50 protein-coding genes and 2 pseudogenes are annotated in these 54264 nt (G+C 71.1%); 15 read left to right on the plus strand and 37 right to left on the minus strand.

Features of this window, described 5'->3' with window-relative positions; all coding sequences use genetic code 11:
* Positions 1-31: 31 nt before the first annotated feature.
* The 10 genes from ABZU46_RS14070 to ABZU46_RS14115 form a co-directional block, all read right to left on the minus strand.
* Entirely contained in the window at positions 32-595 is a 564-nt protein-coding gene (locus tag ABZU46_RS14070; RefSeq protein WP_354857485.1) for a gluconokinase, read from the minus strand.
* Positions 585-1814 (minus strand): D-mannonate dehydratase ManD, encoded by a 1230-nt coding sequence (gene manD / locus ABZU46_RS14075; protein ID WP_354857487.1) that lies wholly within the window; start codon positions 1812-1814, stop codon positions 585-587. The genes ABZU46_RS14070 and manD overlap by 11 nt, the downstream gene beginning before the upstream one ends.
* 209 nt (positions 1815-2023) lie before the next feature.
* The gene (locus tag ABZU46_RS14080; RefSeq protein ID WP_354857490.1) at positions 2024-3028 is read right to left on the minus strand and encodes a LacI family DNA-binding transcriptional regulator; all 1005 of its coding nucleotides are present in this window, start codon (positions 3026-3028) and stop codon (positions 2024-2026) included.
* 45 nt (positions 3029-3073) lie between these two features.
* Entirely contained in the window at positions 3074-3364 is a 291-nt protein-coding gene (locus ABZU46_RS14085) for a putative quinol monooxygenase (RefSeq protein WP_354857492.1), read from the minus strand.
* A 29-nt stretch (positions 3365-3393) separates the two neighbouring features.
* Complete coding sequence (locus ABZU46_RS14090) at positions 3394-4281, minus strand: SMP-30/gluconolactonase/LRE family protein (protein WP_354857494.1); 888 nt, start codon at positions 4279-4281, stop codon at positions 3394-3396.
* 77 nt (positions 4282-4358) lie between these two features.
* Positions 4359-5402 (minus strand): NAD(P)-dependent alcohol dehydrogenase, encoded by a 1044-nt coding sequence (locus ABZU46_RS14095; protein WP_354857496.1) that lies wholly within the window; start codon positions 5400-5402, stop codon positions 4359-4361.
* Between the two features lie 9 nt (positions 5403-5411).
* On the minus strand, positions 5412-6572 hold the full coding sequence (locus ABZU46_RS14100; RefSeq protein ID WP_354857497.1) for a sugar ABC transporter substrate-binding protein: 1161 nt from the start codon (positions 6570-6572) through the stop codon (positions 5412-5414).
* A 40-nt stretch (positions 6573-6612) separates the two neighbouring features.
* A complete protein-coding gene (locus ABZU46_RS14105; RefSeq protein ID WP_354857498.1) occupies positions 6613-7644 on the minus strand; it encodes an ABC transporter permease in 1032 nt (343 codons plus the stop codon).
* A 13-nt stretch (positions 7645-7657) separates the two neighbouring features.
* Positions 7658-8722 (minus strand): ABC transporter permease, encoded by a 1065-nt coding sequence (locus ABZU46_RS14110; RefSeq protein ID WP_354857500.1) that lies wholly within the window; start codon positions 8720-8722, stop codon positions 7658-7660.
* The gene (locus ABZU46_RS14115; protein ID WP_354857503.1) at positions 8719-10248 is read right to left on the minus strand and encodes a sugar ABC transporter ATP-binding protein; all 1530 of its coding nucleotides are present in this window, start codon (positions 10246-10248) and stop codon (positions 8719-8721) included. Before ABZU46_RS14115 ends, ABZU46_RS14110 begins: the two co-directional genes overlap by 4 nt.
* 605 nt (positions 10249-10853) lie before the next feature.
* Here ABZU46_RS14115 and ABZU46_RS14120 point away from each other — a divergent pair.
* From ABZU46_RS14120 to ABZU46_RS14145, 6 genes are all read left to right on the plus strand, one after another.
* Entirely contained in the window at positions 10854-12014 is a 1161-nt protein-coding gene (locus ABZU46_RS14120) for a Xaa-Pro peptidase family protein (protein ID WP_354857505.1), read from the plus strand.
* A gap of 38 nt (positions 12015-12052) precedes the next feature.
* Positions 12053-13465 (plus strand): glucuronate isomerase, encoded by a 1413-nt coding sequence (gene uxaC / locus ABZU46_RS14125; protein ID WP_354857506.1) that lies wholly within the window; start codon positions 12053-12055, stop codon positions 13463-13465.
* Positions 13462-14940 carry a mannitol dehydrogenase family protein gene (locus ABZU46_RS14130; RefSeq protein WP_354857508.1) on the plus strand — a complete coding sequence of 493 codons (1479 nt, stop codon included), beginning with the start codon at positions 13462-13464 and terminating at the stop codon, positions 14938-14940. The genes uxaC and ABZU46_RS14130 overlap by 4 nt, the downstream gene beginning before the upstream one ends.
* A 257-nt stretch (positions 14941-15197) precedes the next feature.
* A complete protein-coding gene (locus ABZU46_RS14135) occupies positions 15198-16337 on the plus strand; it encodes a sensor histidine kinase (RefSeq protein WP_354857510.1) in 1140 nt (379 codons plus the stop codon).
* Positions 16334-16996 carry a response regulator transcription factor gene (locus ABZU46_RS14140; RefSeq protein ID WP_354857511.1) on the plus strand — a complete coding sequence of 221 codons (663 nt, stop codon included), beginning with the start codon at positions 16334-16336 and terminating at the stop codon, positions 16994-16996. The genes ABZU46_RS14135 and ABZU46_RS14140 overlap by 4 nt, the downstream gene beginning before the upstream one ends.
* Positions 16997-17094: 98 nt before the next feature.
* Positions 17095-17739 carry a DUF2306 domain-containing protein gene (locus ABZU46_RS14145; protein ID WP_354857513.1) on the plus strand — a complete coding sequence of 215 codons (645 nt, stop codon included), beginning with the start codon at positions 17095-17097 and terminating at the stop codon, positions 17737-17739.
* Here ABZU46_RS14145 and ABZU46_RS14150 read toward each other — a convergent pair.
* Genes ABZU46_RS14150 through ABZU46_RS14185 form a run of 8 tightly spaced genes read right to left on the minus strand, consistent with a single transcriptional unit; the run spans position 17726 to position 23944 of the window.
* Positions 17726-18553 (minus strand): IclR family transcriptional regulator, encoded by an 828-nt coding sequence (locus ABZU46_RS14150; RefSeq protein WP_354857514.1) that lies wholly within the window; start codon positions 18551-18553, stop codon positions 17726-17728. The two genes, ABZU46_RS14145 and ABZU46_RS14150, sit on opposite strands and share 14 nt — an antisense overlap.
* Entirely contained in the window at positions 18550-18930 is a 381-nt protein-coding gene (gene pcaC, locus ABZU46_RS14155; protein WP_354857516.1) for a 4-carboxymuconolactone decarboxylase, read from the minus strand. Before pcaC ends, ABZU46_RS14150 begins: the two co-directional genes overlap by 4 nt.
* Positions 18927-19706, minus strand: a complete 780-nt coding sequence (pcaD, locus tag ABZU46_RS14160; protein WP_354857518.1) for a 3-oxoadipate enol-lactonase — start codon at positions 19704-19706, stop codon at positions 18927-18929. The genes pcaC and pcaD overlap by 4 nt, the downstream gene beginning before the upstream one ends.
* Positions 19703-21043: a 3-carboxy-cis,cis-muconate cycloisomerase gene (gene pcaB, locus ABZU46_RS14165; protein WP_354857520.1), complete on the minus strand. Its 1341-nt coding sequence runs from the start codon at positions 21041-21043 to the stop codon at positions 19703-19705. Before pcaB ends, pcaD begins: the two co-directional genes overlap by 4 nt.
* Entirely contained in the window at positions 21018-21590 is a 573-nt protein-coding gene (pcaG, locus tag ABZU46_RS14170; protein WP_354857522.1) for a protocatechuate 3,4-dioxygenase subunit alpha, read from the minus strand. The genes pcaB and pcaG overlap by 26 nt, the downstream gene beginning before the upstream one ends.
* Entirely contained in the window at positions 21583-22332 is a 750-nt protein-coding gene (gene pcaH, locus ABZU46_RS14175) for a protocatechuate 3,4-dioxygenase subunit beta (protein WP_354857525.1), read from the minus strand. Before pcaH ends, pcaG begins: the two co-directional genes overlap by 8 nt.
* Entirely contained in the window at positions 22329-23099 is a 771-nt protein-coding gene (locus ABZU46_RS14180) for a CoA-transferase (protein ID WP_354857527.1), read from the minus strand. Before ABZU46_RS14180 ends, pcaH begins: the two co-directional genes overlap by 4 nt.
* Positions 23100-23125: 26 nt before the next feature.
* Positions 23126-23944, minus strand: coding sequence for a CoA transferase subunit A (locus ABZU46_RS14185; protein ID WP_354857529.1), 819 nt, complete (start codon positions 23942-23944; stop codon positions 23126-23128).
* Between the two features lie 295 nt (positions 23945-24239).
* Here ABZU46_RS14185 and ABZU46_RS14190 point away from each other — a divergent pair, with 295 nt between their 5' ends.
* The 7 genes from ABZU46_RS14190 (at position 24240) to ABZU46_RS14220 (ending at position 31499) form a co-directional block, all read left to right on the plus strand.
* The gene (locus ABZU46_RS14190) at positions 24240-25700 is read left to right on the plus strand and encodes a benzaldehyde dehydrogenase (RefSeq protein ID WP_354857531.1); all 1461 of its coding nucleotides are present in this window, start codon (positions 24240-24242) and stop codon (positions 25698-25700) included.
* An 18-nt stretch (positions 25701-25718) separates the two neighbouring features.
* On the plus strand, positions 25719-26900 hold the full coding sequence (gene pobA, locus ABZU46_RS14195) for a 4-hydroxybenzoate 3-monooxygenase (protein ID WP_354857533.1): 1182 nt from the start codon (positions 25719-25721) through the stop codon (positions 26898-26900).
* A gap of 210 nt (positions 26901-27110) precedes the next feature.
* On the plus strand, positions 27111-28073 hold the full coding sequence (locus ABZU46_RS14200) for an ABC transporter substrate-binding protein (RefSeq protein ID WP_354857534.1): 963 nt from the start codon (positions 27111-27113) through the stop codon (positions 28071-28073).
* 72 nt (positions 28074-28145) lie between these two features.
* The gene (locus ABZU46_RS14205; protein ID WP_354857537.1) at positions 28146-28946 is read left to right on the plus strand and encodes an ABC transporter permease; all 801 of its coding nucleotides are present in this window, start codon (positions 28146-28148) and stop codon (positions 28944-28946) included.
* On the plus strand, positions 28943-29767 hold the full coding sequence (locus ABZU46_RS14210) for an ABC transporter permease (RefSeq protein WP_354857539.1): 825 nt from the start codon (positions 28943-28945) through the stop codon (positions 29765-29767). The genes ABZU46_RS14205 and ABZU46_RS14210 overlap by 4 nt, the downstream gene beginning before the upstream one ends.
* Complete coding sequence (locus tag ABZU46_RS14215; protein WP_354857541.1) at positions 29760-30572, plus strand: ABC transporter ATP-binding protein; 813 nt, start codon at positions 29760-29762, stop codon at positions 30570-30572. The genes ABZU46_RS14210 and ABZU46_RS14215 overlap by 8 nt, the downstream gene beginning before the upstream one ends.
* Positions 30573-30611: 39 nt before the next feature.
* Positions 30612-31499: a PaaX family transcriptional regulator C-terminal domain-containing protein gene (locus ABZU46_RS14220; protein ID WP_354857544.1), complete on the plus strand. Its 888-nt coding sequence runs from the start codon at positions 30612-30614 to the stop codon at positions 31497-31499.
* Here the strand turns inward: ABZU46_RS14220 and ABZU46_RS14225 are convergent.
* From ABZU46_RS14225 to ABZU46_RS14275, 11 genes are all read right to left on the minus strand, one after another.
* The gene (locus ABZU46_RS14225) at positions 31423-32952 is read right to left on the minus strand and encodes a long-chain fatty acid--CoA ligase (protein ID WP_354857545.1); all 1530 of its coding nucleotides are present in this window, start codon (positions 32950-32952) and stop codon (positions 31423-31425) included. The genes ABZU46_RS14220 and ABZU46_RS14225 overlap by 77 nt on opposite strands.
* A 56-nt stretch (positions 32953-33008) precedes the next feature.
* The gene (locus tag ABZU46_RS14230; RefSeq protein ID WP_354857548.1) at positions 33009-33461 is read right to left on the minus strand and encodes a MaoC family dehydratase; all 453 of its coding nucleotides are present in this window, start codon (positions 33459-33461) and stop codon (positions 33009-33011) included.
* Between the two features lie 17 nt (positions 33462-33478).
* Complete coding sequence (locus ABZU46_RS14235; protein WP_354857551.1) at positions 33479-34360, minus strand: amidohydrolase family protein; 882 nt, start codon at positions 34358-34360, stop codon at positions 33479-33481.
* A gap of 50 nt (positions 34361-34410) precedes the next feature.
* On the minus strand, positions 34411-35337 hold the full coding sequence (locus ABZU46_RS14240; RefSeq protein ID WP_354857554.1) for an SDR family NAD(P)-dependent oxidoreductase: 927 nt from the start codon (positions 35335-35337) through the stop codon (positions 34411-34413).
* Positions 35338-35437: 100 nt separating this feature from the next.
* Positions 35438-36199 (minus strand): IclR family transcriptional regulator, encoded by a 762-nt coding sequence (locus tag ABZU46_RS14245; protein WP_354857556.1) that lies wholly within the window; start codon positions 36197-36199, stop codon positions 35438-35440.
* Positions 36200-36229: 30 nt separating this feature from the next.
* Positions 36230-37183: a PDR/VanB family oxidoreductase gene (locus ABZU46_RS14250; RefSeq protein ID WP_354857559.1), complete on the minus strand. Its 954-nt coding sequence runs from the start codon at positions 37181-37183 to the stop codon at positions 36230-36232.
* Positions 37180-37398, minus strand: a complete 219-nt coding sequence (locus tag ABZU46_RS14255; protein WP_354857562.1) for a hypothetical protein — start codon at positions 37396-37398, stop codon at positions 37180-37182. Before ABZU46_RS14255 ends, ABZU46_RS14250 begins: the two co-directional genes overlap by 4 nt.
* A complete protein-coding gene (locus ABZU46_RS14260; protein WP_354857564.1) occupies positions 37395-38438 on the minus strand; it encodes an aromatic ring-hydroxylating dioxygenase subunit alpha in 1044 nt (347 codons plus the stop codon). Before ABZU46_RS14260 ends, ABZU46_RS14255 begins: the two co-directional genes overlap by 4 nt.
* Before the next feature lie 157 nt (positions 38439-38595).
* Positions 38596-38745 (minus strand): hypothetical protein, encoded by a 150-nt coding sequence (locus ABZU46_RS14265; RefSeq protein ID WP_354857566.1) that lies wholly within the window; start codon positions 38743-38745, stop codon positions 38596-38598.
* A gap of 12 nt (positions 38746-38757) precedes the next feature.
* A complete protein-coding gene (locus ABZU46_RS14270; RefSeq protein WP_354857569.1) occupies positions 38758-39219 on the minus strand; it encodes a hypothetical protein in 462 nt (153 codons plus the stop codon).
* 550 nt (positions 39220-39769) lie between these two features.
* Entirely contained in the window at positions 39770-42079 is a 2310-nt protein-coding gene (locus ABZU46_RS14275) for a tetratricopeptide repeat protein (protein ID WP_354857571.1), read from the minus strand.
* Between the two features lie 657 nt (positions 42080-42736).
* Between ABZU46_RS14275 and ABZU46_RS14280 the strand changes: the two are divergent.
* Positions 42737-42917: pseudogene (locus ABZU46_RS14280) on the plus strand (transposase); the annotation flags it as partial.
* A 158-nt stretch (positions 42918-43075) separates the two neighbouring features.
* Here the strand turns inward: ABZU46_RS14280 and ABZU46_RS14285 are convergent.
* The 7 genes from ABZU46_RS14285 to ABZU46_RS14315 all read right to left on the minus strand — a co-directional run bounded on the left by ABZU46_RS14285 (position 43076) and on the right by ABZU46_RS14315 (position 52152).
* Complete coding sequence (locus ABZU46_RS14285; RefSeq protein WP_354857573.1) at positions 43076-44923, minus strand: hypothetical protein; 1848 nt, start codon at positions 44921-44923, stop codon at positions 43076-43078.
* A gap of 394 nt (positions 44924-45317) precedes the next feature.
* Positions 45318-45725, minus strand: coding sequence for a hypothetical protein (locus ABZU46_RS14290; protein WP_354857575.1), 408 nt, complete (start codon positions 45723-45725; stop codon positions 45318-45320).
* A 351-nt stretch (positions 45726-46076) separates the two neighbouring features.
* Positions 46077-46271: a hypothetical protein gene (locus ABZU46_RS14295; protein WP_354857577.1), complete on the minus strand. Its 195-nt coding sequence runs from the start codon at positions 46269-46271 to the stop codon at positions 46077-46079.
* Positions 46272-46307: 36 nt separating this feature from the next.
* Positions 46308-47756, minus strand: a complete 1449-nt coding sequence (locus ABZU46_RS14300) for a glycosyltransferase family 39 protein (protein WP_354857579.1) — start codon at positions 47754-47756, stop codon at positions 46308-46310.
* Positions 47757-47868: 112 nt separating this feature from the next.
* Positions 47869-49002 (minus strand): glycosyl hydrolase, encoded by a 1134-nt coding sequence (locus ABZU46_RS14305; protein ID WP_354857581.1) that lies wholly within the window; start codon positions 49000-49002, stop codon positions 47869-47871.
* A complete protein-coding gene (locus tag ABZU46_RS14310; RefSeq protein WP_354857583.1) occupies positions 48990-50888 on the minus strand; it encodes a glycosyltransferase family 2 protein in 1899 nt (632 codons plus the stop codon). Before ABZU46_RS14310 ends, ABZU46_RS14305 begins: the two co-directional genes overlap by 13 nt.
* 109 nt (positions 50889-50997) lie before the next feature.
* On the minus strand, positions 50998-52152 hold the full coding sequence (locus ABZU46_RS14315; RefSeq protein WP_354857585.1) for a glycosyltransferase family 39 protein: 1155 nt from the start codon (positions 52150-52152) through the stop codon (positions 50998-51000).
* 211 nt (positions 52153-52363) lie between these two features.
* On the opposite strand from ABZU46_RS14315, the pseudogene ABZU46_RS14320 reads away from it, so the two are divergent.
* Positions 52364-52716 (plus strand): annotated as a pseudogene (locus tag ABZU46_RS14320) (transposase); the annotation flags it as partial.
* Positions 52717-52956: 240 nt separating this feature from the next.
* Here the strand turns inward: ABZU46_RS14320 and ABZU46_RS14325 are convergent.
* A partial coding sequence (locus tag ABZU46_RS14325; protein ID WP_354857587.1) for a hypothetical protein occupies positions 52957-54264 on the minus strand: 1308 nt, incomplete at its 5' end.

Genomic DNA, 54264 nt, shown 5'->3' on the forward strand with positions numbered 1-54264 from the left:
CGGGTCGGCGCCGCTTGGCCGTTTGCACCGCTCAGCGCGACGTCTCTGGAACGCGCAGGCCGAGCCCGCTCACGGCCGCCGCGACGAGCTGGTCCGGCGGCAGGGAGACGTCGAGCACCAGGCAGGGCTCGTCCGGCTGGGGCCGTTCGAGGGTCGCGAGCTGGGAATCCAGCAGGGAGGCCGGCATGTAGTGCCCGATCCGCTGCGACAACCGCTCCCGGATCACCTCGGTGGGCCCGTCCAGGTGCACGAAGTCCAGCTCCGGTGGCCCCTGCCGGAGCACGTCCCGATAGGACCGTTCCAGCGCCGAACAGGCCAGTACGGTCGAGACTCCCTCAGCGGACCGGGCGGCCATCCAGGCGGCCAGCGCACGCAGCCAGGGCCAGCGGTCGGCGTCCTGCAACGGGACGCCGGACCGCATCTTGGCCACGCTGGCCTCGGAGTGGAACTCGTCCGCCTCGGCCAGCCGCAGGCCCGCGGCGATGCTGATGCCCCGGGCCACAGTGCTCTTGCCGCAGCCCGACACACCCATCACGACTACGTGTCGGGTGGGAGCCGGTACCCGCCGACCGGCGACGGCGCCGTCACCAGTCATGGACGGTGCCGTCCTTGAGCCGGTTGAACGGAAGGTAGGCCGGCACGTAGGGGAACTTGGCGGCCGCGGCCTCGTCGAGCTCGACACCGAGCCCCGGCTGATCGCCCGGGTGGAGGTAGCCGTCGGTGAACGTGAAGGACTGCCGGAAAACCTCGTTGGTCAGCGGGCCGTGCTGCATGTACTCCTGGATTCCAAAGTTGTGGATCGCCAGGTCGAGGTGCAGGGCGGCAGCCATACCGACCGGGGAGATGTCGGTCGGCCCGTGGATGCCGGACTTGATCTGGTACTGCGCGGCGAAATCGAGCAGCTTGCGCATGGCGGTGATGCCGCCGGTGTGCGTGACCGCGGAGCGGACGTAGTCGATCAGCTGCTCCCGGATGAGCGTCTGGTAGTCCCACACCGTGTTGAAGACCTCGCCGATGGCGAGCGGCGTGGTGGTGTGCTGACGGACCAGCCGCAGCGCCTCCTGGTTCTCGGCCGGGGTGCAGTCCTCGAGCCAGAAAAGGTCGTAGGGCTCCAGCGCCTTGCCGAGCTTGGCGGCCTGGATGGGGGTCATCCGGTGGTGGCCGTCGTGCAGCAGCGGCAGCTCGGGGCCGAACTCGTTGCGGACCGCCTCGAAGACGCCGGGAAGGTGGCGCAGGTAGGCGCGGGTGTCCCAGTCCTCCTCGGCCGGCAGCGGGATGCGCTGTGCCGGCTCGTAGTCGTACCGCTTGTTGTCCGCACCGGACTGCGCGGCGACGCCGTAGACCGCGTTGATACCCGGAACCGAGGTCTGCACGCGGATCGACCTGTAGCCGAGCTCGAGATGCCGGCGGATCGAGTCGAACAGCTCCGGCAGGTCACGGCCGGAGGCGTGGCCGTACGCCCTGATGCCGGTGCGGGACGCGCCGCCGAGCAGCTGGTAGAGGGGCATCCCGGCCGCCTTTGCCTTGATGTCCCACAGCGCCACGTCCACGGCGGCGATGGCCGCCATGGTGACGGGTCCACGGCGCCAGTACGCCGAGCGGTACAGGAACTGCCAGGTGTCCTCGATGCGGTGCGCATCCTGGTTGAGCAACAGCGGGACGACGTGGTCGGCCAGGTAGGAGGCGACGGCGAGTTCCCGCCCGTTGAGCGTGCCATCGCCCAGGCCGGTGATGCCCTCGTCCGTGGTGATCTTCAGCGTCACGAAGTTGCGATCAGGGCTGGAGACGATGACGTCTGCTGCGACGATCTTCACAGGGTGCCTTTCTGAGGTGATGCTCGGGCGGTTCGTCAGGATGGTGCTTGCCGGCTCGCAAGCCACCGGGAGAAAACGTTCGTTGCGCCCCGGGCCGGACGCCGGCAGCGGGCGCTCCGGCCGGCGACGCGCTGCCCCGGCGACCCGGTCACGGATCGGACCGGACCGCCACCGCGGCGGTCAGGCAAAACGGTGAACAGGTCGAGCGGCTACGGCGCGTCAGCGGGCCTGCGGCCAGGGGCTGCGGTGGAGGCACGCACGACCACCTCGCTCGACAGCACCGGCGGGTCGCTCACCGGCAGGCCCTGCATCCGCGCTTCGAGCGCACGCCACGCCTGCCGGCCCAACTCGACGACGGGGCGCCGGACCGACGTGATCGGCGGGGTGGCGTAGGCCGAGAACGGGATGTCGTCGAAGCCCGCGATCGAGAGCTCCTCGGGCACCTTGACGCCGAGTTCCTGCAGGCCCGACAGCACGCCGAGGGCGACGTAGTCGTTGAACGCCACCACCGCGGTCACGTCGCTGTCGGCGAGCTGCCGGGCGACGGCGTAGCCGGCCTCGAGGTCGGGGCCGCACGGGAACGGCACGACGTCGAGCCCGAACGACGAGGCGGCCCGCAGCGCGCGCCACCGGACCGAGTCCGACCACGACCCCGGCGGGCCCTGCAGGTACCCGATACGCCGGTGCCCGAGCCCGGCGAGATGCCCGGCCAGCGACAGCGCCGCCTCGTACTCGTCGACTGTCACGCAGGGCATCCCGAGGCCGCTCTGTGCCCGGTTCACGCAGACCGTCGGCGACGACTGCACCGCCAGCTCGTGCAGTTGCTCGATGTCCATCCGCGGCGAGCACAGCACGAGCGCGTCGGTCTGGGCGAGCAGGCCGAGCGCGAGCTTCATCTCACGCTCGACGTGTTCGCCCGACTCCGCGACGACCACGCTGTAGCCAGCCTCCTCGGCGGCCGAGGTGAGCCCCCGGAGCACGATCGGGAAGAACGGGTTCGACAGGTCCGGCACGAGGGCCCCGACGAGCCACGTGCGGCCGGCCACCAGCCGGCGCGCGTGGACACTGGGCCGGTATCCGAGCTCCTCAATGGCCTTCTCGACCCGGTCGGCGAGCTGCCGGTCGACGCTGGTGTTCCCGTTGACGACCCGCGACACGGTCGCGGTGGAGACGCGCGCCGCCTTGGCGACGTCCTTGATGGTTATTTCCCGCATCTCGACTCACCGGCCCCCGTACCACGCTGGCCTTCTCGTCTCGCCCTACGCCTGCTTGACGGCAACGTGTACGTCGACTGGTGCGACAGCGTACTCCTTGACGATATTCAACCACGCGGCCACGTGCTCAGTACTGCCATGATTGTCCAGGCAACGCTGGTCGCGCCAGTGCGCGTGGAACCAGATCTCACGCGGGTTGTCGGCGCCTTGGAAGACGTTGTACGCGAGGTTGCCCTCTTCGGCCCGGCAGGGCTCGACGAGCGCCACCGCCGCGTCGCGCAGGATGTCGACGGACCCGGGTTTGGCCTCGACCCGGGCGAACACGAACCGTTCCATCAGCTTGTTCTCCTGTCGGTTTAGGAACGTCAGAACGCGGCGAGACCGGCCACTGTCGTGCGGACGCTGTAGACGCTGGTGCTCGCGCAGATGTAGAGGGTGCACAGGTCCTCGCCGCCCCACACGAAGTTGCCGACGACCTCGGGCACCTCGATGACGCCGACGTGGGCGCCGTCCGGCGAGTAGACGTGGATGCCGCCGGGGCCGGTGCAGTAGACGTTGCCCGTCGAGTCGATCTTGAGACCGTCGACCACCGGGTCACCCGGGCCGCTGGTGACGGCGAACACCTCTCCGCCGGTCCCCCGCCCGTCCTGCAGCCGGAACCGGCGGATGTTCCCGTGCTCGGTGTCGTTGACGTAGAGCACGCTCTCGTCGAGCGACAGACACAATCCGTTCGGGCCGTCGAGATCGTCGATCAGCAGAGTCAGCTCGCCGGTGTCGGGAACGAGCCGGTAGACACCGCACACGTCGAGCGGAACCTCGCGCAGCACCCCGACGAACTCGCTGGTCCGCCCGTACGGCGGGTCGGTGAAGTAGATGGTGCCGTCGCTCGCCACGATGACGTCGTTGGGGCTGTTGAGCTCCCTGCCGTCGTAGCGGTCGGCCAGGGTGGTCCACGAACCGTCGAGCTCGCGTCGTACCAGTCGGCTGGTCGCGTGCTCGCACACCACCAGCCGGCCCTGCCGGTCGTACGCGGTGCCGTTGGCCTTGTTGCTGGGGTCGCGCACCACCGTGACGTCCCCGGCGGCGTCGAGCCGCAAGATGCGGCCGGCCGGGATGTCGGTGAACGTCAGGGACTGTTCGTGCGGGTGCCAGGAGGGGCCCTCGGTGAAGAGGTAACCGGTCGTGAGCTGCCTCAGCGGCTCGTCCGTGACCAGTTGCGCCGGCCGGCCGGCCGTACCCTGGACAGCGGTCATCATCGACTCCGTTCTGTGCCGGTCTTACAGTCACGGCGCGCCCCGCTCCCGGCGGAGGGGGCGCGTCGCACGGGACGTCAGGACTCGTTCGGGACGATGATTCCGCGGCCCTGCAGACGGCCGCCCTCGAGATCGGCCATCGCCTCGTTGATCTGCTCGAGCGGGTAGGTCTTGGTGTGCAGCGTGACCTTGCCCTGGGCCATCAGCGCGAGCAACTCGCCGAGCTCGTTGAAGTTGCCGATCAGGTTGCCGACGAAGTTGAGCTCGTTGTTGATGATCCGCTTGGTATCGACCTGCAGCTCACCGCCGTAACCGACGACGAAGTACGTGCCGAAGGAGCGAAGCATGTCCACGCCCCACTTCTCGGCACCGCGCTCCGCGACGTAGTCGATCACGACGTCGGCGCCGCGCCCCTTGGTCAGCGCCTTGACCGCCTCCACCTGATCGCCGTCGACGAGCACCGTGTGCTCGGCCCCCCAACTCTTGGCGAGTTCGAGCGCCGCCGCGTTCTTGTCCACGACGATGATCTCGGCGGGGGTCATCGCGGTGAGGCACTGGATGCCCACGTGCCCGAGGCCGCCCGCGCCGATCACCACGACCTGGGTACCCGGCACGAGCAGCTTCGCGGCGCGCTTCACCGCGTGGTAGGCGGTGACGCCACCGCACGCGACCGGGGCCACGTCCACCGGGTGCAGGTTGTCAGCGATCTTGAGCGCGGCGCGCGCGCCGGTCTTGATCTTCTGCGCGAACCCGCCGTCGGTGTAGAGGCCGGGGAACACGGCGTTCTCACAGCGCATGTCGTCGCCGGCCCGGCAGCCGGCGCAGACGCCGCAGGTGACGAAGGGGTGCAGGATCACCGCGTCGCCGACGGCGAGGTGCTTGACGCCCTCCCCCACCGCCTCGATCCAGCCGGCGCTCTCGTGGCCGGGGATGTAGGGCAGGTCCAGCCCCGCGTCGGCGTGCTCCTTCTCGAACTCGCCCCACTGGATGTGCAGGTCGGTCCGGCACAGGCCGGCGGCGCCGGTACGCACGATGATGTCGAAGGGGCCCGTGATCTCGGGGTCGGGGACCTCCTCGATGACCAACGGCTGGTGGTAGGCGTGCAGTCGTGCGGCCTTCACTGGTTCTCCTTAGTACTTCTTGGCGTCCAGGGCCCACTGGAGGTAGGCCTGCGGCGCGTCGACGTTGCTCTTGTCGATGATCTGCGTGCCGACGTAGGTCACCTTGTCGATGTTTTTGCCGAGCACGACGCGGTTGAACATCGTCTCGACCAGGCGCAGTCCGTTGTCGACCGGGCCCACGTCGACCGACGCGGTCAGCTTGCCCTCACGGATCTTCTCGCAGCCCGACACCAGGCCGTCTGCGCCGATCGTGAGGATGCCTTCCTTGCCGTCCCAGTGCTTGAGGCCGGCCTGGTCGATGGCCTGCGAGGCGCCCAGCGCCATGTCCTCGTTCTCGCCGTAGATGGCGTTGATGTCCTTGTTGGCGGCCAGCAGGTCCTGCGCGACCGCGAAGCCCTTGTCCCGCACGTAGCCGCCGTCGGCCTGGGCGACCAGCTTCACGTCGGGGTACTCGGCGAACGCCCGCTTCAGGCCGTCGCCGCGCATCTTGCTGTAGTCGGACCCCGCGGGGCCGAACAGCGCCAGTACCCGGCCCTTGCCGTTCAGCTTGTCACCGATGTACTTGCCGGCGAGGTAACCCGACTGGGTCTCGTTCTGGTAACCCACCGTCGCGGCGGTCCGCAGCTGGTCGGCCGGGTAGAGCTCGATCGGCATGTTGTACTCGATCACCATCGTGCCCTGCTCGGCGGCCCGCTGGTAGACGCCCTGCATGGTGGCGAAGTTGGCCGAGGTGCAGATGAAGATGGCGTCGAACTTACGGGTGGCCCAGTTCTGCACGATGCCCACGTGCTGCTCGACCGACTTGTAGTTGGCGGTGGGCGCCGACCGCTCCCACTTCCACTTGACGCCGAACCGCTCCTCGTACTCGGCCATCTTGCGCCAGGCGGCGCCCTGGATCTCGTTGAAGTACTCGGACAGCACCGGGACCGTGTAGCCGATCTGGATCGTGCGACCGTTGACGATCTTCCGAACCGCGTCGTCGTACTTCTGGCTGATCGGGCTGCCCCCGTTGCCGCCTCCGCCGCCGGTCGGGCTGTTGTCGACCTCCTTGCTCGAGCACGCGGCGAGCAGGCTGCCGCCGACCGCGGCACCGCCGATCAGGCTGACACCTCTGAGGAAGTTTCGACGCGACGGTAGGGACGGCAGGTTGTCGTTGCGGGCGTCACTCATTGCAGGCCTCCGAGAAAGGTGGTGGGTTGGGAGAGCGACGTCAGGCGTCCGCGGCGACGACCGCCTGCCGGCGGGCGCGGGCCAGGGATCGCTCGTAGCCGAGGGTGCCGACCCGGTCGAGAGTGACGGCCAGCAACAGGATCGAACCGAGCACGATCTGCTGCCATTCGGCACTGACGCCGGCAATGTTGATCACGTTGTTGGCGACCGTGAGGACGAGCGCGCCGAGGACGGCACCACCCACCCGGCCACGTCCGCCGGACAGCGCGGCCCCGCCGATGACGGCCGCCGCGATGGCCTGGACCTCGTAGCCGAGGCCCATGTTGGGGGCGACAGTGGTGGTGCGCCCGGCCAGGAGCACACCGGCCAGCGCCGCGAGCACGCCGCTGATGACGTACGCGGTGACGCGTACGCGGTTGACGTTGATGCCCGACAACCGGGCCGCGTCGGCATTGCTGCCGACGGCGTAGGCGTGCCGGCCGAACGAGGTACGCCGCATGACGAAGGCGACTACCGCGACCATCAGCAGCGACAGCATCAGGGGGACGGTGACGAAGCCCAGGTACCGTTCACGCCCGGCGAGCGTGTAGTACACGTCCAGCATGTAGTCGGTGAACGGGAAGCCGCTGGTCCACAGGTACAGCAGGCCGCTGGCGATGCCCATGGTGGCCAGCGTGGCGACGAAGTCCGGCAGGCCGATCCGGGTGATGAGCACGCCGTTGAACAGCCCGAGGACCGCGCCGGCGGCGAGGGCCAGGATGAACGCCGCGATGAACGGCCGCCCGGTGTTGATCTGGTCGGCCATCACCCCGGCGGACAGGCCCAGCACCGCGCCGACCGAGAGGTCGATGCCACCGGTGATGAGCACGACGGTCATGCCGATCGCCAGGATCAGCACGTAGACCGACTGGTTGAACACGTTGGACCAGTTGTTGAACGTCAGGAACACCGGCTCGGTGAACGCCATGAAGACGCAGATGCCGAGCAACAGGACGATGACACCGGTGCTCGGCTTCGCCAGTGCGGCGGAGGCGAGACGCCGGACCGACGGGATGGACCCGGATGTACTCATGGCAGGAGTCATCTCAATCGACGGAAGAGAGGGCGGAGGGACTCGGTGACCGGGTGCCGGCGATCCCGTCGTCGTCGCGCCGCTCCGGCGGGGTGGCGGCCGGCGACTTGAGCGTCAGCCAGCCGGCGGCGACGCGCTGGACGCCACGGTCGAACGCGATCGCGAGGATGATGCTGGCGCCGGTGACGATCGTGAACCACAGCGGGTCGACACCGAGCAGCTGCAGCCCGCGGCTGAGCGTCGCCAGGAACAGCGCGCCGATGACGCCCCGCCAGACCGTGCCCCGGCCACCGGCGAGGCTGATACCGCCCAGGACGGCGGCGGCGATGGTCGTCAGCTCGTACCCCGATCCGAGGCCGGCCTGCACGGAGTTCAGCCGGGACGCCTGGACCACGCCAGCCAGGCCGGCGGCCGCGCCCGACAGCACGTACACCAGGAACCGCACCCGGTTGACCGACACACCGGCCAGGTGCGCGGCCCGTGGGCTCATGCCGGCCGCGTAGACCCCGCGGCCGAACGGCGTCTTGATGAGCATCAATTCGAAGGCGAGCACGATGACCGCGCAGATCACGACCGGGATCGGGATCCCGAGAACGCTTTCCCCGGCGATCGAGGAGAACGTCGAGGAGTTGGCTCCGGCCAGCGTCACCTTGGCGGTGAGGACCGCGAGCACGCCGAACTCGATGCTCATCATCGCCAGCGTGACGATGAAGGCGTTGACGCCGAGGCCGCTGATGATCAGGCCGTTGACGGCGCCGACGAAGGCGCCGAACAGGATGCCGATCGCCACGGCCAGCACGACGGGAACGCCGTGCAGGAGGCTGAAGTACGTGACGCCGCCGGACAGTCCCAGTGTGGCGCCGACCGACAGGTCGATCCCGCCGACGAGCAGCACATAGGTCATGCCGGCCGTGATGAGGACGACGAACACCGCCTCGACGAGGAGGTTGCGCAGGTTCTCCCCGGTCAGGAAGACGTCGGACTTCACCGAGAAGAAGGCCACCATGATGATGAATGCGAGCACCACTGCTGCGCCGTCGACGGCGAGCAGCCGGGCGACGCGCCGAGCCAGGTTCATGCGACACCGCCGCGCACTGCGAGAGCCATGATCTTCTCCGCTCTACGGTCGTCCATCTCGGTGGTGCTGTCGCCGCCGCACTCCACCTCGCCGACGAGCCTGCCTTCGCGCATCACGGCGATCCGGTCGCTGACCCGAAGCAGCTCGGGCAACTCCGACGAGATGACGATGGCGGCGCCCCCGTTGTCGACGAAGTCGTGGATCAGCCGGTAGACCTCTGCTTTCGCCGCCACGTCGATGCCCTGCGTGGGCTCGTCGAAGATCAGCACGGACGGCTGGGTGAACAGGCAGCGGGCGACGATGACCTTCTGTTGGTTGCCGCCGCTGAGATTGCGGATCTTCTGGTGGACGCCCGGCGTACGCACGCCGAGGTCCTTGACGAAGCCGGTCGCGACGGCGTTCTCGCGACGGCGGTCGAGCACCACGCCGGCGCGCGCGACGCGCCGCAGATCGGCGATGGTGATGTTCTTCGAGATCGTGAAGTCGGGCAGGATCGCCGTCGTCTTGCGGTCCTCGGGTACGAGCGCGATGCCGAGGCGGTACGCCTGGCGCGGGTTACGGATCCGGGTCACCAGCCCGTTGACCGCGATCTCGCCGGAGTCGAGGCGGTCCGCGCCGAGGATGACCCGCGCCAGCTCGGTGCGGCCTGCCCCGGCGATACCGGCGATGCCGAGTACCTCCCCACGCCGCAGCGTCAGGTCGATGTCGGTCAGTGGCAGCCGGGTGATTCCGGTCAGGCGGAGAACCTCGCTGCGGTCCCCCTGCCACCGGGTGTCCCTCGCGACGCTGCCGGTGGCCAGCGCGCCGACCGTCTCCGCTTTGTTGCCGACCATGAGTCGCACCAGCTCGTCGGGCGTCGCCGCGCTCACGTCGTCGAGGGTCGCCACGTGGGTGCCATCGCGCAGCACCGTGATGGTGTCGGCCAGGCCGTAGAGCTCGTCGAGCCGGTGCGTCACCCACAGCACGGCGATGCCGCGGTCGCGCAGGGCACGCATGTGGCCGAACAGGCTCTCCCGCTCGTGGTCGGCGAGGCCCGAGGTGGGCTCGTCGAGGATGACCAGGCGCGAGTCGAAGGCAAGCGCCTTGAGGATCTCCACGACGTGCTGCTTGAGAGCTCCCAGCGAGGCGACCCGGCAGTCGAGGTCGTCCGGCGTCAGTCCGAACTCGACCGCCAGGTCGCGGACCTTGCCCAGCATCGCGCGCTCGTCGAGAAGGCGCAGGCCGAATCGGCGGCTGCGCAGCTCGCGGCCGAGGAAGATGTTCTCGAGCACCGTCAGGTCCGGGGCCAGCGACAGCTCCTGGTGGATCGTGGTGATCCCGAGTTGCTGGGCGTCGCGCGGCTTGCGCAGGGCCACCGGCGCACCGTCGAGGAGGATCTCGCCGGAGTCGGGCGTGGTGATGCCCGACAGCAACCTGATGAGTGTCGACTTGCCGGCGCCGTTCTCACCCAACAGTGCGTGGATTTCGCCGCGACGCAGCGTCACGCTGACCCCGGCGAGCGCCACGACCCCGGGATAACGTTTCACGGCGTCGCGCACCTGAACGAGGGCGCCGTCGTCGTCACTGGGTGACCGGCGAGGAGCCGTGGAACTGTCCGACATGACATTTCGCCTTTGCCGAAGGAATTGGGACGCGCCGAACTGCCGGCGCGCGCTCTGACCCCGGGATCGGACCGTGGTGACGGCCGGTCTCGTTGTCTCGCACGGGGTCGTGCCGCGAGACGTTAGACGTGTACGACTGTCGTGTCAATCACTTCAGGAATCGATTTCTCAGCCGCCTGAGCGACTCTGCCACCCGGGGGCAGGACCCCCACCCGACTTCCTGACGGCGTCCGGCCAGACCGTCATATGGGACTCTGAGCTGGGGTTTCGCGCGAAGACATGGCGTTTCCGGGAGCCGGGACGAGACACGACACGCAACGGCGAAGAAGGTTCGGGGCTTGACAGCGACGCCGGCTTGGTAAACGTTATCTCCACTGATCTCACCGGTCGGCAGTGCCGAGGCGTCCACCATCCCGCGCTCGGGTCTCGCCGGCCGCGTACCGCCACTTCACACAGCCCGCCGTCCGCGCACCGCCGGTGCCGGCATGGCACGACGCCACGTCCACCGGAATGCCGAAGGAGCCCCGCTCATGACCGCCGTTCCCGCCCCGCCCACCGCCATCCCGCTGGAGGAGATCGAGCGCCGCATCGCCCGCGTGCGCCGGCGGGCGGCCGCCGAGGGGCTCGGCGCGGTCCTGTCCTATGGCGACTGCTGGCGGTCGGCCAACGTCCGTTACTTCACCGACTTCCGCCCCGTCGACGGGGTGCACGACATCGCCCTGGCGCTGCTCGTGCTGCCGCTCGACGGCGAGCCGGTGCTGCTCGTCGGGGACGGGACGCTGGACTACGCGCGTGAGGTGTCGACGTTCCGGGTGGAGACCTTCGGGTCGCTCGAGCAGACCTTCACGGACCTGCTGGCGGCCCAGGGCGCCGGGCCGGTCGGCCTGGCCGGCCACGGCCTGATCCCGGCGCACCTGCACGAGCGCTGCGCGGCGGCGCTCGGAGGCGCGCCACTGGGACCCACCTCGGCGGTGGCCCTGGAGAAGGCGCGCAAGTCGGCGTGGGAGCTCGGCCAGCTCCGCGAGGCCGCCCGCATCACCGACCTCGCCATGGACGCCATCCGGACCGCACTCGAGAACAACGGCCCGATGTCCGAACGCGACATGGCGCGGGTGGCCGACATCGCGATGATCGAGGCCGGCGCCGACGGCCCCGCGTACCTGTCGATGGTGCAGTCGGGTCCGCGCGCCGCGTTCAGCCTGGCCCTGCCCACCAACCGCGTCGTGCGCCCCGGTGAGATGGTGATGACCGACATCGGCGCCCGGTACGGCAACTACGTGGCCGACGGCGGCCGTGGCTTCGCCTACGGGTCCGTGACCCGCCAGCAGCGCGACATCATCGACACCGCCGCCGACGCCGTCGAGGTGGGGCTGGAGACCGCCCGGGCCGGCATCACCGCCGACGAGCTCAACAAGGTCATGCAGGCCGTACTGGTCGAGCGCGGGTACGCCCCGTACTCCAGCGAGGCCATGGGCCGCGGCACTGGCCACGGCACGGGCATGGACCCGGAGGAGGAGCTGCCGTGGATCGGCCCGGGCAACGAGACCGTGCTCGAGGAGGACATGGTCTTCACGCTCAAGGCGACGATCAACGTTCCCGAGGTCGGTGGGCTGCGGACCGAGCGGATCGTGCGGGTCACCCAGGACGGCGTGGAACCGCTGGACAACTTCCCCATGCGCAACTTCTGGTGAGTCGACCGAGTCGCTGAGGGTGTCGAGAAAGGACTGTGATGACCGGGCTCCATCCGGATCGCCTGCTGCCGGCGGGCGAGGGTGCACGGGCGATCGCCCGCGAGCTGTACGAGGCGGTCCGCGCACTGCCCCTGTTCTGTCCGCACACGCACATCGACCCGTGGGTGCTGGCGGAGGACCGCCCCTTCCAGGACCCGTACCAGCTGTTCGTGGAGTCGGACCACTACGTTCAGCGAATCCTGATGTCGCAGGGGCTGTCCCCGGCGCAGCTCGGCCTGGCCGGGCCCGCCGGCGTCACGGCCGCCTCGCCGCGCGAGGCGTGGCGTGTCTTCGCCGCCAACTGGCACCTGTTCCGCGGTACGCCCACCCGGGTGTGGATCGAGCAGCAGTTGGTCGAGGTGTTCGGCCTGGACACTCCCCTCGGCCCGGACACCGCCGACCGGCTATTCGATGATCTCAGCGCCCTGCTGGCCACGCCTGAGTTCCGGCCGCGGGCTCTGTTCCGCCGCTTCGGGGTGGAGTTCCTCGCCACCACCGACGCGCCGCACCAGCCGCTGACGGCCCACGAGAAGTTGCAGAACGGCGACTGGCACGGCCCGGTCGTGCCGACTTTCCGGCCGGACGCGGTGGTCGACCTGGAAAAGCTGGACTGGGTGCGGTCGGTGCAGCAGCTCGCCGAGGTCGCCGACACCGACACGTCGACCTTCGACGGCTACCTGGAGGCCCTGCGCATCCGGCGGCAGGACTTCATCCGTCTCGGGGCGACGGCGACCGACCACGGCCCGGTGCACCCGCACGCCGCCCGCGCCGCCGACCGCGTCGTGCGCGACCTGTACCGCCGACGTCTGCGGGGTCCGGTGAGCCAGGACGAGGCCGAGCTGTTCCGGTCGCACATGCTCATGGAGCTGGCTCAGATGAGTGTGGACGACGGCCTGGTGATGCAGCTGCATCCCGGGTCGACCCGCAACCACGACCGCGCCATGTTCCGCGACCACGGGCCGGACATCGGCGCCGACATCCCGCACCCGGTGAACTTCGTGCACGGCCTCGAGGAGCTGCTGAACGCCTACGGCAACGTCGCGAACTTCACCCTCGTGGTCTTCACCCTCGACGAGACCACGCTGGCTCGCGAGCTGGCGCCGATGGCGGCGCACTACCCGGCGCTGCGCATCGGCGCACCGTGGTGGTTCTTCGACAGCCCGGGCGGCATGCGCCGGCACCGCGATCTCGTCACCGAGACGGCCGGCTTCTACAACGGCGCCGGCTTCAACGACGACGCGCGCTGCTTCACCTCCATCCCGGCCCGCCACGACATGGCCCGGCGGATGGACTGCGGCTTCCTCGCTGAACTGGTGGCGCAGCACCGCCTCGATCTCGACGAGGCACACGAGATCGCCCGGCTCTGGACGCGTGACCAGGCGCGCGAGGTCTACCTCCCGGACCGGACGTGAACGCCGCACTGCCGCGGCTGTCCCGACGGACGCTGCCCGGCGTGACCACCGCGGCCCGCCCGGCGTACGACCCGGCCGGCCTGACCACCGGAATCGTGCACCTGGGCATCGGGGCGTTCCACCGCGCGCACCAGGCCGCGATGACCGACGCCGCGACCGACGTCGCCGACGCCGGCTGGGGCATCGCCGGGGTGACCCAGCGCAGCACGGACGTCGTGGACCGGATGCGACCGCAGGACTGCCTGTTCACCGTGGTCACCCGGAACGGCGGCGAGCAGCTCGACGCGCGGGTCGTGGGATCCGTGACGTCGGTGCTGCACGCCGCGTCGCAGCCGGAGGCCCTGCTGGCCACCCTGTCGGCGCCGACCACACGCATCATCTCGGCCACCGTGACGGAGAAGGGGTACGCGGCGGCGCTCTCGTCGCGGACGCTGATCACCGACTCACCGTTGGTGGCCCAGGACCTCGCCGACCCGCGGCCGCACCGCAGCGTCGTCGGCCAGCTGGTGGGCGGCTTCGCCCGGCGCGCCGACCGCGGCGACCCCGGGGTCACCGTGCTGTGCTGCGACAACGTACCGAGGGGCGGCGAGCTGCTGCACGACCTGTGCCTGCAGTTCCTGGAGCGCTGGAGCTCCCACCGCGCCGCCGAGGTCGCGTCGTGGATGTCGCGGCACGTGCGGTTCCCGAACACGCTTGTCGACCGCATCGTGCCGGGTACGACGGAGGCCGACGCGCACGCCCTGACGCAGCGCCTCGGCTACCGCGACGACGCGCTGGTGACCGCGGAGAGGTACGGCCTGTGGGTGATCGAGGACGACTTCGCCGCCGGCCACCCGCAGTGGCCGGCTGACGAGGTGCGGCTGGTCAAGGACATCCAGCCGTGGAGCGACGTCAAGCTGCGGCTTCTCAACGGCGGCCACTCCCTGGTCAGCTACGTCGGGCTGCTCGACGGCCGGGAGACCGTCTCCGAGGTCATGCGGGTGGCCTGGATCTGCCAGCTGCTCGACGCCTGGCTCGACGAGGCGGGCCGGTCGCTGTGTGAGCTGCCGGAGGGGCTGGATCTCGCCACGTACCGCGACGACGTCGTCAGCCGGTTCGCCAACGACGGTATCGCGTACCGGCTCGGCAAGGTGGCCGCCGACGGCTCCCTCAAGCTGCCGACCCGCGTCGGCTCCACCGCGAGCGATCTCGTGGCCGGCGGGGCCGACGCCCGTGTCTCGGCGCTCACGCTGGCGACGTGGCTGCACTACGCCGAGCAGCCCGGCACGGTCCTCGACGACCCCAACGCGGCCCGCATCGACGAAGCGCTCGATGCCGGTCGCGAGCCACGGGCTCTCGTCGAGCGCGTGTACGGGTCGCAGGGCGTCGCTCCCCTGCCCGCCGTCCTGCAGGACGATTTCCTCGACGATGTCGCGACGGCACTCGACACCCTCCGGTTGCGTGGCGTCTCGGCGGCGGCAGGGCTGCTGGCGTAGCCCGGGCCTACCGCAGCAGCGGTACGGACACCCTCAGCCGGCTCGGCGACACCCGACACGCGCTCGGCGGCCCCACCTCCGGCGGGGCCGACTGGCAGCGGGCACTGGACATCCTCACGGCCCTCGACCACCCGGATGCCGCGGCCGTCCGCGCCAAACTCCAGCTCCCGTAATCGAACCGTCGACCAACAACCGCGCCCACCCGGTCGTACTTTGGGACGATCTGGAGTCGCACCACCCTTCGTACGATGAAACCCATGCACTCTCGCCTGCACGCGGTGTTGGCCGAGCCGCGTGTCTCCCCCACCCCGACCCGGGTCTGGCGCGACTGGGCGTTGATCGTGGTCCTCGCTCCGGCGATCGTGGTGGAAGGAATCCTCCGGCCCGATCTGCCGTGGCGGGTGGGCTGCGTCGTCGTCGCGCTCGCGCTGCTGCCCACGATCCTGTGGCGGCGGACCAGGCCGCTGCCGATGGTGGTGATCGCGTTCGGCTGCACGACGGTCGCCCCGTACGTGCTGCCCGGTGATCCCTGCCAGCTGTTCACGGCGAGCTTCCTGGTCCTGCTGACCTACGCGCTGTTCCGCTGGGGCTCCGGCCGGGACGCCGTGCTCGGTTCGTTCTTCGTGGTGGCCAAGGTGATCGCCGCCGGCCTGGTCGGCTCGATCGACGGCGGCGAACTGGTCGCCGGCTTCGCGGTGATGTTCGCCGCCGCCACGCTGGGTGCCGCGATCCGCTTCCGCGCCGCCGCCCGACTGCGCGAGCTCGATCAGGTGAAGCTGTTGGAGCGGGAACGGCTCGCCCGGGACCTGCACGACACGGTGGCCCACCACGTGTCCGCGATGGCGATCCGCGCCCAGGCCGGCATCGCCGCCTCGGCGAGCCAGCCGGGTGCCGCAGTCGAGGCGCTGCACACCATCGAGGCCGAGGCGTCCCGTGCGCTTGCCGAGATGCGCGCCATGGTCCGCGTCCTGCGCCGCGATCAGCCCGCCGACCTGGGGCCCAACCCGCAGGTCGCCGACATCGAACGGCTCGCCGGCCAGTTCCGCACCGGGCCGACCGTCGACGTGGATCTGCGCGGCGACCTCGGCGACCTGCCACCCACGGTCGGCTCCGCGCTGTACCGGCTGGCCCAGGAGTCGGTCACCAACGCCCGTCGCCACGCGCGCCACGCCACCCGCATCGAGGTCAGCGTCGCGGCCGACGACACGTCAGTGCGGCTGCGGGTCAGCGACGACGGCGAGGCCGGTGCCGCCCGCCCGACCGGCTCGCCCGGCTTCGGCCTGGTGGGCATGATGGAGCGCGCCGACCTGCTCGGCGGCACCTGCGAGGCCGGCCCCAACCCCGACCGTGGGTGGACCGTCACGGCCGTGCTTCCGCGCGAGGGGGTCGGCGCGTGACGGTTCGCGTGCTGGTGGCGGACGACCAGGAGATCGTCCGCACCGGCCTCACCATCATCCTGAACACCCAACCCGGCATCGAGGTCGTCGGTGGGGCCGGCGACGGCCGGCAGGCCGTCGAGCTCGCCCGTCGGCTCCGCCCCGACGTGTGTCTGTTCGACATCCGGATGCCGGGCATGGACGGCATCGAGGCGACCCGGGCGCTCGCCGGGCCGACGGTCCCGGAGCCGCTCGCGGTGGTCGTCATCACGACCTTCGACCTCGACGAGTACGTGTACGCGGCGCTGCGGGCCGGCGCCCGCGGCTTCCTGCTCAAGGAGGCCGGTCCCGACCTGCTCAGCCAGGCCGTGCACGCCGCCGCCAACGGGGATGCGCTGATCGCGCCGAGCGTCACCACGCGGCTGCTGAAGGCGTTCGCCGACGCGGATCCGGCCGCGCCGCGCCAGCAGCCCGTCGAGGCGCTCACCGACCGGGAGGAACAGGTCCTGGTCGCCGTCGCGCGGGGACGCACCAACCAGGAGATCGCCGACGAGCTGTACATCACGTTGAGCACCGTCAAGTCGCACGTCACCAGCCTGATGACCAAGCTGGGTGTGCGTAACCGGGTCGAGGTGGCGATGTGGGCGTACGAGACCAACCGCGGCCGGAGGCGCTTCTGACCGGCGGAAGTACGACGACGGCGTCCGACCATGGGCCGACCTGGTCGCGGCCCATCTGCCGATGAGCGGGGGCGGGTGCGGCGTCCACCATCGACGGCATGACGATGCGCGAGTGGCGGCTACCGGTCGCGTTGATCCTGCTGGGCCTGATACCGATGCTCGCCGGCGCGGGGCGGCTCACCGAGCTGGGCAGCGGACCGGAGGTCACCCCGGCGAACGCGCGCTTCGTCGCCGATCCGCTGCCGGTGGTGCTGCACATCGTCGGCGCGGTGGTGTACACGATCCTCGGCGCGTTCCAGTTCGTACCCCGTCTGCGTCGGCACGGCTGGCACCGCCGGGCCGGCCGGATGCTCGTCCCCTGTGGGCTGACTGTCGCGTTCACCGGCCTGTGGATGGCCGTCGCGTACGATCTGCCGGCCCATGACAACGACGTGCTCGCCGGTATGCGGCTCATATTCGGCTCGGCCATGGCGAGCTCGATCCTGGTCGGTCTCGCCGCCGTGCTCCGCCGGGACATCGCCCGGCACCGCAGGTGGATGGTGCGTGGCTACGCGATCGGCCTCGGTGCCGGCACCCAGGCGTTCACCCACGCGCCGTACCTGCTCGCGACCGGCGAACAGCCCGACGGGAACCTGCGGGCCGGCCTGGTGGTCGCCGGTTGGGTGATCAACCTTGCGGTGGCCGAGTGGTACCTGCGCCGTCCGGCCCGGGTCGTCACCGCGCCGGCCCTCAAGCTGAGCTGAGCCCGCCCGCGTCGGCCGTCGGTGTCCGGCTCAGGCCGCCCCGGATGTCCTCCTCGATCCGCTTCGCGGCGGCCAGCAGCGGCGGGAGCAGCTCTCGACGGATCATCTCGAAGGACCCCCGGCTGGCGTGCGCGGAGACGTTCACCGCGGCGATCACCGACCCGTTCTCGCCGTGGATCGGCGCGGCCACCGAACGCAGCCCCTCCTCCAACTCCTGGTCCACGATGGCGTACCCCTGGGCGGCGATCTTCGTCAGGACGGCGCGCAGCTTGACCGGGTCGGTGACGGTGCGCCGGGTCAGCGGCCGCAGCTGCGCGGCGGCGAGGTAGTCGTCCAGCCACTCGACCGGTTGCGCGGCGAGCAGCACCCGGCCCATCGAGGTGGCGTACGCGGGGAACCGGGTGCCGACGCTGATCCCCACCGTCATGATCCGCTTGGTGGGCACGCGGGCGACGTAGACCACCTCGTCGCCGTCGAGCACCGACACCGAGCAGGACTCACGCACCTGCGCGACCAGCGCCTCCATGTGCCGTTGCGCGACCTCGGGCAGGCTCAGGCTGGACAGGTACGCGTAGCCGAGTTCGAGGATCCGGGCCCGCAGCGAGAAGAGCCGGCCGTCGGTGTGCACGTAGCCCAGCTCGACCAGGGTGAGCAGGAACCGGCGTGCCGCGGCCCGGGTCAGCCCGGTCCGTCTGGCCACCTCGCTGAGCGTGAGCTGCGGATGTTCGCCGTCGAACGCCCGGATCACCGCGAGGCCGCGCTCCAGCGACTGAACGAACTCCGGCGACCTCGTCGCCTCCTCGCTCACGCTCACCCGGCCTCCTGCCGCAGGGTCTCCCGGGCCACCTTGAACGCCCGGTTCGCCGCCGGTACACCAGCGTAGACGCCGACCTGGAGCAAGACCTCCGCCACCTCCTCGGGGCGGAGCCCGTTGCGCAGCGCGGCCCGGACATGCATCGCCAACTCCTCCTCGTGGTGCAGGGTGGCGAGCACGGCGAGGGTGACGCAGCTACGGGTCCGCCGGTCGAGGCCCGGCCGGCTCCACACCTCACCCCAGGCGTAGCGGGTGATGAAGTCCTGGAAGTCGGCGGTGAACTCGTCAGTGCCGGCGATCGCCCGGTCCACGTGCGCGTCACCCAGCACCTGTCGACGTACCGTCATGCCCGCCTCGTGCCGCTCGCGGTCGTTCATCCGTCACCACGTCCCTCGTGGAAGTGTTCCAACAGGAGTCGGCACACCTGCTCGGGTTGCTCGACGTTGGCCAGGTGCGCCGCCGCGTCGACCACGGCCAGCCGGGCCCCCGGGATGCGACCGACGATGTCGCGGGCGTGCTCCACCGGGGTGGCCGGGTCGTCCGCTCCGGCGATGACAAGCGTCGGCGCGGCGACCCGGCCGAGGTCGGGTCGGAGGTCCATCGCGGCTATCGCCTCGCAGCAGGCGGCGTATCCGGCCGGCGACGTCGCGGTGAGCAGGGCGCGGTGGGTGGCGATCACCTCCGGCCGCGCGGCGGCGAAGGCCGGGGTGAACCAGCGGGCCACCACCGCGTCGGCGATCGCCGGCAGGCCCTCGGCCCGTACCGTCGCGGCTCGTTCCCGCCACTGCTCGGGTGGGCCGAGCGACGCCGACGTGCAGAGCAGCGCCAGCCGCCGCACCCGATCGGGCGCGTACGTGGCGAGCCACATGCCCACCATGCCTCCGAGGGACAACCCCGCGTAGTGGACCCACGGCACGTCGAGGTCGTCAAGCGTCCGCAGCAACTCCCGGCCCAGCAGGTCCAGCGTGTACGGTCCGGGCGGCACCGCCGAGCGGCCGTGGCCCAGGTGGTCGTACCGGATGACCCGGAACCGTTGGGCGAGCGCCGGCACCTGCGGTTCCCACATGGCGGCGGCGGTGCCGAGGGAGCTGCCCAGCAGCAGCACCGGCGCGGCGGCCGGGCCGTCGACGGTGAGGTGCAACCGGGTGGTCATCCGCCCGCTCCCCGGACGGCGGCCAGGGCACTGTCGACGAACCGGCCGGCCGAGCCGAGCCAGCGGTACGGGTCGAGCGCCTCGGCCAGCTCCGTATCGGACAGGTGGGCGCGGACCTCGGGGTCGGCGAGCAGCGCGGCGCGGAACGAGGGTTCGGCGGCGGCGCGGGTCACCAGGTCGTGGGCGACGCGGCGGCCGACTGCGGGTGCCAGGCGCGCGGCAACCGCCTCGGCGAGCAGGAGGCCGTCGGTCGCGTCGAGGTTCTCCCGCATCCGCTCCGGGCGGACCTGGAGCCCGGTCAGCATCCGGGCGCACCGGGCGGTGGCGCCACCGGTCACGTGCAGCAGATCGAGCAGCGGCTCCCACTCGGCGTGCCAGCCGCCCGCGGCCCGCTCGTGCTCCTGCACCGCCGTGGCGAACAGGGTGGCGACGAGACCCGGACCGCGTCGCGCCGCGGCCGTGACGAGGATCGAGTCCACCGGGTTGCGCTTGTGCGGCATGGCCGAGGAGCCACCTCGTCCGGTGCCGCCCTCGGCGACCTCACCCACCTCGTTCTGGGCGAGCAACCCGACGTCGAGCGCGATCTTGCCGGCGGCCACCAGGAGCCCACCGAGGGCGGCGGCCAGATCGAGCCAGGGTTGACGGCGGGTGTGCCAGGGCAGCGGGCTCGGCGGGAGGCCCAGGTGCGCCGCGAACCGCTCGGTGACCTCGGCACCGGCCGGGCCGAACGCGGCCAGGGTGCCGACCGCGCCACCGAGTTGCGCGGGCTGTGCGGCGCGGGCCTGACGCAGTCGGTCCCGCGCCTGGACCAGACCGGTCAACCAGCCCGCGGCCTTGAGTCCGAACGTGCTGGGTGCCGCCTGCTGCCCGAGTGTCCGGGCGACCATCACGGTGTCCCGGTGCGCGTCGGCCAGCCGGGCGGCGGCGTCCACTGCCACGTCGAGCTGAGCCAGCAGCGGCCCGAGCGCCCGCACCGCCACCAGGACCAGCGCGGTGTCCAGCACATCCTGGCTGGTCGCTCCGGAATGCACCCAGGCCCGGGCGTGCTCCGGCACGGCCGCGGTCAGCTCGCCCACGAGCGGGACGACCGGGTTGCCGGTGGCGTCGGCGGCCCGGCCGAGCGCCGCCGGGTCGTACCGCTCGGCGCGGCACTGCTCGGCGATCGCCTCGGCCGCCGGTACGGGCACGATGCCGGCGTCCGCTGCGGCCCGGGCGAGCGCGGCCTCCACGTCGAGCATCGCCTGGAGCACTGCCGGGTCGCTGAGTTCCGCGTCGACGTCCGGGGCGCCGGAGAGGCCGCCGAGCAGACCGTCAGAGGGCGAAGAAGACGGTCTCACGGTCGCCCTGAAGGTGGATGTCGAACCGGAACCCGTCCGGGGCGGGACTGGCCAGCAGGGTGTCACGGCGGTCGGCGTCGACGCTGCGCAGCACGGGGTCGGCGGCGTTCGCCGTCGACTCGTCGGGGAAGTAGAGCCGGGTGACGAGGCGGTGCAGCAGCCCACGCCCGAAGACCGACAGGGTCAGGTGGGGTGCTTCGGTGCCGCCGTCCGGCTCGGGCAGCGCACCCGGCTTGACGGTCAGCAGCCGGTACCACCCCAGCCCGTCGGTCTCGCTTCGCCCGAATCCGCGAAAACCCGCGAGCGCGGACGGCCGGGCACCCCGAGGGTCGTCCGGATGGTCGAACCGGCCCTCCGGGTCGGCCTGCCAGCTCTCCACCATCGCGTCGACCACGGGCGTCCCGGTGCCGTCGACGATCCGACCGCTGATCCAGAACGCGCCCGGCGTGCCCTCGGGCACCACGTACGGGCCGTCGGGCCAGCGCAGACCGATGTGCAGGTACGGCCCGACGGTCTGCGCGGGCATGACGCCCAACTGCTCACTCATCGTCGTCCTCGTCCTCGAAAGGAGTGCTCTCCCGGCCGCGCAGCACGATGTCGAATTCGTACGCCAGCGCCCACTCCGGTGCGGTGCTGGCGTGGTCGTACCGGGCGATCATCCGTTCCCGGGCCTTCGGGTCGCGGACCGAGTTGAAGATCGGGTCCTGGAAGAAGAGCGGGTCGCCCGGGAAGTACATCTGCGTCACCAGCCGCTGGGTGAACGCGCGACCGAAGAGGGAGAAGTGGATGTGCGCCGGCCGCCAGGCGTTGTCGTGGTTACGCCAGGGGTAGGCGCCGGGTTGCACGGTGATGAACCGGTAGCGCCCCTGGTCGTCGGTGAGCGCCCGGCCCACCCCCTCGAAGTGGGGGTCGAGTGGCGCCGGCCAGGTGTCCCGTGCGTCGCGGTACCGACCGGCGGCGTTGGCCTGCCAGATCTCGACAAGCGTGTGGGGTACCGGTCGGCCGTCACCGTCGCGGACCCGCCCGTGCACGATGATCCGCTGTCCCTGCGGCTCGCCGTCGTGCTGGCGGGTCAGGTCGTGGTCGAGCGCACCGAGCCGCCCCTCCCCCAGCAACGGCCCGGTGATCTCGGTCAGCCGCTGCGGCAGGTAGACCAGTGGGTGTCTCGGCGCCCGCGCCACTGTCGACTTGTAGCCGGGGCTGAGCAGGGGTGGGTGGGCGTCGACATCGTCGCGCCGGTACCGCGGTAGCACCAGACCACTGTCGGCCTCGGTGTCCTGAGTGGTCATTGTCGTCTCCCGTCGGACTTCGTCGCCCCCAGCGCCCGCAGCACCGCGAGTTCGCGTGCCGTCGGCGGCGCACCGGTGGCCAGTCCCTCGGCGACGGCGAGGTCCCAGCCGGTGGCCGCCCGCGCCTGCTCCCGGGTCACGCCGGGGTGCAGGTGGGTCAGTGTGAGTTCGCAGGTGACCGGGTCCGGTTCGAGGACGCCGAGGTCGGTGATCACCACTCGGGGGCCTCCGCCCCGCAGACCGAGTCGCTCCCGGTCGCCCGGACCCGTCCCGTACCCGACCGAGGTGACGAAGTCGACCCGTTCGGTGAACGTCCGGAGGTCCTGCCGGACGATCACCACGACCTCGCCGCAGGAGGCGGCGATCTCCGGGGCGCCACCGGCGCCGGGTAGCCGGACCGTCGGGGCGTCGTAGTCGCCGCCGACGACAGTGGTGTTGATGTTGCCGTAGCGGTCGAGCTGCGCGGCGCCGAGGAAGCCCACGTCGATCCGGCCGGGCTGGAGCCAGTAGTTGAACACCTCGGGCACCGAGACGACCGCGTCAGCGGTGTCGGCGAGGATCCCGTCTCCGATGGAGAGCGGAAGCCGGTCCGGCTTCGCGCCGAGGCACCCGGATTCGTAGATGAGCACCAGGTTCGGGGCGTGGGTCGCCCGGGCGAGGTTCGCCGCAGTGCTGGGCAGCCCGATCCCGACGAAGCAGGCGGTGCCGTCGCGTAGTTGCCGTGCGGCGGCGACGGTCATCATCTCGTCCGCGGTCCAGTCCGCCATCGCATTCCCTCGCTCGCCGGGCTGACTCATGCCGCCGCGCCGGCCTTGTGCACGTGCTCGTCCAGCCAGGCCCGGAAGGTGTCGCGGTGCCGGCTGACGGCGTCCCAGTCCCGGTAGAAGTCGTTGTCCCGCACCGAGTAGCCGTGGGCGTAGGAGGGGTGCGCGCCGCCGGGCACCTCGGCCACCGCGGTGACCGCCCAGCCGGGCAGGATCACCTGCCCGGGTACGGGTTCCAACTCGTCCACGATCTCCTCGACGGTGACCAGTGACCGGTGGGCGGCGAGCACCGCCTCCTTCTGCACGCCGGTGATGCCCCACATCTGCACGTTGCCGTTGCGGTCGGCGCGCTGGGCGTGCACCACAGTCACGTCCGGACGCAGGGCGGGGACGGCGGTCAGCGTCTCGCCGGTGAACGGGCAGGTGATGGGCCGGATGTTGGTGGTGTGCTGAGGCAGGTCGGTGCCGGTGTAGCCGCGCAGGACGGCGAACGGCAGCCCGGACGCCCCGGCGACGTACCGGTTGGCCATGCCCGCGTGACTGTGCTCCTCCAGGTCGAGTGGACGTGGCCAGGCGTGCTGCACGGCGTCCCGGAAGCGGTGCAGCGACCCGACGCCCGGGTTGCCACCCCAGGAGAAGACCAGGCGACGGGCGCAGCCCGCCCCGATGAGCTGGTCGTAGATGACGTCGGGGGTCATCCGCACGAGGGTCAGATCCTGCCGTCCCTGGCGGATGATCTCGTGGCCGGCGGCGAACGGAATGAGGTGCGTGAACCCTTCCAGGGCCACCACGTCGCCGTCGCGAACCAGGTGCGCCACGCCGTCGGTCAGCGAGACGAGCTTCGCCATGGGCCTCCCCGCCTCCTGCCCGAACCGTGCTGCCGCCAGCCGTTCGCTATGCGGACTGCCGTACTCATCTCGAACGTACGACGGGGAACGACATCCGTCAACGACAGGCGGGACCGCCGTCCACAGTGCCCGGCAATCACGCCCGGCGATGCGTTGACGCGAGCCGGACCACGTGCCAACGTTCATGGAGAGAACGGCCGTTCGGTAAGCGAACAACTCCGGGCCCTTCGTGAGCGGAAGTCCGCCCGGTCACCCCGGGCCGGCCCACCGGCCCCACGCTCCGAGGAGGACCGCCATGACACTGCTGGACGTCACGACCTGGCAGGGCACCCTGCACAGCGACGGCTGGGTGGAACCGGCCGGCGGCACGGCACCCGTGCGATCCCCTGCCACCGGCGAGGAGATCGGCCAGGTCGGCCTGGCGAACGCCGAGGACGTGACGCGCGCCTGCGCTCGCGCCGCCGCCGCCCAGCGCGCCTGGGCCGCCACCGGCTACGCCGAACGGGCCGCTGTGCTGCGCCGGGCCGGGCAGCTGTTCGAGCGGCACGCCGCCGAGATCGGCGACTGGATCGTGCGGGAGTCCGGGTCCATCCCACCGAAGGCCGGCGTCGAGACCGACACCGCGGCGCAGGAGTGCTACGAGGCGGCGGCGCTGGCCTCGCACCCGCTCGGCGAGATCATCCCGAGCGCGCAACCGCGGCTCAGCCTGGCTCGCCGGTTGCCCGTCGGCGTCGTCGGGGTCATCGCCCCGTTCAACTTCCCGCTCATCCTGGCCACCCGTTCCGTCGCCCCGGCGCTGGCCCTGGGCAACGCCGTGGTGCTCAAGCCCGATCCGCGCACCGCGGTGTGCGGCGGTGTCTCGATCGCCCGGGTCTTCGAGGAGGCCGGCCTGCCCGACGGGCTGCTGCACGTCCTTCCCGGCGGGGTCGAGGTCGGGGAGGCGCTGGTGGCCGACCCGAACGTACGGGTGATCAGCTTCACCGGGTCGACCGCCGCCGGCCGCAAGGTCGGCGAGGCGGCGGCACGCCACCTCAAACGCGCACATCTCGAACTCGGCGGCAACTCGGCGCTGATCGTGCTCGACGACGCCGATCTGGACCTCGCGGTCTCCGCCGGCGCCTGGGGGTCGTTCCTGCACCAGGGCCAGATCTGCATGACCACCGGCCGGCACCTGGTGCACGAGAGTCTGTCCGAGCGGTACGTCGAGCGTCTGGCGGAGAAGGCGAACCACCTGCCGGTCGGCGACCCGGCGAAGGAGCAGGTGGCGCTCGGGCCGATCATCGACGAGCGTCAGCGCGACAAGGTCCACGCACTGGTCACGGCGAGCATCGACGCGGGCGCCCGACTGGCGGCCGGGGGCACGTACGAGGGGCTGTTCTATCGGCCGACGGTGCTCACCGACGTCACCCCCGCGACCCCGGCGTACGCCCAGGAGGTCTTCGGCCCGGTTGCGCCGGTGATCACCTTCGCCGACCAGGACGAGGCCGTGCAGTTGGCCCGGCAGACCGAGTACGGCCTGTCGCTGGGGATCCTCAGCCGTGACGTGATGAGGGCGATGGCCCTCGCCGACCGGATCCCCAGCGGGATCGTGCACATCAACGATCAGACAGTGAGCGACGAGGCGGTGGCGCCGTTCGGTGGGGTGGGGGCGTCCGGCACCGGATCCCGGTTCGGTGGGCCCGCGGCGAACGTCGAGGCGTTCACCGAGACCCAGTGGCTCACCGTGCAGGGCGCCATTCCGCGGTACCCGTTCTGACAGCGGGAGGAGGGGAGCATGCCGGGAATGCGTACCCAGGTCGGCATCGTCGGCGCCGGGCCGGCCGGGCTCATGCTGTCGCACCTGCTGCACCTGCGCGGGATCGAGTCCGTGGTGCTGGAGAGCCGCAGCCGCGACCACGTCGAGCACCGGCTCCGGGCCGGGGTCCTCGAACAGGGCTCGGTCGACCTGCTCTGCCGCAGCGGCGTCGGTGAACGGCTGCGACGGGAGGGGCTGCGCCACGAGGGCATTGAGCTGCGCTTCGCCGGGGAGTCACACCGGGTGCCGATGGCGGATCTGACCGGGCGGGCGATCACCGTCTACGGGCAGCAGGAGGTGGTCAAGGACCTGATCGCCGCCCGACTCGCGGCCGGTGGCTCGATCCTCTTCGAGGCCGACGCGGTACGCCTGGACGGTCTCGACTCGGACTCGCCGGTCGTCCACTTTCGACGGGACGGGCGGGACGAGGAGCTGCACTGCGATTTCGTGGCCGGCTGCGACGGGTTCCACGGGGTGAGCCGCGGCGCGGTGCCCGAGGGGGTGCTGACCACCTATGAGCGGGCGTACCCCTTTGCCTGGTTGGGCGTCCTCGCCGCCGCGCCGCCGGCGGTGGACGAACTCATCTACGCCAACCACGAACGGGGTTTCGCCCTCTACAGCATGCGCTCCCCCGAGATCTCCCGGCTGTATCTACAGGTCGCGCCGGACGAGGACATCGCAGCGTGGCCGGACGAGCGGATCTGGACGGAGCTGCGGGCCCGGTTGGAGACGGTGCCGGGATGGTCGCTCAACGAGGGGCCGATCCTGGAGAAGTCCATCACCCCGATGCGCAGCTTCGTGGTCGAGCCGATGCGCTGGGAGCGGTTGTTCCTGGCCGGGGACGCCGTGCACATCGTCCCGCCCACCGGCGCGAAGGGCATGAACCTCGCCCTCGCCGACGTCGCGCTGCTCGGGGACGCGTTCGCCGCGTGGTACGGCGAGGGCCGCACCGATCTGCTGGACGCCTACTCGGCGACGGCGCTGCGCCGGGTCTGGCGGGCCCAGCACTTCTCCTGGTGGATGACCTCGATGCTGCACCGGCTGGAGCGCGACGACCCGTACGAGACGAAGCTGCAGACCGCCACGCTGAGGTACGTCGCCACCTCCGAGGCGTACGCCAGGAGCCTGTCCGAGAACTACGTGGGCCTACCGGACGTCTGACCGCGTCGCCTCCACAGCAGAGCGTTGTTCAACTTATTCATGACGGGCGTCAGAAATTATTGACTTTCAATGCCGGGGTGACTGACCATGGCCAACACAGCGGCGTGCGCCCCCACGCAGCGGTAGTTCACCTGCAGATCCGAGGCATCCGCCGACTTCCGACGCACCCACCACCCCCGCCCAGGAAGGGCCTCGTCAATGAAGAAGGTCATGGCTCTCGGGCTGATCGCCGCTACCGCGATCGCCCTCACCGGATGTACCGACTCCGACGCGTCCAACCCGTCCGACCAGACCTCGGGGGGCCTGCGCAAGGTCCGCGTCGCGGCGCTGCCCATCACCGAGACCGCCGCGCTCTGGGGCGGCGTCAAGGCGGGCATCTTCGCCGAACGCGGGCTCCAGGTCGAGGTGCTGCCCGCCCAGGGCGGCGCGCAGGCCATTCCGGCGCTCATGAACGGCGACATCGACTTCGCGATCGGCCAGCCCTTCGGCCCGTTCCGGGCCGACCTGCGGGACCTCGGCGTCGTCATCATCGGCAACTACGCCTCCTCGTACGCCGACGGCGACGACATCAACGCCGTGGTCGCCTCCGCGAAGTCCGGCATCAAGCGGCCGGCCGACCTCGCTGGCAAGCGGGTCTCGGTCAACAGCCTGGGCGCGGCCGGCGACGTGACGATCATGGCGGCGGTCGAAAAGGACGGCGGCGACCCGTCGAAGATCAAGTTCGTCGAGGTCGCCTTCCCGGACGCCCCGGCCCAACTCGAATCCGGCAACATCGACGCCGCCTGGGTGCCGGAGCCCTTCGTCACCCAACTGAAGGCCCGCGGCGACACCTTCGTCGTCGCGCCCTACCAGGCGGTGGTGCCCGGCCTGACCACGCTCACCACCATCACCACAAAGGAACGCACCGAGAAGGACGCCAAGCTGGTCGAGGATTTCACCGCGGCGATGAAGAAGACGCTGGAGTGGGCCAAGGACCCCGCCAACGAAGCGGCGCTGCGGCAGGCCATCAAGGACAACCTGCAGCTGCCCCCGCCGGTGGCCGAGTCGGTGCGGCTGCCGGCCTTCGGTTGGGAGGTCGACCGGTCGAGCCTGCAGACGCTCGCCGAACTCGCGCAGAAGTACAAGGTTCTCGACAAGCAACCCAACTTCGACCGTCTCATCCAGCAGCAGTAGCCGGCGCGATCCCGCCCTCCCCGACCCTCGGACCGGGGAGGGCCTCGCCGCCCGCCTGACGACGGGAGTGACATGCGCGTGTTCCCCACCCGACGCCTGCGCGCGTTACGCAAGGCGATGCTGGGCGTCGTCGGCCTGACCGGGTTCCTCGTCGTCTGGCAGCTGATCCCGATGCTGGGCCTGATCAACCCGCTGTACCTGCCGTACGTGACGGACGTGCTGGCGCGGCTGTTCGAGCAGCTCGTCGACCTCGCGTTCTGGCGGCGGCTGGGCAGCACCATGACGTCCTGGGCGATCGGCCTGACGGTGGCGACGGTCGCCGCCCTCGTCCTCGGCACGGTCGTCGGGTTGGTGCCGTTCCTGCGGCGCGCGACCCACACGGTTGTCGAGTTCCTGCGACCGATCCCGTCGGTCGCCCTCATCCCGCTCGCCGTGCTGATGTTCGGCATCCAGCGGCAGGCCGCCCTCGTCATCATCATCTACGCGTCGTTCTGGCAGGTGTTCGTGCAGGTGATCTACGGCGTCGCCGACGTCGACGCGGTGGCTCGCGACACCGCCCGCAGTTTCGGTCTGACCCGGCGGGAGCAGTTGTCGCACCTCGTCCTGCCGACCACCCTGCCGTACCTCATGACGGGCCTGCGCCTCGCCGCCGCGGTGGCGCTCATCCTCGCCATCACCGCGGAGATGGTGATCGGTAACCCCGGCCTCGGGCGCATGATCGAGCTGTCCCGGTCCGCCGGAGACGCCCCCGGCCTGTACGCGCTGGTCGTGGTCACCGGCCTGCTCGGGCTCATGGTGAACATCGTCTTCCGGTTCATCGAGCGTCATGTGCTGTCGTGGCACCAGTCGGTACGAGGAGAGGAGCCGTTGTGATCGCGTACACCGGGCGGATCGCCACCACGGCACGCAGCCGGACGGTCGGATCCCGGATCGCGACGAGCCTGCTCTACCCGCTGGGGCTGCCGACGCTGCTGCTGGTGCTCTGGGGTCTGGTGGGGACGAGGACGACGAGTCGGTTCTTCCCCGACCCGTTGACGATCGCCGAAGCCTTCCGGGAGACCTGGGTCGGCCCGGCGTTCGCCGAGGACGTGCTGCCCAGCCTCGCCCGCCTCGGCCTCGGTGTCGTCGCGTCCATCGTGCTCGGCATCGCCGCCGGCACCGTCATCGGGCTGACCCGCTGGTTGCGCGAACTCCTCGAACCGCTGCTGGAGTTCCTCCGGGCCATCCCGCCACCGGTGCTGATCCCGGTGGTGATGCTCCTGCTCGGGATCACCGACACCATGAAGGTCGTCGTGATCGCCTCCGGCGCGGTCTGGCCGATCCTGCTGAACACGATCGAGGGTGTCCGGGGGACGGACAGCGTCATGACGGAGACCGCGGAATCGTTCCAGGTCACTTGGTGGGAGCGGCTCTGGTTCCTCGTTCTCCCGGCCGCCAGCCCACGGATCATGGCTGGGGTTCGGCAGGCCCTCTCGGTCGCGCTGATCCTGATGGTCATCTCCGAGATGTTCGCCTCCTCCTCCGGCCTCGGCTACCGGATCGCCTACTTCCAGCGCAACTACCTGATCGCCGAGATGTGGAGTGGCATCCTCCTCCTCGGTCTCGTCGGCGTCTTCCTCGCCGTAGCTTTCGGTCTCGTCGAACGGCGTGTTCTGCGCTGGTACCACGGAATCAGGGAGGTCAACCGTGCCTGATCGGAGCACCCTGCTGCGGGTGGAGCACCTGCGGAAGGTCTACGAGTCGGCGACGGGCACCGTCGAGGCGATCGGGGACATCAGCTTCACGATGGACGCCGGTGAGCTCGTCTGCATCGTCGGGCCGTCCGGATGTGGCAAGACCACCCTGCTGAAGTGCCTCGCCGGCCTGCTGCGGCCCACCAGCGGCGTGGTCGAGATGGACGGCTCGCCGGTGACCGGGCCCAGCCCGGCCATGGCCGTCGTGTTCCAGGAGTACGGTCGCAGCCTCTACCCCTGGCTGACGGTGCGCGGGAACGTCGAGCTGCCACTGCGGCACAAGAAGCTCACCCGCGCGGCCCGGAACAAGCTGGTCGTCGACGCTCTTGAGGCGGTGGGCCTCGCGCACGCCGCGCGAAGCCACCCGTGGCAGCTCTCCGGGGGGATGCAACAGCGGGTGGCGATCGCGCGGGCGATCGCCTACCAGCCCGATGTCCTGATCATGGACGAGCCGTTCGCGGCCGTGGACGCGCAGACCCGGGCCGACCTGGAGGACCTGGTGCGTGAGCTGCACGCCAGCCGCACCATCTCGGTTGTCTTCGTCACCCACGACATCGACGAGTCGGTGTATCTCGGTCAGCGGGTTCTAGTATTGTCCACGTCGCCGACCTGGGTCCAGGAGGACCTCGCGATCGACCTGCCGCCGGAGCGCGATCAGATCACGACCCGCGCTCTGCCCCGTTTCGCGGAACTGCGGACGCACGTCTACGACCAGATCCAGCGGGCCAAGCGCGGGCAGGCTGTGGCCCCGCGGTCCGCGCGGTGATCGGCGGCCAGGCCAACGAGTTCGCCGAAGGGAAGGGCTGTGGGTAGTCGTCAGCCGAAGCAGTTGTTGCTCGCCTTCTTCGGCGAGCACGTCGTCGACGCCGCCACGGGACCCATCCGGGCCAGCGCTCTGATCAACGTGCTGGAAGGCGCGGACGTCGCCGCGCCGGCCACCCGCGCGACCCTCGACCGTCTCGTGCACAGCGGCATCCTCGCCCGCAGCAGGAGCGGCCGGGAGACGCTGTTCTCACTGACCGAGCACGGGGCCGCGGTGTTGCGCGAGGCGACGTACCGCGTTCGCGGGCCGCGGCCGTTCGACCCACAGGGCAGCGGGTGGACCCTGGTCACCTTCTCGATCCCGGAGGGCCAGCGGATGCTGCGGCACCGGCTGCGTTCCACCCTCACCTGGGAGGGCTTCGCGCCGCTGCGGGACGGGCTCTGGCTGGCGCCCGGCGAGGTCGACCTCGCCGGTTCGTTGGAGCGGCTGCGGCAGGACCTCGCGCCCAACACAGTGGTCGCCTTCCACGCCCGTGAACTCGCCGGCTTCCCGATCGGCGAGAGCGTGCGCGCGGCCTGGGACATCGAGGCGATCCGACGTGCGCACCTCGCCTTCATCGAGGTGTGGGACGACCTGTCCGCGCTGACGATGGCGCCGAGCGCCCTCACCGTACGAACCATGCTCGTGGCGGACTGGCTCGCGCTACTGCGCGCCGACCCGAGGCTGCCGGCCGAGTTCATGGACGCGGAATGGCCCGCCCCGAGATCGGTGCGGACCTACCGCCGGGTGCACGACAAGCTGGCCGAGGCGTCCGCTGCGGAGTTCGCCGAACTCGTCGCGGCCCGGCCCGCGACTAGGCGCCGAATCGGGTCCGCAGATCGGCCTTCCGCACCTTCCCCGACGCCGTCCGCGGCAGCTCGTCCACGATGACGACGTTCTTCGGGAGCTTGTAGCGCGCGATCCTGCCGTCCAGGCGGGCCCGGACGGTGGCGGTGTCCACGGACGCCCCGTCCCCGACGGTCACAATCGCCCATGGCACCTCCCCCCAACGCTCGTCCGGTACGCCGATGACCGCGGCCGAGGTCACCCCGTCGACCTCGGTGAGCAGCTGCTCGAGTTCGAGCGGGTAGATGTTCTCGCCCCCCGAAATGATCATGTCCTTGAGGCGGCCGGAGATGTAGAGGTAACCGTCGGCGTCCAGGTGGCCGAGGTCGCCGGAGCGGAACCACCCGTCGGCAGTGAACGCCTCGGCGGTCGCCTCCGGCAGCCCGTGGTAGCCGGGGAAGACGTTGGGACCGGCCACCTCGATCTCACCGACAGCGCCGGCGGGCAGCACCGCACCGGCCGCATCGGTGATCCGCACGTCGGTGAAGAAGTGCGGCAGACCGACACTGCCCTGCTTGACGCGGGTCATCGTGGGCGGCAGCGCGGTGGCGCCCGGCGCGGCCTCGGTCATTCCGTAACCCTGGGAGAACGACAGGCCCCGCGCCTCGTACGCGTTGAGGATGCGGGCCGGCACCGCCGACCCTCCGCAGGTGAGCTTCGTCAACGTCGACAGGTCGGTCGACGCCCAGGCGGGGTGGTCGGCCAGCAGCTGGTAGGTGGTCGGCACACCGCTGAGCATGGTGACCCCGTGCCGCTCGATCTGGGCGAGCGCGCGGCCCGGCTCGAAGCCCCTCTCGATGACCATCGTGGCGCCCTTGAGGATGACGGGCAGGGCGCCCATCCCGAGCGAGGCGACGTGGAACAGCGGCGAGATCATGAGGGCGACGTCGGCGGAGACGACGTCGTAGTCGACCACACAGTTGAGCGCCACCCAGGTGAGGTTGCCGTGGGTCAGCACCGCGCCCTTGGCCCGGCCGGTCGTGCCCGAGGTGTAGACGATCGCCGCCGGGTCCTCGTGGGCGGTGTCGGCGTGGTCGGTGAACGGGGTGACGGCGGCCCGGGCCAGGTGGGCCAGCCCGGGCCGGTCCGCGGTGCCCTCGCCGTTGACGATGACGTACGGGGTCCGGGCGGTCGCCGCGGCGGAGGCCACCGGCACCGCGAAGTCCGGGTCGTGGATCAGCACCCGCGCGGCACAGTCGGCGAGGACGTAGCCGATCTCGGGTGCGGCGAGCCGGGTGTTGACCGGCACGAAGACCGCCCCGACCTGCGCCGCCCCGAACATCACCTGAAGGAGTTCGGGGCTGTTCTCACCCAGGTAGGCGACGGAGTCGCCGTTGCCGACGCCCCGCTCCCGCAGCACCGCGGAGATCCGGTCCGTGGCGTCGGCGAACTGGCGGTACGTCATGGGCGACCGGTCGCCGTGGATGATCGCGATCTGGTCCGGGGACTTGAGCCGGCGCTTGGCCAGCCAGGCGCCAATTCCGTGCTGGTGCATCATCAATCTCCTGGGGGTGGAGGTGGTGTGCTCGCCCGGCTCGACGGATGCCCCCGGGCTCAGGCGTAGAAGCGGTACAGCCCGCGCGCGACGACCGCCGGCTTGGTGCCGCCCTCGATCTCGATCGTCTGGTCGACGGCGAGCTGGTAGCCGCCGCGGACCTCGACGACCTCGATGACTGTGGCCCGCATGCGCACCCGAGCCCCGACCACGACCGGCGCGGGGAAGCGCACCTTGTCGAGGCCGTAGTTCACCTTCGTGGTCACGCCCTTGACCTCGAGCAGCTCGGTCCAGAAGGGAACCGCCAGGGAGAGGGTGAGGAAGCCGTGCGCGATCGGCGCGCCGAACGGGCCGGTCTTCGCCCGCTCCGGGTCGACGTGGATCCACTGGTGGTCGTCCGTGGCGTCCGCGAACAGGTCCACCTGGTCCTGGGTGACAGTGCGGTACCCGGTGTGGCCGAGGTCGGTGCCGGCGAGGTCGCCGAGCCGCTCGTAGGTGATGGTCGTCGTCATGGCATTTCCTCTCGTCGTCACCGGGCCAGGCCCAGCAGTCGGGCCGCGTTGTCCTTCAGGATGCCCGGGAGCACGTCCGGCTTGAGATCGGTCGACTGCACGTCGCGAAGCCACCGGTCCGGGGTGAGCATCGGGTAGTCGGTGCCGAAGAGCACCCGGCGCTTCAGCAGCGAATTCGCGTAGCGCACCAGCTCGGCCGGGAAGTACTTCGGGCTCCAGCCGGACAGGTCGATCCAGGTGTTGTGCTTGTGCGTGGCCACCGACAACGCCTCGTCCTGCCAGGGCACCGACGGGTGGGCCATGATGATCTGGAGGTCGGGGAAGTCGGCCGCGATCGGGTCGAGCAGGATCGGGTTCGACCGGCCGAGGCGCAGGCCGTAACCGCCCGGCGTACCCGCGCCGATGCCGGTCTGCCCGGTGTGGAAGAGCGCCGGGACGCCGGCCCGCTCCAGCAGGCCCCACAGCGGCGCGTACTCGTCGTGGCTGGGATCGAAGCCCTGCACAGTGGGGTGGAACTTGAAACCGCGGACGCCCTCCTCCCGGATCAACCGGTCGGCGAGTTCGACTGCCGCTCCCCCGGTGCGCGGGTCCACCGAACCGAAGGGGATGAGCACGTCGGCGTGCTCGGTCGCCGCGCGGGCGATCTCGACGCTGGACAGTGGCTGGTGCTTCAGTTGGGTACGCGCGTCCACGGTGAAGACGACAGCCGCCATGTGCCGCTCGCGGTAGTACCGCGCCACCGCGTCGACAGCGGGCCGTGGGCCGTCGGTCTTGAAGTACGCCGACGCCGCTGCCACGAGCGGTTCGGGCAGTGAGGTGTGACCGTGGTCGTCGACCTCGATGTGCACGTGCATGTCGATCGCCGTGACGTCATCGAGGTCGATCGCGGGCTGGTACATGGGCCAACCTCCGTCGGGCGGGTCGGTGCGGGCAGGTCTGCTCGGGCCGGTCAGGACGGCGCGGGCTCGAACTCCTCGGGAAGTTTCGGGAAGCGTTCGCCGACACTCTGCGCGGCACCGGCGAACCTCGTCGGCCAGGCCTCCACCAGCGCGTCGTACGTCCAGCCGCCCTCGCGGTGCGCGGTCAGCGCCGCCTCCGGGTGGGTCCAGATCTGCAGGCGGTCCCCGCCGACACCGATCACCTGCCCGGTCACCGAGGCCGCCGCGTCGGAACCGAGGAACGCAACCAGCCCGGCCACGTCGTCCGCCGTGCCGAATCCCAGCTCGTGTCGGAAGAACGCGGGCATCGGCTCGCCGTTCGCCTCGGCCCGCACCGCCGCGGCGAAGTAGGGAACGGTGGCGGTCATCGCGGTCGCGGCGACCGGGACGACGGTGTTGGCGGTGATGCCGGCCCGCTTCAGCTCCAGCGCCCAGGTCCGGACCATGCCGACGATGCCCGCCTTGGCGGCCGCGTAGTTGGTCTGGCCGAAGGTGCCCCGCTGCCCGGTGGGCGATCCGACGCAGATGATCCGCCCGCCCTCACCGGCCTGCCGCATGTGCTGCACCGCCTCGCGTACGGTGGTGAACGTGCCGCGCAGGTGCACGTTGACGACGGTGTCGAAGTCGTCGTCGCTCATCTTCCACAGCACCGTGTCGCGCAGCACGCCGGCGTTGGTGACGAGGATGTCCAGCCGTCCGAAGTGCTCGACCGCCGTGCTGACGAGTTCCTTCGCGGTCTCGGTCGGGCCGACCGGTGCGACCACCGCGACGGCCCGACCGCCGGACGCCTCGATCGTCGCCACGGCGTCGGCGGTGGCCTCGGCGTCGACGTCGTTGACCACGACCGCGGCGCCCCGCCGCGCCAACTCCTGCGCGTAGGCGAGGCCGAGACCCCGCCCGGCCCCGGTGACGATGGCGACTTTGCCGTGCAGAGACATGAGTGCTCCCTTTCGTCGATGCCGGACCTCCGGGTAACACGCGCACCGGAAACGTAATGCAAAATTTGATCGGGCGTCAACGATTTGCAGTCTGTCTACATCAGACGGCCGGACGGGTCGAGTTGCTCAGCGCCCGGGAGACCACCCGGCCGGCGGCCTGCACCAGTGGCGCCAACGCCACCGGGTCCGCCCGGTCGTAGGCGACCACCAGCGAGATCGCCGCCACCACACCCTCCGGTACGCGGATCGGCGCGGCCACCGAGAGGGCGTCCATGGTGACCTGACGGTCGCTGACCGCGTACCCGACCCGGCGCACCTCGGCGAGGCAGCGACGCAGCCGCTTCGGGTCGGTGATGGTCAGTTCGGTGTACCGCTCCAGCGGGGCGGCCAGCACCTGCTCCTGGACCTCGGCGGGCGCGTGGGCGAGCAGGACCAGCCCGACGCCTGTCGCGTGCAGCGCGAAGCGACCCCCCACCCGGGTGAGCACGGGTACCGCGTGTCGCCCGGCGATCCGTTCGATGAAGACGAGTTCGAGATCCTGCCGGACGGCGAGCTGGACGTTCTCGTGAGTCACCTCGTACAGGTCCTCCATCACCGGCAGGGCCAGCTCCCGCAGCCCCAGGCCCCTCGGGGCGAGCGAGCCCACCTCCCACAGCCGCAGACCGATCCGGTACCGCCCGTCGTCGCCGCGTTCCAGTGCCCCCCACGCGACCAGCTCCGCGGCCCGCCGGTACACGGTGGGCAGTGGCACCCCGGTGCGACGCGCCAACTCGCTCAGGGTCAACGCCGGGGTCGCCGGGCTGAACGCGTCGAGCAACGCCAGCACCTTGCTCGTCACCGACCGTCCCGGTTCTGCGCGCACCCCGTCATCATCCCCGCCCACGTCGGGCGCTCACAGCTCCAGCACGAGTCGGGGCGTACGGGCCCGGGAGACGCAGATCATCATGGTGTCCCCGGCGGCCCGCTCCTGCGCGGTGAGCAGGCTGTCGCGATGCTCCGGCACACCGGCGAGCACCGGCGTCTCGCAGGTGCCGCAGGTGCCCTCCCGACAGGACGAGAGGACCTGCACCCCGGCCTCCTCCACCGCCCGCAGGATCGGTGTGCCCGGCGGCACTGTCACCGTCCGCCCGGAGAGCGCGAGTTCGACCTCGATCGTCGTCTCCGGCGCGCCGGTGTCGCCCCGGGCGGTGAAACGCTCGACGTGCAGGCAGCCGGGTGGCCAGCCGCGGCAGTGCTCCTCGACCGCGGTGATCAGTGGTTCCGGGCCGCAGCAGTAGACGAGCCCGGTGCCGGGCCGGCCCAGCAACCCGGCCAGGTCGAGCAGCCCGGTCTCGTCCTGCGGGTGCAGGCTCACCCGGTCGCCGTACTTCTCCCGCAAGGTGGTGGCGAAGGCCATGGTGGCCCGGCTGCGTCCGCCGTACACCAGCCGCCAGTCGGCGCCCGCGGCGTCGGCTGCGGCGACCATCGGTGCGATGGGGGTGATGCCGATGCCGCCGGCAATGAAGAGATAGCGCCGCGCCGCGACCAGCGGGAAGGTGTTGCGCGGTCCGCTCACCCGGACGGTCGCGCCGACGGTGAGCCGCTCGTGCGCCAGCCGGGAGCCGCCGCGCCCGTTCGGTTCGCGCTGCACCGCGATCCGCAGGACGGCCCGCTCCGCCGGGTCACCGCAGAGGGAGTACTGACGGGCCAGCCCGGCGCTTAACTCCAGGTCGATGTGCGCGCCCGGCGCCCACTCGGGCAGGTCACCGCCGTCCGCGCGACAGAGGCGAATCGCCACCACCTCGGCCGCCACCTGATCGCGGCCGACGACCACCAGCTCGACACCGGTCAGCACGTCCACCGTCACTCGCGCATCGCCAGCCGCCTCGGCGGTCCGGGCACCGGCTCAGCCACACCCTGGTGGCCCTGCGGGTGGCCGAGCAGCCACTCCCACAACTCGACTGGTTCCTCAGTGCGGCGCTCGGCCCCGCAGTGGCAGACTCCGCGCAGGCTGTCGGTGCCCGGCACCCAGTGGATCCGGTAGACCCGGCCCCCGGTGAGGGAGCCTTCCCGGGACCTCACCGCGCCGCTCCCACCGTCCCCGACCCGACCATCCGCGCCAGCAGCCGCCGGGCGGCCAGGCCACCGGTGTCGATGTTGATGCTCAGCTCCTGGTACCTGTCCGGCTCGGTGGCGATCACCTGCTCCAGGATGTTGAGCGCGGTCACGTCCTGCATGACGACTGTGTGATTGCTGTGGTGGAGGTACTCGCTGACCGACTCGTCGTCGATCGCGAAGTCGCGCGCCACCGCCCAGAAGTCATAGGTGGTGTGTTCCGTCGACGGGGTGATGGCGTACACGATCTCGGCGTGGAACGCTTCGCGGTCCTCGCCCTCGGCGGGCGGGTAGACACCCTGCGGCGCGATCCGGCTGTGCAGCAGGTAGAGGCAGGGCGGGTGGTACTCGATGTCCTGCCACCGGGTGATCCGGCCCTGGATGCCTGTGGAGCGCGCGTAGAACGGCGGGCACTCGGCGTCGTCCATGTGCCGACTGACGTAGACGATCCCCCGGTCCTCGTCCACCTCGGTGGTGATCGGGGTGTTCGCCACCTCCGGGGTGCCGATGTAACCGCCGTGCAGATAGGTCTCGTGGGACAGGTCCAGGAGGTTGTCCACCAGCAGGCCGTACCGCGCGTTCAGTGGCGCCATGCCCCGCACCACCGCGTAGCGCGGGTCGGCCAGCCACGGTGCGCGGGGAATCGCAGCCGGGTCGGCCCGGTCCAGGTCGCCGATCCAGACCCAGATGAGCGAGTCCTGTTCCACCACCGGGAACGAGACCACCCGCGCGGTGCGCGGGATGCGCTGTTGACCCGGTACGAAGACGCAGGCGCCGGTCGGATCGTAGGTGAAGCCGTGGTAGCCGCAGACGATCGTGTCGCCGTCGAGCCGGCTCTCGGAGAGCGGGAAGCGTCGGTGTACGCACCGGTCGGCGAGCGCCACCGCCTGCCCGGCACCGGTGCGGTACAGCACCAGCGGCTCACCGAGCACCGTTCGGGCGAGCAGGTTCCGCCCCACCTCGCTGCCGTAGGCGGCCACGTACCACTGGTTACGCGCGAATGCCATGCGACCGGACCTCCATGCCGACGGACGTCGATGGAGCCGGATCGTCCCGTGCGGTGTCCCCGCTGGGGAACCGGAGCTTTCACTGGATGAAAGGCCGGGGCATTCGCACCTGACGGTGTGGCTGCCGTGCCGACCGCACGGCAGCCACACCGGGCCGTCACCTGTTCTGCTCGATGTTCTGGCGGGTGGCCACCAGCAGCGCGTCCCGGGTGTGGGCGCGCGCACCGTGCGTCGGGTGGTGGCCGAGCTTACCGACCAGCGCGGGGTGAGCAGCCGTTTCCAGGCGGGTGCCGAGGCGGTCCGCCATGGCTGGATCTGATCAGATCGGCTCTTTGTAGTTCTGCCGCATGGAGATGCTCACCTCGGCACAGACCGGGTGGCCCGCCGGGCAGGTGGTGCTGGCGAGCGCTGTCTGCGTGATGGTCAGGCCGCCCCGGTCGTACATCCAGCACGCCACTCCCGAACTGTTCAGGCAGGATTCCTCGGGCCTACGCCTCCACTGGGCAGCCGCGATCTGCTTGTCCAGTTCGCGAACCGCCGCGTCCGGACTGGTATTGACCTGGTGGTCACGGTCCCAGTGGAACTTGCCCCGCGATCTGTCCGCCGCCTTGCCGCCCCGGAGTTGCCAGCCTGCCGGAATGGCAATCTCGTCGAGACGGGCCTGCCCGATGGTGAGCAGCTCCTCGGTCGACCGCTTCTCCGGCGGCGGGCCGCCGCACGCTGACACGAGCGTGACGCCCCCCAGAGTCAGGGCCACCAGCAAACGGCCGCTGAACCGCATGGCACACCTCTCTCCGTTGTCGCATCCGGACCGGCCGCCGTAGCCGGCACAGATCACCGCGATTGCCGCTTCCTGTCGGGCCCCGGCAGGGGCCTGCGCGACCAGGCACAGGCCCGCGCCGGTCAATCACTGCGAAGAGAAGCGCGGGCATGCGGGCGGCCACCGCGTTGACCATCGATGGTTTGTGCGGACGACCGAAGATCGTGCGGTGGCCGCGGGCCACACCCTAGACCCGCTGGGTGGCGGGTCATCCTGGACGAGGCGGTGACGCGTGTCGCTGTCCGGTCACCGCTGACCCTGTCGCAGCAGGGCGGTGGAGCTGAGGGCAGCCGGATCCGGGGAGTGCCGGGGATGGAACAGGGAGCAGGCGTAAGTTACCGCCGCTCGGCTCCCTCGGTTGCTGGCGCGGCGGCGTCGAGCCGCGGCGGTGTTCCGCAGGTCGTACGGCCGACCGAGCGGAGTCAACCTGGCGAGGCGCCGGTGCGGGTCGATCGATCCGGCACGAGCCGCTGCTGGGCGTGCGGCCGTATTGCCAGCAGATTGGCCGAGTTCAGCGTGCGAGCTTCGCGCGTACCTGCTCGGCCTTCGGATGCCCGATGGCAACGAGAAGGGTGAGTGCGTCCTGCCACGCCGCTTGCGCAGCGCTCGCGTTCCCTGCGGCAGCCTCGCTGTCGCCGAGATGGTGCAGGGTCTCCGCCTCGTAGTACCGGTCACCAAGGGTCCTGTACACGGCGATGGCCTCCTGGTAGTGGTATGCCGCGTCGGCGTACCGCTTCAGGTGTTGGAGGCTGTACCCGATGCTGTCCAGCGTATGGGCCCGGTACGTGAGGTCGTCGACCTCGTCGAACAGAGCCAAGGCTTGTGAGCAGTGCGTGAGCGAGCTGTCGTAGTCGCCCTGCAGTGCTCGGTACCAACCCAACGCATTGAGCGCCTGCGCCTCGCCCGTGCGGTCGCCTATCTGCCGGTAGAGACCCAGGGCGGTGCTGGCGTGCTGCTCGGCTGCGGGGAAGTCGCGCAGCTGTTCGCTGGCGTATCCCATGGCGCGTTCGGTCCGGGCAAGGCCTTGGATGTCACCGACTTTCCGGAAGCAGTCAACCGCTAGTCGATGGCGGGCCATGGCGTGGTCGTATTCGCCGAGCTGTGTCAGCGCGTTGGCGAGGTTGCGCAGTGCGACACCATGCGCACGCGGGTCGCCCATCGGCTCGGCGGCCTCGACAGCGAGGCGGTAGAGGTCGGCGTACTCGCGCCAGTATCCGCGGCGGTGGAGGAAGGTCGTCATGCTCCACGGTAGGAGGAACGCCGGTCGGTGCCGGCCGCGTGCGGCTGCGAGTCGAGCCGCCGCCGACAGGCTCTCGTGCTCCTGCTCGAACCACTCTGCCGCGCCCTCGGCCGAGTCGAAACTGGGCGGCTGGATCCCATGTTCCGCAGAAGGCGTCGGGAAGGTCTCCCGAAGGGGATCCAGCAGCCGGTCACCATGTACGGCGGCCTGTAGGTAGTAGTCGATTACTCGGGTGTGGGCGGCGGCTCGTCCGGAGCTGGTCTCGTGCTCCTCGCTCAGATCGTTCGCGTAGGCGCGCAGTAGATCGTGGAGCCGGTAACGACCCGGGCAGTACTCCTCAATCAGGTGTTGATCTGCCAGGTTCCTCATCAACCGGGCGGTGAGGCCAGCTTCGGCGCCGACCAGGCTGGCAGCGGCAGCGACGGTAAAGTCGGGGCCGGGTACCAGACCCAGGTACCGGAACAGCCGCGCGGCATCCGGGTCGAGGGTTCGGTAGGACCAGGAGAAGACGGTGGGCAGGTCCGACTCCGAGTCGTCGACCTCGAAGTTCCGCAGTACGGGTTCGCCGCCCGTCGCCTCCGCGACGAGTCGGTCCAGTGGTTGGTCCGGCGCGAGCATGATCCTCGCCGCCGCGATGACGAGCGCCAGCGGCAATCCGCCGCACATGGTCAGCAGCGTGTCCGTCGCTTCTGGATACTCGTCCAGCCGCCCGCGGCCGATCCGATCATCGAGCAGTTCCCTGGCCTGCTTCCGGGAGAGGACGTCCAGCTTGAGCGGGACGGCCTTGTCGCGGGCGACGAGCCCGGTGAGCTGGCTTCGGCTGGTGACGATGGTGAAGCACGATGAGCTGCCCGGCAGCAGTGGACGGACCTGCTCGGCGGTTGCGGCGTTGTCCAGCACAAGCAGCAGGCGTCTGCCGGACAGCACACTGCGGTACAGGCTCAGTTGAGCATCGAACCTGGCCGGTATTCTCTCGGCCGGCACGCCGAGCCCGTCCAGCAGCTCACGGACGGCATGGGCAGGCGCGACCGGATGGTCGGCGCTGAAACCACGCAGGTTGAGGTACAAGTGTCCCTCGGTGAACCGTCTTGCGTTCTGGTGCGCCCACCTCAGTGCGAGAGTGGTCTTACCGATGCCCGCAGTGCCGTGCACGGCGGATATGACAGCTACCCCGTTGCCCGCCCTCCTGTGCAGGGCGGTGAGCTGGTCGAGCTCGGCCGTTCGGCCCACGAAAGGGCTGGTGTCCATAGGTAGCTGCCTGGGTGGCACCGTGCCGTCCGGGTCAGGCGTCACCGTTCCCGCCGTGGCGTGCTGGTGTGCCGTCGTCCACGCGTTTTCCCAGGCGCGGTATCGACGCGTACCAGTGCCGACTCCGCAGAGATTGACGTACGCGCGGAGCCAGTCCAGGCGCGGCAGCTCACCTCCTTCAACCTTGCTGATCTTCGTACGGGTCAATCGCACATCGCTGAGGCGCGTCTTCGAGTCCATCTCCCGCGTCGTGAGGCCAGCCGTCTCTCTGAGCGACTGCAGCGCCGCGCCGAGCGCGGCCGGTGTCGACACGTCCGCCAGTTCCCGGTCCACTCCGTAAACCTCGCATCCGTCCCAGCGGTGTCTGCGGTTTCTCTGTGGCGTTCCGATGGCAGCCTGTCCTACCAGGCGATCCACCTCGATTATGTCCCGGCCTGTCCCGCAGGGCGCCACCACGCCGAGTGAGCGCGAAGGTGTGGTCAGAACCGGTGGAACTGCGACTGGGAAGCGGCGAGGTGGGACCAGTGGACCTTGAGCGACTTGTGACGTACAGCCCTTGGGTCGCGACCGCCGCTGTGGGTCTACCGGTGCTTGCCAAGACGGTGGTCGCACTGATCGTGACGAAAGGCGTCCCACCGCGCGAGAAGGCGGCGATCCTTCGTGCGGTGGGCGACATGTTCCGGCCATGGCGGCGGGGCGGCGATCCCGGATGAGTACGTTGGTGCCGCGGCTGTCGCACCCTGCCCAGGGCAAATCACGGAACTGCAATAGCTCGGCGCAGGCTGATCGACTGATCATCGCGAAAGGCTTCCCACCTCAGCCACCGCGTACCGGAACCGTCTGACAGCCTGAACTCGGCGGGCGGCCAGCCCAGCCGCCTGGGGCGTGTCCTGCCGATCTTGTAGCGGTTGATCGTTGACGATGTGCCGGTGGTGCGTCGTGGTGAACTGACTGTCGAGGCGTAGGCGGTGATCGCGCCGCTGCTGGCGTACGAAGATCCACCTCGCCGTCGACGGACGCGGCCGGCCGCTGTCGATCCTGCTCACCCCGGCCAGGCCGGCGACAACCCGCAGTTGCTGGCGCTACTGGACGCGATCCGGGTCACGAACCTGGACCCGGACGGCCCCGTAAACGCCCCGACGTGTTGATCGCCGACCAAGCCGGGGATTCAGGGGTGCGCCCATCTCGGCCTCAGCCTGGGGATCCGCCCGTCCCGATAGCGCCTCGACCAGACGCTGAAAGCGCCGTTGATCCTCGGTCCGGTACACGGCTGAAGCATGTCATGACGCGGACTGCCGATCCATGATCGGCAGGACACGCCCTAGCCGGTCAGTCGCCGTGGTGGCGGCCGGCGGAGCGGAGTGACCCGTGAGGACTCTCCCGAGCCGGCTCGCTGTCCACCACCGACCTGCCCAGCCCGCTCACCCAGTCGACGAACTCCGCGTCCTGCCTCGGAAGCGGCTCGCGGTCCGGCCGGGTGCCCGCGCCGTCCGCGTCGGCCCGGGATCTGTTGCGCCGGAACAGGCCCAGCCGGCCGCCAGCCCGCTCGCTGGTCCGTTGCGCCTTGACAACGGGTGCCGGGGCGGCCGGCGCAGGGATTGCGGCGACCGGAACGGCCCCTACGGGGCCGGCCTGCGCGGCATCGGCCGTGGGCCGGATACCGGCGCGCCGGGCGTTCGCGAGGGCATCCCAGTTCGCGGCCTGGTCCAGGTTGGGCAGGGGCGGCCGGTGCCGAGGTGGGAGAGCCGGTTCGACGCCCTCTTGCGTGCCGGCCGAGTGGGTTGCCTCGGCACCCGGACCGGGCTCGGTCGAGGACGGCACCCGCCGGGCCGGAACGACTGGCCGAACTGCCTGAACTCGGTTCCGGTCGATCTTCGGCGGCTGGTACATCCGGCCGGTCCCCGGGGCGGCGGTTGCCCCGACGGGTTCGGTGTTGTCGGCCCCCGCCGTTCCAGAGCCGTCCCCGCCGGGTCCTGCGGGAAGGTGGGCCGCCGTCGCGGGCGCCGGTTGCGATGTCTCCGGCGTGGCGAAGTCGGACTGTGTGGCGAAGTCGGCCTGTGTGGCGAGGTCGCCAGATGCGGCCGGTGCGGCGGTATCGGTCGGTGCGGCGGTCCGCGTCGCGGAGTCGGCCGGCGCACCGTAGCCCAGCGGTTCGGCCGCGGTCGCGTGCGTCGCTGCCATCACGCCGACGAACCTCCCCGTGCCGGCCAGGTCGACGGGCTCCGGCTCGTCGGCCGCGCCGGGCGTCATGGCCCGCGGCACGGCGGGGTCGGACAACGGTCGGAGGATGTCGGTCGGCTCGACGACCCGCTCTTCGGAGGTGCGCGACAGGAACGGCCAGCGGAACAACGCGGCGGCGGCCGAACCGAGCACGCCGGCGGCGACGGCGAGCAGCGCGCCGTAATACGGCGTGATCTGGTACCGGTCGACGGCGCCGCCGGGACCGGCGGTCAGGTAGGCGAACGCGATCAGCACCGCGCCGGTCGCGCCGGTCGCGCCGTTGACCAGAGGCGGATGCCTGCGCCAACGGGCCAGCCCGCCGGTCGCCGCGCCGACGAGCAGGGCCACCGCTGGCAGCGTCAAGAGAGCCTGGCGGTGTGCCGCGTCGGCGTCGAGCCCGGCCTGCTCCAGCACGCCGATCCGTACGGCGGGCAACGGCCCGGCGGTTGCGAGCGCCGGGACGACCGAGATGAGCGCCAGCAGCCAGACCACGCCGCCCACCGCCGCCATGTTCCAGCCCAGCGGCGGCTTCAGCAGTACGGCGATCGCGGCACCCGCGCCGACCAGCGCGCCGACGATCGCGCAGATGCCGAGGGCCCAGATCGGGTCCACAGAGAAACGATCGGCGGCCTGGGCCGGCCGGACGCAGAGCGGCGCGATGACGGTGGCGCCCAGCGCGGCAGCGGCGGCGATGGCCACCAATCTGCCGGTGCTTTCCAGCACCCCGTATCGGCGGGCCAGGCGTGCGGTGACGACGGTGCCGGCTACTGCGGCGTGTGCCGCGAACCAGCCCACCCAGGCGAGCTGGGCGGGCCACTGGTTGACGGTGGCTCCGGTGGAGACGCCGGTGAGCTGGACGATGCCGAAGCTGAACGCGATGCCGAGCTGACCGGCACCGGCGAGCACGCCCATCCCGAGAGCTGCGACCAACAGGTTGCGCCAGGTGCGAGAGACCATGTCCGGCACCGTACGCACCTTTTAGGGCGATTGTGACCGAAATGCGATATTCCATGTCGGACGACCGTGCCAGCGGTCATCCCAGTTCGACCAGGTGCGCGACCTACCTGGTGCGGCCCACATCGGTGCGCATGTGGACCGTGCCGGGGTCGCGGGTGGCCGGTCGGCTCGTCGGCGTCGATCACCGCCCCCGGCGTCCTCGCCGCGGTGGCGGCGAGGTGAGGACGGCCACGGCCGACGCGGCCCGGCCTCAGAGCCGGGAGGTGAAGGTGGCCAGGAACCGGTGCGGGGTGACCGCGCCGGCGTTGTCGAAGCAGATCACGTCGACGTCGGCGTTGGTGGTGTACGTCCAGGGTTGGGTGAGGTGGAGGCTCGGGCGCGCGCCGAACGCCGGTCAGGGCAGTGTCAGCTCGAAGCACCCCCACCCGTCGCCGGCCTGCGCGACGAGCTTCCACGTTCCGGCGGCCGGCAACGGGATGCCGCTGGGGTACATCGCCTGCCCGGCGTCGTTGGTCGCCAGCGAGCCGGCGCTGTAGGTCTCGGTGCGACCGCCGGAGGTCGCGGTCACGGTGAGCGCGGCGTTGAGCTGGGGGCGGGCCGGCAGCCAGAACAGCTTGCCCAGGTCGGGGCCGAGGTCAGGGTGCCATTGCCGGCGGTACTCCACGAAGTCCCCGGCGATGAAGTCGCCCGAGCGCACCAGCATGGCGTCGCCGGGCACCGCGACGCACTCGCGTCGGGCGCTGCCGGGCAGGCTCTGCTGGAAGGCCGGCACCGGCGGCGACGCGGCCGGCGAAGACGGCACCGGCGCCGACCCAGCCGGCGAGGCCGGGCCGGCGGCGGGCGGGACTGGTGCAGTACACCCGCAGAGCACCAGTGCCACGACGAACAGCGGGATTGCTCGCACAGCGTTGCCTCTCTCCTCAGGCGGCCGGGGTCCAGGTGAGACCCGGCCGCTCCAACAAGCCACGAGCGTCGCGGTCGTGATGCAATGTGAGCTTCAGGCAGGGCAGGGAGATCGCCACGTCGGAGCCTCATCTTCCACCGCCCGGCCTGCAACCAGGACCGAGGGCTGTAAGACCGAATACGCGGTTCGTGAGGATGCTTGTCAATCCCAAGGTCAATACGGCAAATGAGGCTGAATTTAGTCATGGCCTCACAGAGCACGGACGGCCCAGAGCGGCACGTCGATGTGACCGACCCGCTTCGCCTCCACGGTGAAACAGGACGCGCCGCGAGCGCCTTCATCGCGAAGATGCGCGACTGGGCGCCCCTGCACACCGTGGGGGATCAGCTGGCCCGTGTCCGGCTTGTCGGCCTGCACGGTCACCGCGACGGGCTTGGCGTCCACGGGTCACACCCACAACCGGACAGGTAGCCCCAGTGGTCACGGACCGGGACGGCGGACCAGCAGCACCAAGACCACCCCGACGAACCGGTCGGTGCCGGTGACGGCGAACTCGCGGCGGAGCAGCTCGGCCCGGGCGGGCGGGATGCCCTCGTACGGGTCGCCCGCCCCGCCGACGACCAGCCAGATCCGCCGGACGTCGCCCAGGCAGGGAGCGGGATCGACGCAGTCGATCGCCCAGAACCCGCCGGACCGGCCGGGCGGCACGGCGAGGAAAACGTCCCGCGGCGCCGTGCGCAACTGGTACGCCATCGGCAGTGGGGCGCTCCACCCGCGCCAACCGGAGTAGGCGATGCCGTCACCGGGCTCGTACCGCCGGTCGATCAGGGCGGCGGCTGCGCGGTAGTCCGCCTCCCCCGGCACCGGGCTGCGTCGGGCCTCCACCTGCCCCGGCAGGCCCACGCCGGCGACGGCCAGCACGGCCGCGCCGAGCACCGCCGCAGGCCCGCCCGCCGGCAGCGCGCGCCGCAGCGCGGCGACCGGCACGGCGATCCCGACCGCCGCCAGCAGCGCCCAGGCGGGCAGCGTGAACAACACGAACCGGGCCAGGAAGAGGTGCACCAGCGGGTGGCTCAGGTAGCAGCACACCGCCGGCGCCACGGCCCAGACCAGCAGCGGAAGGAGCAGTGCGCGCCGCCGGCGCCAGAGCACGGCGGCGCCGGCCAGGCCGGTCCCGACGAACGTCACGGCGACCGGGAGGGAGCCGAACAGCTCCCGGGGGAAGCGGGCGAGCGCCGCCTGGTCGCGGGTGATCCAGGAGACCTGGTCGGCCTGGCGGGACGCCGCGTACAGCAGGGGCGCCGCGGCCACGGCGACCACCAGCACGGTGAGCGCCCAGGCCCACCGGGCCCGCCGGGCACCGCCGCGGCGGACCGCCGAGCCGACCAGCAGCGCGTGGGCTGCCAGCACCGTCGCCGCGACGGCGTGCAGGCAGGTCAACGCCAGCAGGCAGCCGCCGTAGCGGACCCACCGCGGCCACGAGGGCCGGTCCAGCGCCCCGACCAGGGCGAGCGTAGCCAGCACGGTGAGGGCGACGACCCAGGCGTACGAGCGGGCCTCCTGCCCGTACCGGGACACCGACGGGATCGCGACGAAGAGCAGGCCGGCGGTGACCCCGACGGTGCCGTCGTACAGCTTCGCGCCGAGCAGGGTGAGCGCGCCGGCGGCCACCGCCGTGCCGACGATGGACGGGAACCGCAGGGCGAGGGTGGAGTCCCCGGCCAGCGCGGTCCACCCGCGCAGGGCCAGGTAGTAGAGGGCGTGGGTGAGGTCCATGTTGCCGAGCAGATGCCGCAGATCCGGCCACGCGAGGGTGGTGGTCAGCCAGCTGACCGACTCGTCGAACCAGATCTCGCGGCCGCCGCTGCCGAGGGCCGCGACCGCGAACGCGACGAGACTGACGGGCAGGGCGACGCGGGTACGCGACACCGGCGCGCCCGCCCGGCGCGCCGACGCGGCCGGCGCCGCGCGGCCGGGCGCGGCGGGGTGCCGGTCCGACCTGACGGGCTGGGACACGCTCACGGCGGCGGACGGCCTGTTCCTAGACCCGGGTACGCGGCACCATCGCCGGCGACCAGCCGACGTCGTACCGGGGGGCGGCGACGGCCCGGGCGAAGGCCTTGGCGACGGCGGGCGAGCTGACGATCCGCCAGTCGACCTCCTTGCGCGCCTCGAACCAGATCAGGCCGATGATGTCCCGGTGGCCGGACAGTAGCTCGAAGGCCTGCCGGATCCACTCGGCCTTGCGCCCCTTGCCGTCGGAGGCGCCGGTCTCGGTGACGACCAGCGGCTTGTGGGTGAAGCCGCGGATCTCCCGGATCGTCGGGCTGAAGATCGCGTCGAAGGACCGGTACGTCGAGAGCGCCCCGGTGCCGTAGTAGCCGGAGAGCCCGATCCAGTCGACGTAGTCGTCGCCCGGATAGAGCGTGGCGAGTTTCGGGGTGGAGTCGTCCCACCTGACGTTCGGGCTCCACGTCCAGATGACGTTCTGCACCCCGGCGGCCTCGAACACGGCGTGGACGTGCCGCCAGGCCTTGACGTAGTCACCCGGCCGGTTGCCGTTGGCCGTCTCGCACCACGGGTACCAGTCGCCGTTCATCTCGTGGGCGAACCGGATGGCCACCGGGTACCCGAGGGCCTTGATGCCCTGCGCCCACGACCGCAGGTACGGGTCGAAGCTCCCCCGCGTGATCTGGGCCAGCCGGTACCGGGGCTGGTCCGAGCGGATCCTGTCGATCTTGCGGGCGCTGAAGCCCTTCTTGCGGGAGGTCTCGTCCAGCCGGTAGTCCCACGGTTCCCACGCCAGCATCGGCAGCATGCCCCGGTCGCGGATCCGGTCGAAGAGCACCCGGTCGAAGGCCGCCGACGCCCATCCCGCGCCGAAGAGCATCGCCTGCGGCTGACGCTTCGCGGCGGCGGCGAACGCGTTCACCGGCGTGAAGTCGTACGGACCCTCGTTCGTCATGACGCCGATGAACGTCTTCCCGGCCGGCGGAAAGAGCACCGGCTCCGGGCGCGGCGGCGGTGCGGGCGTCGCCGGGGCGCTCGGTGCGGCCGTCGCCGCGGCCTCCCCCCGGGCTCCCGACGCCGTGCGCGGCGCGATCACGAAGGCGTACGTGAGCAGCAGCGCGGTTATCAGCGCCAGCATGCTCCGCGGCAGGGTCAGCCTCGCCATGGCACACTCCGTTCCGCCGGCACCCGCGTCCTCGGCGGGTGGCGGTCCTCGCTACGGGTACGCGCGGCGGCGCGGGCCGCGTCGTCGCGGTGTCGCCCACGGCGCGTCACACCGGAGACGATGGCGATCAGCGGCGGGCCCAGGCCGGTCAGGAGGGTCAGCACCGGCCAGACCCACAGCAGGGTCAGGCCGTGGTCCAGCAGGAAGCTCGCGCCGAGCACGGCGGCGGCGAAGGCCGCCCAGCCGAAGTGCAGCCGGAAGGTGCCGAGCGACTCGGTGGTGCGCAGCTTCCCCTTGGCCGTCACCACGAACGCGAGCTTGCGCCGCAGCAGCGCGCCGACCGCGGCGGCCACGTAGACGGGACCGGTGAAGAGGGCCAGCGCCATGCCGACCACACCGATCTCCTCCCGTTCGTGCGGGGCGATGTTGAAGCGGCGCAGCCAGAGCCAGAGCGCGAACCAGGTGCCGATGGTGCCGGCCCAGAGCACCGACCACACGGTCACGTCGAGCTGGGCCGTGCCGACGCCGGTGAGCAGGTACAGGGCGGTGGCGAGGTTGCCCAGCAGGAGGCCGACGGCGACGCTCGGGTAGTAGAACTGGAGCAGCCGGTACTGCCAGCGGCGCCGCGTGCCCAGCTCGCGCGGTGCGCGCAGCTCGGGGCGGACCAGGATCTCGCAGATGCCGGCCGCCCACCGCTTTTGCTGGTTGAAGTAGTCGGCCCACGAGGTGGGGCCCTCCCCGATGGCCACCACGTCCGGGGTGTAGACGCCCTTCCACCGGTTGCCGGTGTGCGGATTGACGGCGGCGTGGACCCGGATGCTGGTGAGGTGGTCCTCAATGATGGAGTCCTGGTAGCCCCCGACGGTGCGCCAGGCCGCCGGTCGGTAGAGGTGGCCGGTGCCGGTGAGCAGTGGCGCGTCCAGCCCGTTGCCGCCGCGCGCGATGAGTCCGTTGTAGAGGTACTGCTGCACCGACGCGCCGTGCGCGACCCAGTTCTGGTGCACGTTGCCGTAGACCTGCGGGGTCACCACGAAGGCGACGTCCGGGTCGCGGAAGTAGCCGAGGGTCCGTTCCAGGAAGCCGGGCAACGGCACGTGGTCCGGGTCGACGTTGGCGACCACGTCGTAGCCGTGCTCGTGCTCGGCCCGCCAGGCGTTGTGGTTTCCCGACTTCGTCCTGGCCCGGAACTCGCCGCTCGGCTGGTTGTACTCGGGTCGGCCCTTGCGGCTGAAGTGCCGCACCCCGAGCCGCGCGGCCATCTCCTTCACCGCGGGGTCGTCCCCCTCGTCGAGGATCCAGACGTCGACCTGGCCGCAGTAGACAATCTGCCGCATCCGCCGCAGGGTCCGCTCGGCGACGTCGAGCGGCTCCTTGCTGGGCACGATGGTGGTGAGCAGCGCCACCCGCAGGCCGACGGGCGGATCGACGGGGACCGGATCCTTGGCATGGAACGCGAAGACCCAGATCACGACGTTCTGCGCGAGGCGGATCAACTCCACGCCGACGACCACGCAGAAGCCGAGCCGGGCCGCCGTCGTCTGCCAGCTGCCGATCCCGGTCACGCCGGACCCCGGCACGTGCGCCGGGAGCAGCAGCCACCCGACGAACAGCAGCCCGGCCGCACTGTTGACGAGAACCAGGAGCGTCAGGATCAGCCGGGACGCGGGCGACAGGGCCGGCCGGAACTGGACCGGCGCCGCCACGTGCCCCGGCGCGATCAGCGGTCCGGCCGTCGTACCGCACGCCGCGTAGGCGCGGCGCGCCCGGACGTTGCGCTGCCGACGGTCGGGCGGCTCCGACGACCCTCCGATCGAGGTCAGGGCCGGAGCGACGGCGATGCCCTGCCCGGCGACGGGAGACCGCCGGCTATCGCTGGCGATGACCACATTGCCCCCATGGATTTCTGCCCGACTCGAACTCGACCGGAGCTGATGCTATTCGGACAATTTGCTTAAAGCGGGCTAGTTACGTAAATGACCATGAGCCGCGCTCTCCTCAGCCACCGGCGGGGTGCGCCTCGCGTGCCGTCGCACCGTCGGCGGGTCGCGTCCACAAGTGAACGACCCTCGTGAGATCGCCGGTCGCCCGCTCGCGCCCCCCGGGCGTGGACCGGGCCAGCTGCGCCGGGGCGCCGAGCACCGCGATCGCCACCAGGGCGACCGCGCACCACCGGGCGCGCACCCGCGCCAGCGCGACCGCGCCGAGGGTGGCCCACGCGGGCAGCGTGAAGAGCAGCACCTCCGGCATCCAGACCGGCGTCGCCTGCGCGACCAGCAGCAGACCCAGCGGCGGCACCACCGCCCAGGCGGTGTAGAGGGCGGCGGAGCGTCGCAGCGGCAGGCTGAACAGCGCCAACCCGGCCAGCACGACCCCCAGGGCGGTGACGCCGAAGAGGTTCCGGGGCGTCGCGGCCAGCACGTCCAGAGTGGGCTCCGACCCCCGCGCGATCCCGCCGCCGACCACGCCACTGGGAAGCCCCAGCGCGACAGCCGCGGGGAGCGCGCCGAGGATCGCGACCGCCGACCACCGGCCGACCACCCCGCGTCGGAAGACGAACATCGACCAGCCGTGCCCGGCGAGCAACAGCAGCGCGAGACCGTGCGAAAGGCCCAGCAGCAGCACCGCGGCGCCGTAGCCGGCGAAGCGTCCGACCGTCGGCCGGTCAACCGCCCGCACGAGCAGCAGCGTGGCGAGCACGGCGGCGAACACCGTCAGCGCGTACGGCTGGATCTCCTGCGCGTACCGGGTCGACGTCGGCAGCAGCGCGAAGATCACGCCGGCCAGTAGGCCCACCCGCGGCGTGAAGAGTCGGGCCGCCAGGAGCCCGACGAGGGCCGCGGCGGCGGTGACGGCCACCGTCGACACCACCCGTATCGCCGGGCCGGACGCGCCGAGCACCTCCGCCCACAAGCGCAGCAGCGGCGAACCGGCGAGGCCCGGGGTGCCGCCGCCCGGCGGAGTGGCCACGCCGGCCCGCAGGAGGCAGAGCGCGACCGTCAACAGTGCCGGCACCAGCCAGGCGGTGACCCGCCACCGGCCGGTGTCGGTCGTCGCCTGGGTGACGATCGCGTGGTCCTCACCCCAGGGGTCCTCGACGTCGACCTCCGTCGACGCCAGCCGGGGCAGGACTATTGTGTCCGCGTCCTTCATCGTGTCTCACGCATCTCTGTCGGATCCGGCGGTGCACACCGCGGCGGGGGCGCGCCCCACGGCGACGCGAGCCGGGCGTACGCGCGGCGTGGGCAGCACGCGGCGCAGGACCGGCCGGACTCCTGGATCGGGTACGGGTGTCAACTGGAGCATAGGGAACAGAACCGGACAGATAACTCGGATGCGGCATAAGCCCCAAATGAGCGATCAGCCGGACCTTGAGGTCTACCTCAGCCAGCCCGGCCTCGGCGTCGTGCTCGGCGCCCGGGTGCTCGCCGATTCGGCGACGACAAGAACCGCTACGCCGACGCGAGAGCCCACAAGAACTACGCCGGGACCAGCCCGATCACCCTCCAGTCCGGCAAGAGGAAGGTCGTGCTGGCCCGATACGTCCACAACGACAGGCTGGTCGATGCCCGCGGCCAGCAGGCATTCACCGCGCTGCGCACCTCACCAGGCGCCCGCGCCTACTACGACCAACTCCGGGCCAGAGGCGTCGGCCACCACGCCGCGCTCCGCCAGCTCGGCAACCGCCTCGTCGGCACCCTCCACGGATACCTCAAAACGGGCCAAATGCACAGCGAAGACATCGCGTGGCCGGCGCCGTTGCGTAATCGGATCGGCGGACGTGTTGAACCCGGGTCGGGTCCGCGGTCAGATCGCCTGGGCGAGTTCGGTGAACGCAGCGGCGACCCGCAGAGTGGGCGGGGCGTCGATGGCGGGGAGCCGCGTCACCGCCGGCGAGGATCCCGGCGATGATCACGGTGCCGGCGGAGAACGTCAACGGTGGTATTGCGATGCGGGCTACGAGCCGGTCCGCCGGGCGAGCGCCTGAACTCGGCGCAGGTCCGCTCGGCATCCGGCAAGGCCGAATTCGGCGATCGCTCGCTCAAGGTGCTCAGCCCGGTCGAGCCCGAGGGCTGACCGCTGTCCCGCGACGAGGTGACGGCCGAGTTCGTAATGGGCGCGTGCCAGCTCGTAGGGCATCTGACGTCGCTCCGCTTCGCGGGCTGCCCGGACCCACGCCCGCCGGGCGGGCTCGGCCCGGCCGCCCAGCCATCGGTACCAGCCCAGGCAGATGAGCGCCCTCGGACGGGCCATGGGAAACGTGCGGGCGTAGCGGCGTAACCGGCGCAGGGCGACTGCGGTGCTTTCGCGCAGCTCGGCCGGGTCAGGCTCGCCCGCTCCGCGCGCCGATCGTCGATGCGGATCCGCCAGCTCGAGCAGCGCCAGAGAGACCTCGGCAATGCCGGCGTGCGCCTCGATGGCGTACTGCTCGAACGACGGATGTGGGCCGATCAGGTGGTCGGCGGTGCGGATCGCCTGCCACGCGTCCAACGGCTGCCCGCTGGCAAGGTGTTGGCGAGCCACGGCGGCGTGGAGGCGGGCCGCGTCGATCCTGGCCGCTGCCGGCAAAAGCTGTGCGGCCTCTTCGGACCAGCCTGCCAGCGCCGGGTCGTCGGGGTTGGCGCGCAGGGCCGTCTCGATCAGGACGAGTAGACCCCAGAGGTGTACGACGGGATCGCGGCGTTCTCGGCCGGAGGCCATCGCCTCGGCGGCCGCTGCGGCCGCCTGCGCGTAGCGGGCGGTGAGGTACCGGCTGAATGCGCTGATCAGGAGCACCTCGTCGGCCCACCGGTGCATCGGTGTCCGGCGCCGGAGTTTCAGGACCCGGTCGGCGCCGAGGTCGACGGCGGCCCAGTCGCCGACCCCGGTCCAGTGCAGCCCGCCCACAATGCCGACCCAGCAGGCGGTGAGCGGATCGTTGGTGCGTTCGACGGCGCTGCTCGCGGCGCGAAGGTGGCGGCCCGCGAGCCGGTGCAACCCCACGGTGCCGATGATCATCCCGAGACCAGCCTGCGCCCGCACGATCAGATCGAGGTCCCCGGCGCGTTCGGCAGCGTTCAGCGACGAGATCGACGCGGCGAGGACCGGAAGGTGCTCATCGAGTACCCAGTAGACCTCGGCGATCGTGAAGCAGGCGGCAGCGCGTTCGCGGGCCGCCTCACGCCGGTCCGCACCCCGGGCCACGACACCACCCGGCCGCAGGCCGTGAAGCGTCCGGCGGATCACCTGTGACGCGAGCATCCCCAGTCGTCCCGTCGGGGTGGG

It is taken from the genome of Micromonospora sp. NPDC005197 (assembly GCF_040608295.1).
GTDB lineage: Bacteria > Actinomycetota > Actinomycetes > Mycobacteriales > Micromonosporaceae > Micromonospora.

Excerpts from the sequence above, each read along its gene's own strand:
- ABZU46_RS14240 (WP_354857554.1), bottom strand. The coding sequence starts at position 35,337 with ATGTCTCTGCACGGCAAAGTCGCCATCGTCACCGGGGCCGGGCGGGGT.
- ABZU46_RS14190 (WP_354857531.1), top strand. The coding sequence starts at position 24,240 with ATGACACTGCTGGACGTCACGACCTGGCAGGGCACCCTGCACAGCGAC.
- pcaH (WP_354857525.1), bottom strand. The coding sequence starts at position 22,332 with ATGACCACTCAGGACACCGAGGCCGACAGTGGTCTGGTGCTACCGCGG.
- uxaC (WP_354857506.1), top strand. The coding sequence starts at position 12,053 with ATGACCGGGCTCCATCCGGATCGCCTGCTGCCGGCGGGCGAGGGTGCA.
- ABZU46_RS14100 (WP_354857497.1), bottom strand. The coding sequence starts at position 6,572 with ATGAGTGACGCCCGCAACGACAACCTGCCGTCCCTACCGTCGCGTCGA.
- ABZU46_RS14230 (WP_354857548.1), bottom strand. The coding sequence starts at position 33,461 with ATGACGACGACCATCACCTACGAGCGGCTCGGCGACCTCGCCGGCACC.
- ABZU46_RS14315 (WP_354857585.1), bottom strand. The coding sequence starts at position 52,152 with ATGAAGGACGCGGACACAATAGTCCTGCCCCGGCTGGCGTCGACGGAG.
- ABZU46_RS14285 (WP_354857573.1), bottom strand. The coding sequence starts at position 44,923 with ATGGTCTCTCGCACCTGGCGCAACCTGTTGGTCGCAGCTCTCGGGATG.
- ABZU46_RS14105 (WP_354857498.1), bottom strand. The coding sequence starts at position 7,644 with ATGAGTACATCCGGGTCCATCCCGTCGGTCCGGCGTCTCGCCTCCGCC.
- ABZU46_RS14225 (WP_354857545.1), bottom strand. The coding sequence starts at position 32,952 with ATGATGCACCAGCACGGAATTGGCGCCTGGCTGGCCAAGCGCCGGCTC.
- ABZU46_RS14110 (WP_354857500.1), bottom strand. The coding sequence starts at position 8,722 with ATGAACCTGGCTCGGCGCGTCGCCCGGCTGCTCGCCGTCGACGGCGCA.
- pcaC (WP_354857516.1), bottom strand. The coding sequence starts at position 18,930 with ATGAACGACCGCGAGCGGCACGAGGCGGGCATGACGGTACGTCGACAG.
- pcaG (WP_354857522.1), bottom strand. The coding sequence starts at position 21,590 with ATGAGTGAGCAGTTGGGCGTCATGCCCGCGCAGACCGTCGGGCCGTAC.
- ABZU46_RS14185 (WP_354857529.1), bottom strand. The coding sequence starts at position 23,944 with ATGGCGAAGCTCGTCTCGCTGACCGACGGCGTGGCGCACCTGGTTCGC.
- ABZU46_RS14270 (WP_354857569.1), bottom strand. The coding sequence starts at position 39,219 with ATGCGGTTCAGCGGCCGTTTGCTGGTGGCCCTGACTCTGGGGGGCGTC.
- pcaD (WP_354857518.1), bottom strand. The coding sequence starts at position 19,706 with ATGACCACCCGGTTGCACCTCACCGTCGACGGCCCGGCCGCCGCGCCG.
- ABZU46_RS14145 (WP_354857513.1), top strand. The coding sequence starts at position 17,095 with ATGACGATGCGCGAGTGGCGGCTACCGGTCGCGTTGATCCTGCTGGGC.
- ABZU46_RS14090 (WP_354857494.1), bottom strand. The coding sequence starts at position 4,281 with ATGACCGCTGTCCAGGGTACGGCCGGCCGGCCGGCGCAACTGGTCACG.
- ABZU46_RS14085 (WP_354857492.1), bottom strand. The coding sequence starts at position 3,364 with ATGGAACGGTTCGTGTTCGCCCGGGTCGAGGCCAAACCCGGGTCCGTC.
- ABZU46_RS14135 (WP_354857510.1), top strand. The coding sequence starts at position 15,198 with ATGCACTCTCGCCTGCACGCGGTGTTGGCCGAGCCGCGTGTCTCCCCC.
- ABZU46_RS14260 (WP_354857564.1), bottom strand. The coding sequence starts at position 38,438 with ATGGCATTCGCGCGTAACCAGTGGTACGTGGCCGCCTACGGCAGCGAG.
- pobA (WP_354857533.1), top strand. The coding sequence starts at position 25,719 with ATGCCGGGAATGCGTACCCAGGTCGGCATCGTCGGCGCCGGGCCGGCC.
- ABZU46_RS14070 (WP_354857485.1), bottom strand. The coding sequence starts at position 595 with ATGACTGGTGACGGCGCCGTCGCCGGTCGGCGGGTACCGGCTCCCACC.
- ABZU46_RS14305 (WP_354857581.1), bottom strand. The coding sequence starts at position 49,002 with ATGGCGAGGCTGACCCTGCCGCGGAGCATGCTGGCGCTGATAACCGCG.
- ABZU46_RS14120 (WP_354857505.1), top strand. The coding sequence starts at position 10,854 with ATGACCGCCGTTCCCGCCCCGCCCACCGCCATCCCGCTGGAGGAGATC.
- ABZU46_RS14080 (WP_354857490.1), bottom strand. The coding sequence starts at position 3,028 with ATGCGGGAAATAACCATCAAGGACGTCGCCAAGGCGGCGCGCGTCTCC.
- ABZU46_RS14235 (WP_354857551.1), bottom strand. The coding sequence starts at position 34,360 with ATGTACCAGCCCGCGATCGACCTCGATGACGTCACGGCGATCGACATG.
- ABZU46_RS14265 (WP_354857566.1), bottom strand. The coding sequence starts at position 38,745 with ATGGCGGACCGCCTCGGCACCCGCCTGGAAACGGCTGCTCACCCCGCG.
- ABZU46_RS14205 (WP_354857537.1), top strand. The coding sequence starts at position 28,146 with ATGCGCGTGTTCCCCACCCGACGCCTGCGCGCGTTACGCAAGGCGATG.
- ABZU46_RS14200 (WP_354857534.1), top strand. The coding sequence starts at position 27,111 with ATGGCTCTCGGGCTGATCGCCGCTACCGCGATCGCCCTCACCGGATGT.
- ABZU46_RS14180 (WP_354857527.1), bottom strand. The coding sequence starts at position 23,099 with ATGGCGGACTGGACCGCGGACGAGATGATGACCGTCGCCGCCGCACGG.